Here is a 56610-nt window from a genome sequence, read left to right on the forward strand (position 1 = left end):
GTCCACGATCGCCTTGCCGATGCCGCGGTTGCCGCCGGTGACAAGTACGACGGCGCCTTCGAGGGTGGTCATTTTGACTCCAGACAAAGATGGAAACCGATCGGTTTCCACACTGTAAACCGATCGGTTTCCGAATGCAAGCCGAGCCGGTACCCTCGATGACATGACGACCTCGGCGACACCCCGCGAGCGACTGCTGGACGCGGCGGGCGAACTCTTCTACCGCGATGGCATGAGCATCGGCGTGGATGCGCTGTGCAAGGCCGCCGGGGTCTCGAAGAAGTCGATGTACCGGTTGTTCCGGTCCAAGGACGAGGTGATCGCCGAGAGCCTCGCCAGCCGCGGCCCGGCGTACCAGGCTGCCCTGCTGCCGGGCCCGGACGACGAGCGGTCGCCGCGCGAGCGCATCCTGACCGTGTTCGAGCGGCAGGACCAGATGGCTGTCGAGGGCAATTTCCTCGGCTGCCCGTTCGTGAGTGCAGCGGTGGAGCTGAAGGACCCCGAGCATCCGGGCAGTGTGGTCGCGCGCCATTTCAAGCAGCACCTGACCGACTTCTTCCGGGCGGAGCTCGTCGCCGCCGAGGCTGAGGATCCGGAGACCCTGGCCGTGCAGTTGACGATCGTGTTCGATGGCGCGAGCGCCCGGGCCGTCGTACGGGCCCAGGCGCTCGCCGGCATCGGCATGGTCACGACAGCGGCCTTGCTGGATGCTGCCGGGGTCAAGTAGACAGTGCCGGCTGGCCAGGCCGGCTGGGGGATGTCTCTTCGATCGACCAAGCGACGGCGCTCATGCCTCCAGACGATCCGGCCAGGCGTCCTGACCGTCCGCCAGGGGGAAGGGTGGCGGTCAGCGGCAGCGGCTCAAAACGGCAATGGAACGGCATGCCGTTGTCGCGGCCCGCGCGCGTCACACGGTGGTCCCATGGATCCGGGACATCCGCATCGCGGGAAGCGGCGGATCGGGTGCGGGGTGCGCTCCTCGGCGATGGGGCGCAGGACCCGGACGCATGTCAGCCACACTCCTCTGCGACTTCCCGCAGCACCGCCACTTCCAGTGGCTCCTCCGGTGCCACTCCCCCTGCCGGGACATGCGTGCCGGGTCGCGCCCCCCGCACCCCACCCCCTTGCCCCACCCCACCCGCCCCCCTACACCGGCCCGAAGAGCCAGTTGCCCGGGGCCTGGGGGTCGGTGCCGATGTAGTACTGGCGCATGGCGGCGACGAGTTCGTCCACGGCGAGGTGGCCGTCGCCGTCGGTGTCGATGCGGTTGAAGGAGGTGGCCTCTTCCCCGGCGGGGGTGTTGAAGGCGTGGTGGAGGACGACGAACTCCTCGCGGCGCAGGCGGCCGTCGTCGTCGCTGTCGCAGAGGGCGGCGACGGCCTCGGCGGCGGGGTGGAAGACGGGGTCGAAGGCGGGGCCTTCTATGAAGGCGGCGGTCATGCCGGCGTGGTACTCGGCGGAGGTGACGCGGCCGTCGCGGTCGGCGTCGGCGTAGGCGGCCAGCTCGGCCCACACGGCGTCGAGGCGGGCGGCGAGTACTTTGCCCTTCGGGGAGGTGGGGGACTGGCCGAAGCCGTGGATGAGGCGGGCGCCGACGTCCTGGAAGTCGGCGCGTTCGGCGTATCCGTTGCCGTCCGCGTCCAGGCGTTGGAAGGAGCTGTCGAGCTTGCGCTTCAAGAGAGCAGAAGACATCGCTGCATCCTCCGGTCCTTGGTCGGGGACTCCCGATCCTGCCCCGGGGATGCCGGGCGCGCGACTCGGATGGTTGCGGAGGGTGATGCTCAGGCCTTGGGGCCGGTGCGGATGAGTTGGTCGGCGGCGTCGTTGACCGGTTGTGGGGTGCCGGTCAGGTCCATGACGAAGAGCGGGACCGCGAGTTGGTCGGCGCGGAGCCGGGCGTCGTGGGCGTAGCCGGCGAGGGAGAAGAAGGCACCGGCTGAATCCTCGTTGATGCAGTTCAGCCAGAGCGTCTCGACGTCCCGGAGCCGGGTCGGCTGGGTGGTGGGGTCGATCTGGGCGACCATTCCGTCGCCCCGGAGGTCGATGCCGTTGGCGGTGCGGTCGCCCGCGACCCGTACGTTCGCGAAGCCGAGCCACTTCAGATACTGGGCGGCGGCGGTCAGCGCGTCCCGCGCGGTACGGATGGTGACCGGCCGGAAGGCCGGACGCTGCGGCGGAGCCGACGGGGAGGGCGGCAGCGCGACGACGGGGATCACCACGGAGGACGGCGGCGCGGGCGGCGCACCGGACTCGGTCAGCGCGCGGCGGTCCACCGGCAGCCGGACCACCTCCCCGCACGGGCAGCCGTACTCCGGCTGCGGCCACTCGTCACGGCGGCCGCAGTCGGGGCAGCGCATGCTCACCCAGGAGTCGTTCCACGAGCGGTGCCGCACCTGCTCCGGCAGCCCGTCGGGGAGCAGCGGCAGTGCCAGCGGGGTGCCGCAGGCGCACGGGAATACGGGGGCGGCGTATCTGTGCTGCTCGCGGCAGGCCGGGCAGCGCACGCTCACGCTCTCTGCCATCGTAGGTAACTCCAGGGCGCCGATGGACGTCGTACACTCCATGGTCGCGTACTGGGGGCAACTCGCGCACCGGGGTTCGGCGATTGGTTATTATTCGCCAGGATCGCCGGGTTTTTCTGGAACGGGCTCGAACTCCATTACGCCGTCGATCGAAATGCCGTGCGGTGTGTTCGCCTCACGCTCGATCATGATCTTGACGAGCACCGGGCGGGAGGTCGAGATGGCTTCCTTGCGGGCCCACTCGATCGCCGGGCGGACGTCGGCGGGGCGAGGACGCGGCGGCCGGAGCAGCCGTACGCCTCCATGAGCTTGAGGTTGTCGGTGCCGAACTCGCCGTAGTGGACGTCGACTTCGTAGTTCATGTCGTAGACGATCGAGGCCTGGCGGATGAGGCCCAGATACTCGTTGTTGAGCATGATCAGCACAAACGGGACGTTGTACTGGGCGGCGACCGCCAGCTCCTCCACCAGGAACTGGAATCCGTAGTCGCCGACGATGCCGACGACCTCGGCGTCCGGATCGGTGTGCTTCAGCGCCTTCTTGACGCCGATCGCGAGAAGCGACTGCCAAGGGGGGCGCTCCCTTGCGGACGGGCGGGCAACCAGGCCGGCGGACCGGATAGCGGGCAGGCAGAAGCGATGCCGTGGCAGCGCGCGGCCGTGTGAGTTGAGCTACGGGGCGCTCGCGGCACACCGCATGGCGGTCGAACCCGCCGGCTGGCGTGTGGGCAGACTTACGCCTCGCCGCTCGTCGCTGCAGGAAGTTGATCTACTGCGCTGACCTGCGCTGACCTGCGCTTACCTCTCGACGGGCTGCCCGGTGAGCGCGGCGACCCCGGTGGCCAGGGCGCGGCGTTGTTCGTTGGTCCAGGTGGTCGCGTCCCCGGCGTTCATGGGGTGGCCGTGGGTCAGGGTGAGGATGTGGGCGAGGAGCTGTTCAGGCGGAAGGGCGGCGTTGACGAGTCCCGCGGCCTGGGCCTGTCCTAGGGCGGCGGCCTTGTCGGCCAGGGCGGACTTGATCAGGGGCAGGGAGTCCATGGCGTCCGGGCGTTCCAGGGTCTGCCATAGTTCCAGCCGGACCAGGTGGGGGTGGGTGCGGTAGAAGTCGAAGACCTGCTGGGCGTAGCCGGGCAGGTCTTCGACGTCGAAGGCGACGGCTTTTTGGACGAGCAGAATGTTGCGTTCGAGGACGGCGTCGAAGAGGCCGTCCTTGCTTCCGAAATAGGCGTAGATCATCCGCTGGTTGGCGGCGGACGTCGCGGCGATGCGGGCGGTGCGACCACCTGCGAGACCGAAGGCGGAGAATTCGGCGGTCGCGGCGTCCAGGATGCGGCGCCGGGTCGCCGCCGCGTCCCGGGCGGCCCCGCGGGGGCTGGCCTCAGGAGCCATCGAGTGTCTCCCTGTGCTGCTGGTCCACGATGGGCAAGTATGACCTGGCAGTGAGGAGGACTCCGAACCGACCGACGGGGGCGGGCTCCGGGTTCATACGTCGGCTGAGCGGCTGAGCTCTTCCCACCGGTCCAGCTCTGCGATCTTGCGCTGCTCGGCCGCGCGGATGTAGTCCACCGCCTCACCGGACAGGGGGAGCCGCAGTGGGGGCTCGGGCAGGTCGAGTACCCCGAGCAACACCTCGGCCGCCCGCTGCGGGCTCACGCCGTGCGCGGCCTTCGGGTCCCCGTATCGCTTGAGCATCGGCGCCATCATCTCCGTGTACGGCGCGCTGGGCTCCGGCAGTTTCATCGACGATGCCAGCGTCGTCGCCATGGAGCCGGGCTCCACGATCGTCACCTTCACCCGGAACGGCGCGACCTCCGCCGCCAGCGCCTCCGAGAACCCCTCCAGTGCGAATTTCGCCGTCACGTACGCACCCAGACCCGCGGCCGGTGCCAGCCGTCCGCTGACGGAGGACACCTGTACGACATGCCCGCCACGCTGTTCCCGCAGGACCGGCAGGGCGGCCTTCGACATATGGACCGCACCCCACAGATTGGTCTCCACCTGTGCCCGGAAGTCCTCAAGACCGGTGTCCTCGATGGCCGAGACATTGGAGGATCGCGCACCGTGGCGGCGTCGCGCGCGGTGGCCACCACCCGGTGACCGGCAGCCAGCGCGGCTTCCGCCAAGGCCCGTCCCAGCCCCCGGGAACTGCCCGTGACCAGCAGAGTCTTCTTCAATGTGCTGCACCTGGCAAATAAGTAACTGAATACTTACCAACATATACACCGAGATCCGCGCAGGGTAAATCACACGATGGGGTCCGTGCGCTACTGGTCCCTGGTGTCTGCTTCCAGTGCCGTTGTGTCAGTTCCAGAGCTGGAGGGTCACCACTGCGGGGGTGCGCGGGGGAGCGTTTCCGGCAGGGGACACGCTCAGGCGGGTGTAGTGCCACTGCTTGGGGTGCCCGGGCCACGGCTTTGGATTGTCGAGCCGGACGGTGACCTGGTACGTCTGGAAGCGGCCGGCCGCGCAGTAGGGGACGCAGTTGTTGACGACGGCGTTTCCGGCGCCGTTGGCTGAGCCGGGCTGCCATTGCGACCAGTGCAGCGAGGTGAGGGCGTAGTTGCCGTCACCGCAGGCGAGTACGAAGCCGCCGGGGCGGGTCTGCGGGTGCCCGGCGCAGTCGACGACGACGGCCGTGTGGCCCCGTGCCGCTGACGCCGGGGGTGCCGGGGCCGCAGCGGTAGTTGCCGCGAGTGCCGCGCCGGCGCAGACCAGCAGTGTCGCCCTTGCTTTGTGAGCTCGCATGTCCGCTCCTTGATCCCTTCTCGTGTCTCGACCGCTTGCGCTCCGTGCATCGGTCCCTGCCTCGTCACGCTACGACCGGATTGCCGAACAATCCACCCTTATCACTTTTTAGGTCGCGAAATAGGGCGGAGCGGCAAGCCGGTACCAACCCGAGACAAGGCGGGATGCCGCAGTGAAGCCAGAGGCGCTTGGAGGCGTCGGCTAAGGTCATTTCGGAGCGGCTGGAGGCTGTTTCCGGAGGGCTGGAAAGAGGCCTCGGGCGGCGGTGGACGAGGCGTTTGGGCAAAGCGCCCCTGATGTGCCCTCCGAAGCGGCAAATTAGGGAAACGGGCAGGTCAGCAACGGTATGGTGGGGGCATGGTGCGACTGAGGCTGGAATTCACAACCGAGCCGTTCGACCTCGACGAGGTGCCGCGCCACGCGGTGGTCGCCCGCGACGTCATGCGCACGGCGGATCTTGATGCTGTCGACGTCGGCCCTTTCGGCAACACCGCTGAGGGTTCCACCGACCAGGTGGTCGCCGCCGTGAGCGACCTGCTCCGCCGCACTCTCGACGCGGGCGCCACCCGCATCTCCCTCCAGGTCAACGTCATCGGCGAGGCCGGCCAATGACCGGGGCCGGGGTCCCGGGCGAGCACCCGCTGCGCGCCGCCGTCAAGCCGCTCGCCGACGCCATGGGAGCCGAGCTCCTCGCCCCCTCCGAGGCGCGCGGTGACGATGTCGTCCTCAGCTGGGAGGGTGAGCAGGTCGTCGCCGTACGGCTGCCGCACCTCGCGGACTCCCTCGATCACATCCTCGGCGACCTCGAACGCCGCCATGGCAAGCCGCTCGCCGAGCTCGGCCGCAAGGAGAAGCAGACGGTCGTACGGATACTGGAGGAGCGCGGCGCATTCTCCGTCCGCCACGGCGTGGAGACGGTCGCCTCCGCGCTCGGCGTCAGCCGCTTCACCGTCTACAACTATATCAATTACACCAACGAGCAGCGGGCTAAGGCGCATGGGGGCGACGAGCGGTCGCGGCAGGATGACTGACGTAACGCAGCACGACTCAGCTGCGAAAACGGCCAGTGAGATGGCGGCGGTCATGGCGGAAAACACTGTCGCCGACAGGCGACGCGTCATCGACTTTATGGACGGCCCGCCCCTGTCCGAGTGTCCGGGCCAAGGCTGACTGCCTGGCCTGCCCGGACTGCCCCTCGTGCACCGCCTCGGCCACCGGGCCGCACCGCCGACTGGATCGCTGAAACGCCCCGAGGACGTACACGATCAAGCCGATTCCACCCCCTCTGTACCGCAGCGGCCGGATGACCCCCGAAGATCACCAACAGAGTCACGGTGTTGCACTCGGCGGGACACCATCACCAAGACAGCTCGTCCGGGTCCCTGCACCCTGTGTCGCGCAAGACGGCGCATCCCCCTGCCGCCTCGGCGATCCGGGGCCCGGGCCTGACGGACACGTATTGCTCGTGGCTTGATCGGTTCCAACCGGTTTGGTCCGGGAGTACGCCGAGTGTGAGCCAGCTCAACCCGGGCCCTCCCGCTGGTGGGCCCCAGGGGCGGTTACGCTCACCGGCATGGCGCTCACCCGGCTGTACAAGGACGGCGTCCTGGAGCTCAAGGACTTTCCCGTCCAGGACATATCGGATCATCTGGAAGATCCGGCCTCGGTGGTCTGGCTCGACCTGTGTCGGCCCAGCTCCGAGGACTTCGCCATGATCCAAGAGGAATTCGGCCTGCACGAACTGGCTCTGGAAGACGCCCGCCACCCGCACCAGCGGCCCAAGCTGGACCACTACCGCACCCACCAGTTCATCAGCGCCTACGCCACGGCCATCGACCCTGACACGGCAGAGCTGACCACCAGCGAGATCGCGGTGTTCGTCACAGAACGGGCCGTGATCACCATCCGCACGGACGATGGGTTCGCCATGGAGGAGGTCCTTGCCCGCTGGGACGACTCACCCGACCTTGCCGAGCACGGCGTCGGCTTCCTGGTCCACGGGTTGCTCGACTACGTGGTGGATGGCCATTTCGACGCCGTCCAGCGCCTCGACGGCTACATCGAGGCGCTGGAAGACCTGCTCTTCGATGAAGGCCGCCACGAGATCCGGACCGTCCAGCGCCGGTGCTACGAGCTCCGCAAATCCCTGGTGAGGTTGCGCCGCGTGGTGCTCCCCATGCGCGAGGTTGTCAACGCCCTGATGCGTCCGGGCATGCACGTGGTCGACGAGCCCTTGACGCCTTACTACCAGGACGTCTACGACCACGTGCTGCGTGTCACCGAGTGGACGGAGTCCCTGAGGGAGATGGTGACGACCGTGCTCGAGACGAACCTGACCGTCCAGGGGAACAGCATGAACCTGATCATGAAGAAGGTGACCAGTTGGGCCGCGATCATCGCAGTGCCCACGGCGGTCACCGGCTTCTACGGGCAGAACGTTCCGTACCCGGGATTCAGCCAGCAGTGGGGATTCGTCACTTCGACCGCCGCCATCGTCATCCTGTCCCTGCTGCTCTACGTCAGCTTCAAACTCAAGGACTGGATCTGAGGGAAAACCGCTCGTTCGGCAGTGGCTGACGCTCGGTCGGTGCCCTCAGGTTGACAGTGACGGCCGGAGGCCGTGCCGGGGAGCGGCTTGCTCACGCGGTTCGGCTGACACCACGGCCGGGTGCCCGCGGGTGCGGAGGTGCGGTGGGACGCGTCGGGTGAGGTCGGAAGTCGGCAGCGGGTACGCCAAGTACAGCGGCGTGAGCGCCTCTCGGGTCGGGTCCCGGGGCGGTCACGCCGCTGTACTTACTGCAGTGTTAGAGGTTTACGTGCGAGCGTCTGACCCAGGTCGTTGGCTGCGATCCACTCCTCGATCAGGCCTGTCTTCACGCGGGCGTCCCGAGCCAGCGCTTCGCGCGAGGCGCCGGCACACCAGGCAGCAAGCACAGCAAGTCGCAAATCCCCGACGCGTGTTGCCCGGCCGGCCACGAGCGCTTCGGCGGAGGCGGCCGTCATCGCCTGGGCGTCTTCGGTCAACTGGTCCGCCGCCTGGCGCACCAGGAGCCGGGCTTCTTGGAGGTGCCTGTCGTTCATCAGCTTTCTCCCTTCCGGGCGGCACGCGGTCGGTCACGTCATCCCGGCGGGGCTGCGCACGCGGTGGAGCTGCCGTCGCCGCCACGCGCTGCGTTGCCCAGAGCCTGCTGGGCGAGGCGGACGGCGAACGGCAGTGCTAGTTGGACAAGTATCCCTGCGCCTGCGGCGTCGGCGGCAATCCCCGCGGCGGGCTCCGCGTAGGAGAGTCAGCCGTGCTGGTGCTGGACGAGCGCGGGCGATGTCCTGCTCATGTACCAGCCCTCGACGCGGGGTCCGACGAGGTCGGACGGCCAGCCTGCCGTCTCGACGGCGGCATCGTAGACGGCGTCACCGAACGCCACAATGGCCTGGTGCGGGTCCGCTGTCTCCCTGAGCTTGGCCCACGGCAGACGAACCAGACCAGCGTCGGGATGCCAGGTGGCGCCCTCAACGCCCCAGGACCGGTCCCCGAGACCGTCCGGCTGGGGCCAGATGTACGCGTACATGCCGATGTTCGGCGCCTTGGCATCCCCGAAGGAGAATCCCACCGACACGTACGCGTCGAGCTGGGCGTTCTGCATGAACGGCGGCTGGTGGGTCGGCGGCACGGTGGGCTGCGCCCGGTAACGCGTGGCGGACAGGTCGAAGCCGCCCCACATCACACCGACCCGGGGGCGGTGTCCCAGGAAGGGGGCCTGCCAGGCCTCGAGCCCGTCAGCGGCGAGGTTGAACGCTGTCCAGATCAGCCGGGCCGCTTGGCCATCCCAGGTGCGTTCGACGTGATCGTCCTCGAAGCGCGGCGGGGCATCCGGAATCTCGCAGATCAACGAGCTGCGCGGTCGGTGTATGCCGAGCTCGTCTGCCGCATCGCAGAAGGACGCATAGAACATGGCGACTGATCCCTTGGACAATGGCACCGTCCGCGAGCCATTGTCGGCCTCGATGACCACGCCACCGTCGAGCAGGCTGTAGTGCACCGTGAAGGTCACGCCTCGCTGCCGAAGGGTTGGCGTACTGAGCCCCCGGGGGGTGACATCGAGGACGATGTTTCCCCAGCCGACTTCGAAGGGCTCGTCGAGGGTGTACTTGCCTGCGACCTGTACCACCCGGTTCACGTAGTCAACCATGGGCGACAAGTCCTCATAGACCAGCGTCGGCCACGCATTGAGACGTTCGCTCACAGAGAGCCTCCCAGCGTGTCGAAGGGATCAGCGAGAGGGGACGTCAGGTGCCGCGCCCGCTCCCCCATGCAGCGACGGGCGGGCCTCGGACACCAAACTGCGACCCAGTACCCAATTCTCACACGCAGGTCAGGGTCCTGCCCGCTCGGTGGCGCCGGGCGTCCGACGTGCTGGGCCAGCAGCCAGGATGCGGTGGGTGACCGAAAACCCCGCCTTCTTCGCCTGAGGGTCGAACCCCTCTCTGACAGTCTCGGCTGAGACACCCGCTTGGTCGGGTTAGCCTGGATGGGCGAGACAGGAGTACACCCCGGCATGGTCAGCACCACCACCCCCGCTTCGGCTCCCGGAGAGGATCCGGCACCGCGCCCGAAGCGCCGCACATTCCCGGCTGACTACATGCTAGGCATCGTGGCGGAGTACGACGCCGCACCAGCCGGCGAGAAAGGCGCCATCCTGCGCCGCGAACGGCTGTACCACTCGCACATCATCGAATGGCGCCAGGCCCGCGAAGCCGGCGCGCTGGTTGCCCTGGCCGACCGCAGGACCTCGGCGGTGCGACCGAAGCAGGCCGCCGAGCAGGCAGAACTGGAACGGCTGCGCAAAAAGGTCACCCGGCTGGAGAAGGAAAACGCCAAGAAGGACGCAGCCTTGGCGGTGCTGGGAAAAGCACAGCGCTCTTGGCTTGGAACTGCTCTCCGAGAGCGCGGACTGAAGCATGCCGTGGACCCGGTCGTGGACGAGGCCTTCACCGGCCTGGAGAGCGAACTGGGCACCACGGCCGCCTGCCGGCTGACCGGTGGCGAGGCGCAGCACGACAGCGGGCTGGCCGAGGTCCCTGCAGCTGGGTTAGAACTGGCGACCTCGCGTGATCGAGAGTCGTGTAGTCCCCAGCGGGTAAGGGCTCGTAGTCACCGTGCGTGGTCGCCTGGTGCGTAGCGGCTCCAGGTTCCTCCGGCCTCGGCGGCGAGCTGGGCGGTGGTGTCGTCGTGGTAGCCGAGCATGCGGGCGACCACGGGGGCTGGGGCCTGGAGGAGGAGGTGACGGATTGCTGCGGTGCGTCCCCGCTGGGTGGGGAAGCCCAGGCGGCGGAATCGGAGTTCGAGGGCGTCCGAAGTCATAGGCTGACCGGCCCGGCGGCCGGGGAACAGCCAGCGGGCTTCGGGGTTGGTGGCGGTCATGGTGTTCGGCCGTTCGTTGAGGTAGGCCAGCATCAGCCCGGCGAAGGGCTCGGGAACGGGGGACGGCGGGTCTCCGAGGCGGACGAGGACCTCACCGTCTTCCTGAAGGATGTCGTCGGTGGTCAGCCGGATGATGCGAGTGAGGGGCTGTGCGTAGAGGAGTACGAGCACGACGGCGACCCGGTCCCGGCGCGGAACGTCTTCGCGGTTCATGGCCTGCCGCAGCAGCGCGAGGCGCTGGTGCTGGGCAATCGGGGCGGGGTTACGCGGCTTGTTCATCAGTTAAGAACTTCTACGGGCATGAAGTGTGACCGTACGCGATCAATGGCGGTTTGATCAGGCGTTTCGCTGAATCACGATCAAGAAAACCGACCATGATCATTCTCAGCGCCAACCGCTGTACCGCAGATACTCAACCCCGGGGAACTGGACGAGGGCCGCTATTGGTGCTCGGAGCGCACGATGTACCGGATCCTGGCCACCGCAGGGCAGAACGGTGAACGCCGCAGACGGGCCACCCATCCGGCCAAAACCGTCCCAACTCCTTTACAGCCGCTACATCTGCGGCTGCACCGTGGAAAGAGCCGAAAGCGCCCAGCGGGCCGAGGAGTTGATCCGCGAGACCATCGAACGCAACGGCATCGTGCCCGAAACCGTGCACGCCGACCCGCCGCTGCCGACCGGTTCGTTGTCGTTCGCCGCGCGTGGCACCGTCATCCCGTACCTGGTCCCGCCGGCTGTCGGCATTCACTACGACGAACAGCAGCAGCTGAACCTCACCCAGGAGGGCCGCCCCTGGCACGAGACCGCCATGGGCGCCTCCTGCACCAACACCAACTGGGACTCGTCCAACGACGACACCTCGGACCCGTACTGATGGGCGCCGCACCCGTAGTGCTCGTCGCCGCCGAGCGCCGTGACCCCACGGCGGACATGGTGGTCTCCGCGCTCACCAAGCGCGGGGCGGCCGTGTTCCGGTTCGACGTGGCCGACTTCCCGCGGCGCATCCACCTGGACGCGCAGATACGGGACGGCCGCTCGACCGGCGTGATCGGCGACGCACTGCGGACGGTGCGGCTGGAGCAGGTCCGGGGCGTCTATTGGAGACGCCCCGGCCCTGCCGGGATTGCCGAGCGAATGAGCGTGTCGGGGCGCCAGGTGGCGCTCGCAGTGCAGGCCACGCTGCAGACGGCCACAGGCCGCTCCCGCGGGTATGGGACGGCGCCCACGTCGACGCCCACCGGTGCGACTCGGTCCCCGGTTAACGGCGACGCGCGACCGCCGACGGTGCGGGGATCGGCGGCCCCGGGTCGTGTCCCGCCTCGTGGTGTAAGCGACCTTGCTCGACGCGTTCCGGTAAGCCACGTGTCGGGGCCATCCCATGGGCCACGGCTCCCGCGTCGCGCGCGGCTGACCTGCCGTCAGCGCCATTGGCGGCCCTGAACCGCGTCAATGCGGCGATGACCTGCGCATTCCGAGTACTTGATCGGCTACACCATCTGGCGGGACGCGATCCGGCCCCGGTTGCACAGACTGAAGGGCATGGCGGAGAAACGCGATCTGGAACCTGCTCCCGGCACGCTCCCGAAGGGACGCCGGGTGCGGCCCGCTTGGCCTGGCAATGCGCTGCTCGTCGCGGCGGGAAGTGCGCGGCGGGATCGGTCCCGCGCTCGCAGTAGCGTGGCGCACGGCCGTTCATATCCAGCAGTTTTCAACAAAGTGTTGACGGAGGGCGGCAGTGGCTCTTAGCTTGCAGTGTGACCTCCATCGCTTCGCCGGGCCTGGCTCGGTTCAATGCGGCCGACACGCCTGGGGCAGCCGGACAGCTGCACCATGTGTGCGCCAGCGGCGCCTGGGGAGCGGCGGTGCTCGCCGGACGGCCGTATGGGGACGTCGAAGCGCTGCTCGCCGCGAGTGACGCGGCCATGGCAGCGCTGACAACCGAGGACCTCGCCGAGGCGATGGCCGGGCATCCGCCGATCGGGCGGCCGAAGCCCGGGGACGCGAGGTCGGCGCGGGAGCAGAGCGGGGTGGGGGAGGCGCTGAGGGAGGAGCTGCTGGAGCTCAATCTGGCGTACCAGGACAGGCATGGACATGTGTTCCTGATCTGCGCGACGGGCCGTACGGGCGAGGAGATGCGCGCCGCGCTCAAGGAGCGGATCGGCAATGACACGGACACCGAGCGCGAGATCGTCCGCACCGAACTGGGGAAGATCAATCGCATCCGGCTGCGGCGCCTGACAGAAGCCGGACCGGCGGAGGAGGGCGACTGATGACGCGGACATCCGTGTCCACACACATCCTGGACACCAGCGTCGGCCGCCCCGCCCAGGGCGTACCGGTCGGGCTCTCGGTCCGCAGTGGCGCCGACACTCCCTGGGCCGCGCACGGGGCGTCCAAGACCGACGAGGACGGGCGGTGCAAGGACCTGCCGGCGCTGCCGTCCGGCACTACGCACGCACAGCTGAACTTCGCAGTCGGCGGTGACTTCTTCCCGGAGGTGACGGTGGCGTTCGCCGTGCGTCCGGGGGAGCACTATCACGTACCGCTGCTGCTGAACCCGTTCGGCTACTCCGTATACCGAGGGAGCTAGCACCGACATGTCACCTTCAGATTCTCTCCCGCCCTCCCACCCAGATTCTCTCCCGCCCTCCCGCCCGACGTACCTCGGCCCCAACCAGTACGGCAAAGCGGAGAACCGGGTCGTCCGGATCACGCGCGAGGGTGCCACCCACCACGTAAAGGACCTGAATGTCTCCATCGCCCTCTCCGGCGACATGGACGAGGTTCACTACTCGGGCAGTAATGTCAATGTGCTGACGACGGACGCCATGAAGAACACGGTCTACGCCTTCGCCAAGGAGTACGGCATCGCGTCGGCCGAGCGGTTCGGCATGCACCTGGCGCGGCACTTCGTCAGCAGCCAGGAGTCGATCCGGCGCGCCCGGATCCGTATCGAGGAGTACACCTGGGAGCGGATAACGGAGCAGCACTCCTTCGTCCGCAAGGGCCAGGAAACTCGGACCACCGAGATCAGCTACGACGGGGAGACGTGGCAGGTCATCTCGGGGCTGACGGGCCTGGTGGTCATGAACTCCACCGACTCGGAGTTCTGGGGCTTCGCGAAGGACAAGTACACGACCCTGCCCGAGACGCAGGACCGGATCCTCGCCACCGAGGTCAACGCCCGGTGGCGGTTCGGCCGCCCCGGTGACGACGGCGCGGATCCGGCGCCGGACTGGGACAGCCGGTATGCCGAGGTCCGCCGCCTCCTGCTGGAGGCGTTCGCGGGGACATACTCGCTCTCCTTGCAGCAGACGCTCTACACCATGGGCACCAGGGTCATCGAGGGCGTCCCGGAGATCGACGAGGTCAGGCTCTCGCTGCCGAACAAGCACCACTTCCTGGTCGACCTCGCGCCTTTCGACCTCAAGAACGACAACGAGGTCTACTTCGCCGCCGACCGCCCGTACGGCCTCATCGAGGGCACGGTCCTGCGGGACGGCGCCCAGGCCCGTATCCCCATCACGGACTGAAAGGCGCCTGCTTCAGTGACTGAGCGCATCGTCATCGAGAACTGTGCCGTCGCGACCGTCGACGCCGACGACACCGAGTACGCCGGCGGCCATGTCGTCGTCGCGGCCAACCGCATCGAGTCCGTGGGCGCGGGCCCGGCGCCGGCCGGCCTGGAAGGCGTTGTGCGCCGGGTGGACGGCACCGGGCATCTGCTCACACCCGGCCTGGTCAACACGCATCACCACTTCTACCAGTGGCTCACCCGGGGGCTGGCCCAGAACAGCAACCTCTTCAACTGGCTCGTCGAGCTCTACCCCAGCTGGTCGCGGATCGACGAGCAGATGGTGTACGCCGCCGCACAGGGCTCGCTCGCGATGATGGTGCGCGGCGGTGTCACCACGGCCATGGACCACCATTACGTCTTCCCCAAGGACTCCGGGGACCTGCTGGGCGCCGAGATCCGGGCCGCCGCCGAGATCGGGGTCCGCTTCAGCCCCACCCGGGGGTCCATGGACCGCGGAAAGTCCGACGGCGGGCTGCCGCCGGACTTCGCCGTCGAGACGACCGAGGCCGCGCTGATCGCCACAGAAGAGGCGATCGACACGCACCACGACGCGTCGTTCGACTCCATGCTGCGGATCGGTGTCGCACCCTGTTCGCCCTTCTCGGTCACGACGGATCTGATGCGCGAGGCCGCGGCCCTGGCCCGCCGCAAGGGCGTACGGCTCCACACCCACGGCAGCGAGACCGTGGAGGAGGAGAAGTTCTGCCATGAGCTCTTCGGGATGGGACCCACCGACTACTTCGAGTCCACCGGCTGGCTGGGCGACGACGTGTGGATGGCGCACTGCATCCACATGAACGACGCCGATATCGCCGCGTTCGCCCGTACGAGGACCGGCGTCGCCCACTGCCCGTCGTCGAATGCCCGGCTCGCCGCCGGCATTGCCCGCGTCCCCGACATGCTCGCCGCGGGTATCCCGGTCGGCCTCGGGGTCGACGGCACCGCCTCCAACGAGTCCGGGGAGCTGCACACCGAGCTGCGCAACGCCCTGCTCATCAACCGCCTCCGCGGCGGCGAGGCGGCGCTCACCGTGCGCCAGGCGCTGCGTCTTGGCACCTATGGCGGCGCCGAGGTGCTCGGCCGCCAGAGCGAGATCGGGTCCATCGAGGCAGGCAAGCTCGCCGACCTCGCGCTGTGGAAGGTCGACGGCCTCGGGCACGCCTCCATCGCCGACCCGGTGGCCGCGATCGTCCTGGGCGCCGCCGCCCCGCTGTCACTGCTGCTGATCAACGGCCGTGCGGTGGTCGAGGACAGCCACCTCACCACCGTCGACGAGGACGCCATCGCCCGCTCCACCCGTGCCGAGGCCCAGCGCCTCGCCAAATTCGCGGGGCTCATCGGCTGACAGCGCGGGGCCGGGAATCCGGCATATATGGTGGCTCCCATGGGGGAGTCCGGGCGTGTCGAGGCGTTCAGCGACGGGGTGTTCGCGATCGCGATCACCTTGCTCGTACTGGAGATCAAGGTGCCGGAGGGCGCCGGGGACCGGTTGTGGTCGGCGCTGGGCGACCAGTGGCCCTCATATGCCGCCTATGCGGTGACTTTCCTGGTCATCGGCATCATGTGGGTGAACCACCACACGGTCTTCGTCTACATCGCCCGGGTCGACCGCACCCTGCTCTTCCTCAACCTTCTGCTGCTGATGGGTGTGGCGGCGCTGCCGTGGCCGGCCGGGCTGCTCGCCGCCTATCTGCGGGACGGCCACGCCTCGCAGGCCGCCGCGATCGTGTACAGCGCCTTCATGGTCTACCACGCACTGACGTTCCAGGCCCTGTGGTGGCATCTCACCAGGACCGGCCACCTCTTCGACGACCGCGTCGACCGCGCCGCCGCCCGTGTCACCCGGTCCCGCTTCGCACTCGGCTCGGTGGTCTACCCGCTGACGATCGGCATTGCCTTTGTCTCCGCACCGCTGACGCTGGCCGTGCACGGGCTGCTGGCGCTGTACTACGCGTTCAACCAGGTGCCCGTGCCGACCAGGGCCAACGCGGTTTAGGGAATGGTGGTTCGGGGAGTGGTCGTGCTGCTCAGCCTGCCTGGGGGTGGTCCGTGACCGCTCTCAGGTGGGGCGCTAAATCCTGCAGGTCGGCGATGAGCTGTTCCAGGGACACCGTGTTGTCGTCCTTGTGGACCGTCCAGCGTTCCAGGGTCGCGGCCGCGGCACCGAGATAGTCCGCGGAGATGCCGGCCGACTGGCAGGCTTCGGCGATCTCGCGCATCTCCGGAGCCCATCGCCAGGCGCGGGGGCCGGCGGTGACCAGCTGGTCGGGGCGTCCCAGCGGCGTCTGGGGGAGGATGCGTCCGGCGAGTTCGACCAGTTCGTTCAGGACGCCGTGGCCGTGGGCCAGGGCGTAGGACTGGGCGGCGAGGACGTAGCTCAGCTTGTGGTACGAGGCGAAGGCCAGTTTCAGCGCGGAGGCGCGGCCCACCGGCCCCGCGATGAGGACCGGCTCCAGCGGGGAGCCTGCGAAGAGCTCGTTCACCTGGCGCACCGCCCGGTCCGGGCCGGAGAGGTAGAGCCAGGTCGCGCCGCCGGGCCAACGGGGCGGCGGCCCGACGATGCCGCCGTCCACGACGGTGATGCCGCGCTCGCTCAGCAACGCCGCTATGTACTGCGTCCGCTCGGGGCTGATCGCATTCGCGTCGACATAGATTCCTCTGAAAGGGCTCTGGGCGACCTGCTCGGCGACGTCGCCGGCCGCGGCCGGCGGGCAGACGCTGATGATGACTTCGCATGCCTCGGCCAGGCTGAAGAGGTCGGCTGCCGGCTCCAATCCGGCCGCCTCGGCCCGCTGCGCTGTCGCGGACCCGCGCCCATGCGGCAGCCACAGCACGCGGGCACCGCCCACGATCGCCTGTCGGCCGACGGCAGCGCCCATCGAACCGGGGTGCAGAATCCCGATCGTTTTGTGACTCACGCTCATGTCAGGACCATACGTCGATCGTGCGGAGTACGTACTCGAAGTGATCGAAGAAGTGTTCCCAATGGTCGTCGGGGATGCTCGGCCGCCCCCGCTCGGCCGACCCCGCGCTCAGCCGAGCAGCTCATACGCCGGGAGAGTCAGGAAGTCGACGTACTCCTCGTCGAGAGCGGTCTTCAGTAGCAGGTCATGAGCCTGCTGCCACTTTCCGGCCGCGAAGGCCGCCTCGCCGGTCTCGGCGCGGACCGCGGCCAGCTCTTCGGCGGCGAGCCGGCGGACGAGGTCCGCGGTGGCCTTCTCGCCGTTGTCGGCGAAGACCACCCCGGCGTTGATCCACTGCCAGATCTGGGAGCGGGAGATCTCGGCGGTGGCAGCGTCCTCCATCAGGTTGAAGATCGCGACGGCGCCGAGGCCGCGCAACCAGGCCTCGATGTAGCGGATGCCGACCTGGACGGCGTTGCGCAGGCCCTCGTACGTCGGGCGGGCGTCGAGGGAGTCGATGGCGATCAGCTGGCCGGCGCAGACGTGGACGTCCTCGCGGAGGCGGTCCTTCTGGTTGGGCCGGTCGCCGAGGACGGCGTCGAAGGAGGCGCGGGCGATGGGGACGAGGTCGGGGTGGGCGACCCAGGAGCCGTCGAAGCCGTCGGAGGCCTCGCGGTCCTTGTCGGCCTTGACCTTCTCGAAGGCCACGGCATTGACCTCGGCGTCGCGGCGGGAGGGAATGAAGGCGGCCATGCCGCCGATGGCGTGGGCGCCGCGCTTGTGGCAGGTGCGGACCAGGAGCTCGGTGTAGGCGCGCATGAAGGGAGCGGTCATGGTGATCGCGTTGCGGTCGGGGAGGACGAACTTCTCGCCGCCGTCGCGGAAGTTCTTGATGATGGAGAAGAGGTAGTCCCAGCGGCCGGCGTTGAGCCCGGAGGCGTGGTCGCGCAGCTCGTAGAGGATCTCCTCCATCTCGAAGGCGGCGGTGATCGTCTCGATGAGGACGGTGGCGCGGATGGTGCCCTGCTCCACGCCGAGGTAGTCCTGGGAGAAGACGAAGACGTCGTTCCACAGGCGCGCTTCGAGGTGCGACTCGGTCTTGGGGAGGTAGAAGTACGGGCCCTTGCCCTTGGCGAGCAGGCGCCGTGCGTTGTGGAAGAAGTAGAGCCCGAAGTCGACCAGACCGCCGGGGACGGGCTCGCCGTCGACGGTGAGATGGCGCTCGTCGAGGTGCCAGCCACGGGGCCGCATGACGACGGTGGCGAGCTCAGCCTCGTCCTTGAGGGCGTAGGACTTGCCCTCTGGGGTCGAGAAGTCGATACGCCGCTCATAGGCGTCGATCAGGTTGCGCTGGCCGCCGATGACATTCTCCCAGGTGGGGGCGGAGGCGTCCTCGAAGTCGGCGAGCCAGATCTTCGCGCCGGAGTTGAGCGCGTTGACCGTCATCTTGCGGTCGGTGGGGCCGGTGATCTCCACCCGGCGGTCATCGAGCGCCGCCGGGGCCGGGGCGACCCGCCAGTCGGGGTCCTCGCGTACTTGGGCGGTGTCCGCGAGGAAGTCCAGGGTGCCGGTGCGGGCGATCTCCGCGCGGCGCTCATGGCGGCGGGCCAGCAGCTCCGCGCGGCGGGGGGCGAAGCGGCGGTGCAGCTCGGCGAGGAAGGCGAGGGCTTCGGGGGTCAGTACTTCTGCGGAGCGCTCGACGGCGGGCGCATCGTCGGTAACGGTTGCGGACGTTGCGGACACGACAGTCACTCTCCTCTAACCCTTGAGCTTCAGCTCTTTTTGTGGAGCATAGTTTCTGCAATGCGGAAGTTCAACATTTTGTAGTGCTCGGTGGGTCCGACGCACCGTCACGGAGCAGGTGCAGATCCTCGGGGGTATCGATATCCGCGGGCCCCCCGATGTCCCCGCATTCCACAAGCGTCATCTCGCTCTCGTGCAGCTTCAGATACGAACGTGCCCCCTGGTCCCCCACCGCACGCGCCGCGATCTCCGCCCACCTCTCCCTCCCGAACAGCACCGGATGGCCACGCTTCCCCTCGTACGAGGCCGCCGCCAGACTCCCCGGCCCCCGGTACGCCGCCACCATCCGCGCCACCGCGGCCGCCCCGACGCCCGGCTGGTCCACCAGCGCCACCACCACCGCCCGCGCTCCCGTGTCGGCCAGCGCCTCCAGCCCGGCACGCAGCGAGGAGCCCATGCCGTCGGCCCAGCCGGAATTCACCGCCACCCGGTACGCCTCCAGCCTCGCCCTTTCCCTTACGTCGGCCGCTGCCGCCCCAAGCACCACCTGCACCGGCCCGCACCCGCCGTCGCGCAGGGCGAGCGCCGCGTGCTCGACCAGGGGCCGCCCTGCGTAGTCCAGCAGCGCCTTGGGCCGCCCGCCCAGCCGCCGCCCGCCGCCCGCCGCGAGCAGCAGCCCGGCGACCAGGAGCGGGCCGCCGTCCGCCGTTGTGGGCGTTGTGTGTGCCGCGTATGCTGTCATGCCTCCTGGATACCCCGGGAGGGGCCCGATTGTCGGCAAATCCTCTTGTGGCTACCCAAGTTCCGGCTACTTTTTTCGCTCTCTGTATGGCGAAGGGAGCGCTCTGTCGCGTTTACTGTGCTGCTCGCGCATCTTCATGGGAAGCGCACAAGAACGGCACCTGCCGAGGGCATAGCTGTGGGGGATATTCTGTGGTGAAGGACCGGGGCGGTGAAGCCGCGCGGACGGCCGCCAGCGCGGCGCTGTACGACGGGGGCGGCGTGGACCCGAGAGTGGAGGCGCTGCGCGCCGCCGTGGCAAGACTTCATCGCGAACTGGCCGGATACCGGGCCGACTTACCAGATCGTGGCATCGCGGAAGAGACAATCGTCGCGCTCGCTGCCGAACTCACCCTGGGCGTGCCCGAGACCGAGCAGCTGAGCCGCTCCCTCCTGGTCATAGTCGGCGCCCTCGGCTCCGTCAGCGCCCTGGGCGCCGCCCTCACCGACGTCCGTCGTGCCGTCGAACTCTTCGGCGGCGCCCCCTTCGCCGAGGACTGACCTCTGCGGTGCCGCCTCTCCTTGCCCTCAGGTGCCCTGCGCCGTGAGCGCGGCGGAGAGGCGGCGGGCGGTGTCCTGGAGGACGGGCACGATCTTCTCGGTCGCGGTATCGGTGAGGCGGCCGGCCGGACCGGAGACGGAGATCGCGGCGGCGGTCGGGGAGTCGGGGACGGTGACGGCGAGGCAGCGGACACCGACTTCCTGCTCGTTGTCGTCGATGGCGTAGCCGAGGGTACGGATCCGGTCCAGCTCGGTCAGGAAGGCGTCGGGATCGGTGATGGTCTTGACCGTAGCGGCGGGCATCCCGGTGCGGGCCAGCAGGGATCGAACCTCCGTGGGCGGCAGCTGGGCGAGGAGGGCCTTGCCCACGCCGGCGGAGTGCGGCAGCACGCGCCGGCCGACCTCGGTGAACATCCGCATGGAGTGCCGGGAGGGCGCCTGCGCCACATAGACCACCTCGTCGCCGTCGAGGAGCGCCATGTTGGCGGTCTCGCCGGTGGCTTCGACGAGCTCGGCGAGGTAGGGCCGGGCCCAGGTGCCGAGGAGGCGGGAGGCGCCTTCGCCGAGCCGGATGAGGCGGGGGCCGAGGGCGTAGCGGCGGTTGGGCTGCTGTCGTACGTAGCCGCAGTCGACGAGGGTGCGCACGAGGCGGTGAATGGTGGGCAGCGGCAGCCCACTGCCGGCGGAGAGCTCGCTGAGCCCGATCTCGCCGCCCGCGTCGGCCATCCGCTCAAGCAGGTCGAAGGCACGTTCGATGGACTGGACGCCCCCTGCACGGTCTGACGACACGTCGTTCCTCCCCTGGCGGTTTGCGCTGACTGCCGGGCAGCCTACCGGCAGCAATGGCCGTGACCTGGTGGTCGACCACTTTGACCGGGATCCCGGGCGGCCGGGGACGGGTGGACGGGAGAAGCGCGCCGCAGGCGGGCAGACTCTTGACGCCGTGAGGGACACAGGGCACATTCTTCAACGGAACGTTGAAATGGGAGGTCGTGCATGCCCGACGCAGTCGGTACCGTCGACACCGTCCTGCGCTCGACGCGGGTCGTCACCCCCGAAGGGCTCCGCCCCGCGGCCGTGGCGGTCGCGGGCGGCCGGATCGCCGCCGTATGGCCGTACGACGCGGAGCTCCCGGCGGGGACGGAGGTCGTCGAACTCGGTGACGACGCGCTGCTGCCCGGCCTGGTCGACACGCACGTCCACATCAACGACCCCGGCCGCACGGAGTGGGAGGGCTTCGAGACAGCCACCCGCGCGGCGGCGGCAGGGGGCGTCACGACCCTCATCGACATGCCGCTCAACAGCGTCCCGCCGACCACGACCACCGAACATCTGGCGGTCAAGCGGGCCACCGCGCTCGGCAGGGTGCACACCGACGTCGGGTTCTGGGGCGGAGCCGTCCCCGGGAACGTAAAGGACCTCAAGCCGCTGCACGAGGCGGGGGTCTTCGGCTTCAAGTGCTTTCTGCTGCACTCCGGCGTGGAGGAGTTCCCGCAGCTCGCGGCCGATGAGCTGGAGGACGCGATGACGGAGATAGGCCGCTTCGACGGGCTGCTGATCGTGCACGCCGAGGACCCCCGGCTCATCGACGCCGCCCCGCCGCCCGAGGGCCGGGCCTACGCCGGCTTCCTGGCCTCCCGGCCGCGCGCCGCCGAGAATGCCGCGATCGAGGGCCTGATCGCCCTGGCCAAGCGCCTCGGCACCCGGGTGCACGTACTGCATCTGTCGTCGGCGGACGCGCTGCCGCTGGTCGCCGCCGCCAAGCGCGAGGGCGTACGGATCACCGCCGAGACCTGCCCGCACTACCTCACCCTGACCGCGGAGGAGGTCCCGGACGGGGCGACGGAGTTCAAGTGCTGCCCGCCGATCCGCGAGGCCGCCAACCAGGACACGCTCTGGGAGGGGCTTTTCGACGGCACCGTCGACTGCGTGGTCTCCGACCACTCGCCCTGCACCGCCGACCTCAAGCGCTTCGACACCGGCGACTTCGGCCAGGCCTGGGGCGGTATCTCCTCGCTCCAGCTCGGCCTGCCGGCGATCTGGACGGAGGCCCGCAGACGCGGCCGTAGCCTGGAGGACGTGGTGCGCTGGATGGCCGAGGCCCCGGCCCGGCTCGCCGGACTGCGGACGAAGGGCGCCATCGCGGTCGGCTACGACGCGGACTTCGCGGTCCTCGCGCCGGAGGAGACCTTCACGGTCGTCCCGGCGGAGCTTCACCACCGCAACCAGGTCACGGCCTACGCGGGCCGCACCCTCCACGGCGTCGTACGCAGCACCTGGCTGCGCGGCGAGCGGATCGCCCACCGGGGGACCGTGTCGCCGCCCGCCGGACGCCTGATCACCGCCGCTGTCGAAGGGAACGCCGCATGACACAGACCGTGACGCAGACCGCCCGCTACACCGGCGACGCACGGCCCTACCCCGGCGGGGACCCTTACGCGGACTACCGGAGCGGCGAGCTGCCCTTCAGTCATCTCACCGACCTCGCCGACCGGCGGCTCGGCGGCGGGGTGATCGCCGCCAACGACGAGTTCTTCGCCGACCGGGAGAATCTGCTCACCCCCGGCGCCGCCGTCTTCGACCCGCACGATTTCGGCCACAGGGGCAAGGTCATGGACGGCTGGGAGACCCGCCGGCGGCGCGGCATCGCGGCCGACGACCCGCATCCGGCCGACGCCGACCACGACTGGGCGCTGATCCGGCTGGGCGCGCCGGGCGTCATCCGCGGCATCGTCGTCGACACGGCGCACTTCCGCGGCAACTATCCGCAGCAGGTGCGTATCGAGGCGACCGCCGCCTCCGCCTCGGCCGGCCCGGCGGACCTGCTCGCCGACGGTACCGAGTGGACGGAGATCGTCTCCCGTACCCCCGTGGGCGGCCACGCCGCCAACGGATTCGAGGTCGCGGTGGAACGCCGCTTCACCCACCTGCGGCTCAGCCAGTACCCCGACGGCGGCGTCGCCCGGCTCCGTGTCCACGGCGAGGCCGTCCCCGACCCGGCGTGGCTCGCCGCCCTGGGCACCTTCGACCTCCTGGCACTGGAGAACGGAGGATCGGCACAGGACGCCTCCGACCGCTTCTACTCCCCGCCCGTCCACACGATCCTGCCGGGCCGGTCCCAGCAGATGGACAACGGCTGGGAGACCCGCCGCCGCCGCGACAAGAGCAACGACTGGATCAGCTACCGGCTCGCCGAGCAGGGACTGATCCGCGCCATCGAGATCGACACCGGCTGCTACAAGGGCAACGCCCCCGGCTGGGCATCGCTCCAGGGCCGCGACGATGCCGGTTCCGACGATGCCGGTTCCGACTCCGATGAGTGGTTCGAGATCCTGCCCCGCACCCCTCTCCAGCCGGACACCGTCCACCGTTTCCTCACCGGCACCCATGGCGAGCGTCCGGTGACGCATGTCCGGCTCGACATCTACCCCGACGGCGGCGTCGCGCGGCTGCGCCTGCACGGCTCGCTGACGGACGCGGGCGCCGACCGGCTCGCCGCACGGTGGCACGCCTTGCGCTGAACCGCGCCTTGGGCTTGACCGGAACCGAATCGTCCAGGCCGCTCGTTGAGGAGGCAGCAAGCCCCCCTCGTCAAGGAGTCCCGCGGTGACCCTGCAACAGCAGATCGTCGGCAATGCCATGCAGATGGCCGTCTGCACCCTCCAGCCCGGCCAGACCGTCTACTGCGAGGCCGGGAAATTCCTTTTCAAGACCACCAACGTCACCATGGACACCCGCCTCGGCGGACCGGGCGGCGGCCAGCCGCAAAACGGCCAGGGCGGCGGCGCCGGAGGCATGGGCGGCATGCTGCGCCAGGCGATGGGCACCGCGATGCAGGTCGGCCAGCGGGCCCTGGCGGGGGAGAGTCTGGCCTTCCAGTACTTCACCTCGACCGGCGGCGAGGGCACCGTCGGCTTCGCCGGGGTGCTGCCCGGCGAGATGAGAGCCCTGGAACTGGAGGGCACCCGGGCATGGTTCGCGGAGAAGGACGCCTTCGTCGCCGCCGAGTCGACCGTCGAATTCGGCATCGCCTTCCAGGGCGGCCGGACCGGCCGCAGCGGCGGCGAGGGCTTCATCCTGGAGAAGTTCACCGGCCGGGGCACCGTCATCATCGCGGGCGCGGGCAATTTCATCGACCTCAACCCAGCGGATTTCGGCGGCCGGATCGAGGTCGACACCGGCTGCATCGTCGCCTTCGAGGAAGGTATCCAGTACGGGGTCCAGCGCATCGGCGGCCTTAACCGCCAGGGCATCATGAACGCGGTCTTCGGCGGCGAGGGACTCTCCCTGGCCACTCTGGAGGGCAACGGCCGGGTCATCCTCCAGTCCATGACCATCGAGGGCCTGGCGAACGCGCTCAAGAAGGCCCAGGGCGGCGACAAACAGGGCCCGACCGGCGGACTGTTCTCCACCAACGCGGGATGACCGCAGCGCCGCGGCCCTGAGCAGGCCGCCGATTCCGCTGCCCGTGCCGGCTGTCGCCGAAGAAGCCCGGATCGGGCTTGGCACAGCCCATTTGCCTGCACGACACTGGCGCCGGCGAGTCGGTTACCTGCCCAGCCATCGCGGTTTCCGCTTGGCGACGAAACTCGCAACACCATGGTGGAAGTCCTCGCTGCCATAAACAGTGCGCACGATGTCATCGCCGTTGGGTGTGTTGGCCTGCCGGAGCCGCCGCACCGATTCCTTGGCCGCCCACATGGTCAGCGGTGCGTGGGCTGACAACCGGTCGACGACGCTGCTTGTGCAAGCGTCCAGCTCGGCCTCGCCGCACAGCTCGGCCACGAAACCGACGGCGTGCATTTCCTCGCCGGTGAACAACCGCGCCCGTAGCAGCATATCCAGGGTACGTGCCTGGCCCAGATGGCCGACAAGCAGCGAGTACGTGCTCATGGCCAGGCAGTTGCCGAGCGTGCGGGCGATGGGGACACCGAAGCGCGCGGATGGCGTCGCGACGCGTATGTCGCACACGGCCGCGAGCGCCAGTCCTCCTCCGACACAGAAGCCGGAAATCGCCGCCACGGTGGGCACACGGACGCTCGCCAGCCGGTCCACGACGCTGCTGATCTTCCGCTCGTAAGCGATTCCGTCCTCGCCGGTGCGGAACTCGGAGAACTGGCTGATGTCGGTGCCGGCGACAAAAGCGGCGTCGCCGGCGCCGCGGAGCACCATCACCCGTATATCCGCATCGGTGTCGGCGAGCTCGCACGCCCCGACGAGGTCTGCGTACATCTGCCAGGTCAGGGCGTTGCGTTGCTCGGGCCGGTTGAAGGTCACCCGCAGCACGGAGCCGTCACGAGAGACGAGCAGGTCATCTGACATGTGTCACTTCTCCACCAGTGTCGGGGTCAGGGTCAGGGTCAAGGTCAGTGCCGGGGCCGGGGTCAGGCGGGCGTATCGCCGGCGGTCGTGTCCGTCCCGGCCTCGGCTGAGCCGGAACCGGGCGGGACGGCGACAACGCCCGCACCGATCAGCTCGTCGATGGTGGCCGGGGCGAAGCCGCACTCGGCGAGCACAGCTTCGGTGTCCGCGCCGAGCAGCGGCCCCGCGGCGCCACGTACCGCGGGCGTCGCCGAGAACCGCATCGGCGACCCGATCTGGCGTACCTCGCCCATGACCGGGTGCGGGGCATCCCAGAAGAACCCGCGCTGGTTCAGGTGTCGATCGTTGAAGACCTGCGCGGTGTTGGCGATGGGCGCGCACGGAACACCGGCGGATTCGAGCGCGGCGATCACGTCGTCGGTCTTCCGCTGTGACGTCACCGCCTCGATGGCGGGGATCAATGTTCCGCGGTGACCGTGCCGTTCGTGGGCGTCCTGGTAACGCGGGTCGTCCAACAGTTCGGTGAGATCAAACGCCTGACACAGGCCGGCCCACGTCGTGGGCGTGACCGCGCCCAGCGTCACCCAGCCGTCGGCAGTGCGGATCGCCTGGTACGGAGCGGTCGACTGGTGCGCCGACCCGAGCGGCTTCGCGACCTCGCCGGTGGCGAAGTAGCGGCCGGCCTCCCAGATCGCGAACGAAACACCCGATTCGAACAGTGAGACGTCGACGTACTGGCCGGTCCCGGCCGAGTCGCGGGCTCGCAGCGCGCCGAGCACCGCCATGGCCACGTACAACCCGCTCACGAGGTCGCAGATCGGCACGCCGACCTTGACCGGATCACCTTGCGGGCTGCCCGTGATACTCATCAGCCCCGAGCGAGCCTGCGCCATGATGTCCAGCCCCGGGAGTGTGGCCAGCGGACCGTCTTGACCCCAACCGGACGCGGACACGTAGATAATCCGCGGATTGATCTCGCGGACCGTCTCGTAGTCGTAACCCAGCCGCGAGAGAGCCCCTGGCCGCAGGTTCTCGACGAGGACGTCGACAGTGGCCAGTAGCTGCCGCAGAACCCGCTTTCCCCGCTCTGCCTTGATATCCAGCGCGATCGAGCGCTTATTGCGGTTGAGGCGGGCGAACGGGGAACTCTGTCCGGCAACGTATGGGCCTATCAAGCGGACCGGATCTCCGCCGTCCGGATTCTCCACCTTGATCACATCGGCCCCGAGGTCGGCAAGCTGCATGGTGCCAAAGGGCGCCGCCATAAACGCACCGATCTCCAGCACACGGATGCCGGAAAGCGGGGCGGCGGGCTCGGACGTACGATCGACGGCAGCGTTCATCTGCGTTTACTCCCCTGGCAGCAGCGAAGGACTGAGTGATTACATACGGCATCCGAACAGGTTCGGCACGGGCCTCGGCTCCTCTACTCCGGTGCCTGCGGGCCGGGGTCGGGAACATACCCGAGCCGGGCCGTGAGGGTTTTCGCCGCCTCACTCACCAGGGCGCCGAAAATGGATTGGGATTCATCGGTCACGCGGCTCATCGGTATGTTGACACTGAGGCTCGCGACGGGTTCCTCGACGCCGCCCATGATGGCCGCCGCGACCGAGCCGACGTCGGAGCGCCACTCTCCGCTGTTGGTGGCGTAACCCTGTGCGCGTACCGCGTCCAGCTCGGCGAGCAGCCGGTGAGGATCGGTGATCGTCGTGTCGGTGTAGCGCGGCAGTCCCTCGGCAAGCAGGCGCTCGACCACCTCGGGAGAGCTGTTCGCGAGTACCGCCTTGCCGTTGGCGGAGGCGTGAAGCGGAAGGGCATGGCCGAGGGCCATGCTGGTCCGTACCGCCTTGGCCGTCTCCAGCCGCTCGATCAGCACCATCTTGTCCCCCTCGGGAACCGTCAGGTGAATCGTCTCGTCGGTACGCCGGCGCAGCTCCTCCATGAGAGGTACGGCCGCGTCGCGCAGGCCGAGATCCCCACTGGCATGCCGGCCCACGTCAAGCGCCTTGGTGGTCACCACCCACCGGGTGATCTCGCCTCTCGCGGGGCGGATCCACCCCGCCTCATTGAGGGTCTGCAGCGAGCGCTGCACGGAACTCTTGGGCATCTCCAGCACTCGTGCCAGTTCGCCGACGCCGATCGGCTGTCGCGTCGCGACCTCCTCCAGCACCTGCAGGGTGTTCAGGACATTGCGCATCCATTGACTCCTCGGTTGGCTGATTCTAGCATCACCGTACCTCTTCACGGCACAGTGTGCCGTGAAACGGCACGGAAGATAGGACGAGTATCAGTGACCACTCGCAGTGGACGGCATTTCCTTCAGATCCCCGGACCCAGCAGCGTCCCCGACCGAGTGCTGCGGGCCATCGCGCAACCCACCATCGACCACCGCGGACCGGACTTCGCGGAGCTGGGACTGGACGTCCTGGAACGAGTCAAGCCGGTGTTCGGCACCAGCGGTCCCGTCATCATCTTTCCCTCCTCCGGGACCGGGGCATGGGAATCGGCCCTGGTCAACACTCTGAGCCCCGGCGACCGTGTGCTGGCGTTCGAAACCGGTCATTTTGCCACTCTGTGGCGCGGGATGGCCGAGGGCCTCGGGCTGGAAGTCGAATTCGTTCCCGGAGACTGGCGGCGCGGCGTGGACCCGCACATTGTCGCCGAACGGCTGGCCGAGGACAGGAACCACTCCATCGCCGCGGTGATGGTCGTCCACAACGAGACCTCCACCGGTGTCACCAGCCGTGTGCCGCAGATCCGTGCGGCCATCGACGAGGCGGGCCATCCCGCCCTGCTCCTGGTCGACACGATCTCCTCCCTGGGATCGATCGACTACCGGCACCAGGAGTGGGGCGTCGACGTCACCGTCAGTTGCTCGCAGAAAGGCCTGATGCTGCCTCCCGGCCTCGGCTTCAACGCAGTCAGCGAGAAGGCACTGGCCGCCGCCGGGCGGGCGCGGCTACCGCGGTCCTACTGGGACTGGACACCCATCCTTCAGGCCAACGAGCGCGGCTACTACCCCTATACCCCGGCCACCAACATGCTCTACGGACTGCGGGAGGCCCTGCTCATGCTCGAAGAGGAGGGCCTGCCCAACGTGTTCGCACGGCATGACCGCCATGCCCAGGCCACCCGCGCCGCCGTCCGGGGCTGGGGCCTGGAGGTGCTGTGCGCCGACGAGCGGGAGTACTCCAGTGTCCTGACCGCTGTACTGCTGGGCGAGGAATACGACGCGGACAAGGTCCGCCAGATCATCCTGGACCGCTTCGACATGTCGCTCGGTACCGGCCTCAGCAAACTCGCGGGGCGGGTCTTCCGGATCGGCCACCTCGGTCACTTCAACGACCTGACCCTGGCCGGAACCCTCGCCGGCGTGCAGATGGGGCTCGAACTGGCCGGGGTGGCGATCGACCCGGGCGGCCTGGGTGCCGCACTGGAACTGTTGCGCACCGAGTGAATCGCCCGGAGCGACGATCGGAAGGAGAAAGCGAACAGTGACCACGCTCAGCAACTCCGTGCCTACCAGCGAGAACGTTGCCAGTCAGGATCTGGCCCGCAGGCTCCGCCAGGAACTCCAAGGCGAGGTCGCCTTCGACGACTACACCCGGCACTTGTTCGCGCGGGATGCGAGCATGTACTCGATAACTCCGGTGGGCGTGGCGTTCCCGCGCCATGCCGGGGACGTGGCGGCCGCGGTGACGGCGGCCGCAGAGTCCGGCGTGCCGCTGGTGCCCCGGGGCGCCGGCACCAGCCTCGCCGGCCAGACCATCGGACCGGGCCTGGTGCTGGACCTGTCCCGGCACATGAACCGCATCCTGGAGATCGACGCCGAGAACCGCACCGCCCGCGTCCAGGCGGGTGTGGTGCAGGACCAGCTCAATCAGGCGGCCGCACAGCATGGACTGATGTTCGGCCCGGACACCTCGACCAGCAACCGCGCCACGATCGGCGGGATGATCGGAAACAACTCGGCCGGCAGCGGATCGGTCCGCTACGGCATGACCATCGATCACGTGCGTGAGCTCGATGTGGTGCTCTCCGACGCCGGCTTCGCCCACCTGGCCCCGGTGGACGAGACCGAGCGGGCACGCCGGGCACAGGCGGCCACCCTTGAGGGCGGCATCTACCGACAGCTGCCGGAGATCGTGCGCGCGAACTCCTCCGCCATCGCTGAGGGATTTCCCAAGTTCTGGCGCCGGGCCGGCGGCTACCGGCTTGACCGGCTCCTCGGGGACGGCCCGTTCGACCTGGCGAAGTTCGTCGTCGGCTCCGAGGGCACGCTCGTGGTCGTCACCGAGGCCGTCGTCGACCTCGTGCCCAAGCCACGCCGGACGGTGATCGCCGTCGGGCACTTCACCTCGACGCCCGCCGCCATCGCGGCCACCGAGGACGCGCTGTCCTGCGATCCGGCGGCCGTCGAGCTGATGGACCGGACGATCCTTGATCTGTCCCGGCAGAAAATCGAGTACGCGTCGCTGGGCACCATCCTCGAAGGCGACCCCGAGGCACTGCTCTTCGTAACCTTCACTGGGGACGACGAGCAGCAACTCCTCGGCCAGCTCCAGCGGGTGACCGCACTATGGCAACGCCACGGCCACGGTTACCACACGCTGCAGGCCGTCACGGCCGACCAGCAGTCGGCCCTGCTCAAGGTCCGCAAGTCAAGCCTGGGCCTGTTGATGGCCGCCAGTGTCGGCACGCGCCGTCCCCTGGCGTTCGTGGAGGACACCGCGGTCGACCCCGTGCACCTCGCCGACTACACCCAGCGCTTCAAGGCGGTGCTGGACCGCCACGACATGACGGCCGGCTTCTACGGCCACTGCTCGGTCGGCTGCCTGCACATCCGCCCCTTCGTCGACCTCACCGATCCGGCGGAGGTGCGGAAGATGCGCGCCGTAGCGGAGGAGGTCAAGGATCTGGTCAGGGAGTACGGCGGCGTCAACTCCAGCGAGCACGGCGACGGGCTGGCCAGAAGCGAGTTCAACCGGGAGATCTTCGGCGACAAGCTCTACGAGGCCATGCGCCAGGTCAAGCATGTCTTCGACCCGGACGACCGGATGAACCCGGGCAAGATCGTGGACGCCCCGTCGATGACGGACAACCTGCGTGACCCGGCGCTGCCACCGGCAACGCCGTTCCGGACGCGGCTGGACTTCGAGGTGGTCGGCGGCATGCGCGACGCCGCGGACCGCTGCATGAACATCGGGTTGTGCCGCAAAAGCACCACCGGCGCCATGTGCCCGTCGTACATGGCCACCCGCCAGGAAGAGCACTCCACCCGCGGACGCGCCAACGCCCTGGTCAAGGCGCTGTCCCAGCCCGACCCACGGGAGGCCCTCGGCGACGAGCGGCTGCACGAGATCCTGGATCTGTGCCTCGGTTGCAAGGCATGCAAGAGTGAGTGTCCGCTCGGCGTGGACATGGCCGCGCTCAAGAGCGAGACGCTGTCGCACTATCACGACCTGCACGGGACTCCCCTGCGGTCCCGGATCTTCGGCGCGATCCGGTTGCTGAACCGGTTGGGCTCGGCGACAGCACCGCTGTCCAACCTGCCCGGACGGAGCCGTCGGGTGCGCCGGCTGATGGACCGGCTGGTCGGCATCACGCCGGCGAGGCCGCTGCCGAAGTTCGCGCGGCTCAACCTGCTGCGCTGGTTCCGCCGGCGTACGAGTCCGGCGCCACCCGTCACCCAGGGAACGGTCACCTTCCTCGCCGACTCATTCACCACGTTCACCGAGCCCGATATCGGCCGTGCGGCCATCGAATTGCTGGAACGGGCCGGGTGGCAGGTCCAACTGGAGGGCGGCGGCTGCTGCGGCAGGTCCAGCCTGTCCAAGGGGCTCGTCGACGACGCCAAGGACAAGGCGCGCAAGCTCGCCCATTCGCTGAGCGCGACGGGGGAACCCGGCTCACCGATCGTGGGCTGCGAACCGTCCTGCCTGATGACCCTGCGGGACGAGCACCTGGCACTGCTGCCCGACGACGTGGCGGTCAAGGACGTCGCGGGCCGGGTACGGCAGGTGGAGGAGTTGCTGGGCGAGGCCATTGACGACGGCCGGCTGCGGCTGCGCGCGGATTCCTGGCTCGCCGGGCGGAGGCTGCTTTATCACGGCCACTGCCACCAGAAGGCGGAGGTGGGCACTGCCGCGACCATTGCACTGCTCAAGCGGATCCCCGGGGTCCAGGTTGACGAACTCGACGCCGGATGTTGCGGCATGGCCGGATCCTTCGGATTTGAATCCGAACACTACGACGTGTCGATGACAGTAGGAAATGACCGCCTCTTCCCAGCCGTCAAAGCGGCCTCTGAAGACACGGTCCTGGTGGCCACCGGAGTGTCCTGCCGACAGCAAATTGCCCATGGCGGCAGACGCCGTGCCAGTCACCCGGTAGAACTCATTCGCTCCGCGCTCGATTCGCCTGATTAGCCCGAACGTCCCGGCTTGATTCCGCCACGTCAACGAAGGTGCGCACGGTGACCAGCATCCTCGCCGGGCCGGCACGCCCGCTTGCTATTCCATCGTCTGCCCGGCTGCGGCGGCACGCTGAAAATATTCCGGCCGCTCGTGACCGGAGTATTGACTTCGCACTACAGGCTAAATATCTTTCCGAATGCGGTATTCGATCCCACCGGAAGACCATTCAGCGGAATATCCGGAAAGAACGATTGCCCGCTGTATGGGAGTCTCATTCCATCGGAGACGCCTTCAATCGGCGCTCGGCGCAGAGCCGAGCAGCCACCGTGCGAAAACAACCTACAAGGAGGTAGGTCGTTGGCCACGCAGAAATCCATTGTCCGGCGCCGGTCCGAAATGAAGCGATGGACCAGAATCCTTCCGGTCATCGTCATCATCTACGTGATCTGCTACATCGACCGCTCGAACATCAGTTTCGCCTTGCCTCACCTCCAGAAGGACATGCATCTCTCCGGGGCTCAAGCGGGCTTCGCGACCGGCATGTTCTTCTGGGGCTATCTACTGCTTCAGGTCCCCGGCGGCTACATGGCCGAGCGGTGGAGCGCAAAGCGGTGGGTCGCGATTCTGATAGTGCTGTGGAGTGCGGCCGCGGTCGCCTCAGGGTTTACCCACAACCTCACCGAACTCGTGCTCGCCCGTTTCCTGCTCGGGGTCGCCGAGGGTGGCGTGCAGCCCGCGCTGATGTCCACCATCCGGTCCTGGTTCCCGTTCGCCGAACGCAGCCGGGCATATTCGATCTTCAAGCTGTACACACCGATCGCGGCAATCATCGCCGCGCCGTCCGCAGGTTTGATCCTGACCTATGCGGACTGGCGCTGGATGTTCATCATCATGGGCGGCGGCCCACTCATCTTCGGGCTCGCCGCGTGGCTGTACATCATCCGCGACACGCCGGCGAAAGCGGAGTGGCTGTCGGACAACGAGCGTAACCACATCGAGAAATCTCGCACCGAGGAAGGCGAGCCGCTCAAAAACCGTGGAGGTTTCAAGGCTGCGTTCACCAGCCCGATCGTGTGGCTGTTCGCTCTCATCTACACGTTGACCCAGCTCGGCCTGCTCGGACTCTCCATGTGGTTGCCGAGCGTGCTCAAGACGGCCTTCCACACCGATATGAAGGTCGGTCTTGTGGCAATGCTGCCGCAGATTGCCGCCGGCCTCGCGATCATTCTGGTCGGTCGGTCGGCGGACCGTCACGGCAAGCACATCACCCATATGTGCGCCGTCCTCGGTGTCGGAGCCGTGGTTCTCGCCGGTGCGGGTCTGATCTCGGCTCAACAGAAATGGCTCGTTCTGGGGGCGATGATTGTAGGCACGGCGGCATCGATTGCCTGGTATGGACCCTTCTGGGCGACAGTCACCAAGCTCACGCCGGTGGCCGCCGCGGGCGCCGGCATCGGCATCATCAACGGGGTCGGCAACCTCGGTGGCTTCTTCGGGCCATACATCGGCGGATGGCTCAGCGACATCAGCGGCGGTGGATACGCACTCACTCAGGTCTTCTTCGGCCTGGTCTTCGCTGTGGCCGCGCTGCTCGTCCTCACGCTGCGAAAGAGGTTGCGCGAGGCCACGAGCGCCCCGCCAGCCGGTCCCGGAACGGCCGGGACGGAGGGAGCGCCCGCAGTCAGATCCGCCTGACGGTTCACATCCCGCGGTACCAGGCCGTCGGCTCCCGACGGCCTGGTACCGCGGCGTTCACGCTTCAAGGGCCCCGAAGGGCCCGGACAGGAGAGATGATCAGTGCGGTTGGTCAGGTATCGCAAGGGAGAGCACACCGGGGCCGGTGCGCTGGTGGGCGAGTACGTCCATGACATGGGGGACGGCCCGCTGGGCCGTACGAGGCCCGGCCCGAGGGTCGCGGCCCTGGACGAGGTCGAGTTGCTCGCGCCGTGCGACCCACGAGTGATCGTGTGCGCGGGGAGCAACTACGCAGGCCAGATAGCCGAGAAACAGCGGCCGTGGCCCACTCAGCCGGCGTTGTTCCTCAAGGCGCCCAACGCCGTGGTGGGGCCGGGCGCGGCGGTGATCCGCCCTGCGGGGCTGCGGCGGCTGGAGTACGAGGGGGAACTGGCCGTCGTGATCGGCCGCACCGCCCGCGAGGTCACCGCGGCGTCGTTCGCCGACTACGTGCTCGGCTACACCTGCGCCAACGACGTCACCGCGGACGACTGGCGCGCGGACGGACAGTGGGCCAGGGCCAAAAGCGCGGACACCTTCTGCCCGCTCGGACCGTGGATCGAGACCGAGATCGCTGACCCGGCATCACTGCGGCTGAGCACCCTGGTCAACGGCCGGACGGTCCAGGACGGCTCCACCTCGGAAATGGTCTTCGGCGTGGGGGAACTGCTGGCTTTCGTCACCCGCTGGATCACCCTGCAACCGGGTGACGTGCTGCTCACAGGCAGCCCCGCGGGCGTCGGACCGCTGGTCCCCGGGGACCGGGTGGAGATCCGGATCGAGGGCGTGGGCACGCTCTCCAACCCGGTCCTGGGACCGCAGCCCCCCGAAGTGTGAGGGGCGCGGCAGGCGCCGCAGAAGTCGAAGGGCGTAGCTGACGGCGTCTTCGAGGCTCAGGCTGCTGCCATAGCGGAAGGCCGCGCTTGGAACGCCTGCTCTCCGCTGCGGCCTTTCGCCGGTACTGGAGGGGAGGAGTGAGGGGATCGGGCGATCGGGCGCCAGCGGCGTGGACCGTGGCCGGGGCGTCGCCCGCCGCCCCACCTATCCGCGCGGCCTCTTAGGAACGCGGAGAACAGGCGGAGGCTGCGCCGGCCTTCGTCGACCGGCATGCCGCCGCCGCGCCCACCGGAGGAAGTGGGTGGGCGCGGCGGCGGGCAACGATCGGCCGGGCGGCGTGGGTTCAGGCCGACGGACCGGTCCGGCTGATCCGGGCCAGTCCTCCCGAGGGGACCGGCAGGATGGAGGCGCCGCCGCCGAGTTCGGCGTCGGCCTGGTGGGTGACGCGGCCGCGGGCGTCCCGGATCTCGACGCGCACGGCGACCGGGGCCCCGTCGCTGACCACGATCGGCGCGCTGTCGTCCGCATTCGCGATCAACAGTTCGCTCCACGCCGCCGGAAGGCGCACCGCGTGCGGCGCGTAGCGGCAGACGAAGTGGAGTCCCGCGTCGCGGGCGGTCACCAGCGGGTACAGCAGGTCAGGCCGCTCGGGCACCAGTTCACCGTGCAGGAGCGTGTCGCGGTGCTCGGACCAGACGCCGAGCCAGAACTCCAGCGCCTCGGACTGCGCGCGACCGAGGCGCATGAGGTCCATGGACACTTGCGGAACGCCGGGCAGCGCATTGATCAGATGGTGCGCGACGCGCTCGGCGGCGTCGTCCTCGGCCCACATGATGGGGTCGCCGTGGATCGGCGTGCCGGGCCGTGCCATGCGCAGATCGAGGATGCCGACCCGGTTCTGGGTCGCGCTGAGCGGGCAGTCGCCCACCCGCAGCATCGTGGCGAACCGGCCGATCTCCGGGTGGACGTACGGTTCGCGGAACTCGATCAGCGGCGCGGTGCCGGCCGCCTCGATCCCGGCGACGATCTCCTGAAGCAGTCGCGCGGTCGCCGCGACCGGCGACTGCGACGGGGGATCGTCCGGGTCGGCCTTGGCGAATCGTTCGAGGAAGTCGAGCTTGAGGCCGTCCGCTCCGGTGCGCAGGACGAGGTCCTGGATCCGTTCGACGAGGTAGCGGCGGGTGGCCGGGTCCCGGGGATCGAGCACGTCCGCTTCGAGCTCCGGCTCGCCGTACATCGTCGCCAGACCGAGCGAGCGTGCCCGGGAGTCGTACCCGGCGAACGGCGTGCCGACCCACCACATCGTGCGCAGCCCGCGCGAGCGCAGCGCCGCCACCATGCCGGCCGGGTCGGGGAACTTCTCCGGGGCCGCCTCCCAGTCGCCGCAGGACCCGTAGCCGCGCGCGCGGGACATGGTCTGCCAGCCGTCGTCCACGATGACCGTGCCGAAGCCGAGCGCGACGGCCCGGTCGGCCTGGTCCAGCACCGCGGCAGCGGTGACCTCCTGGTGTGCGAAGTACCAGGTGCACAGCACCGCGTCCTGCGCGCCCGGAACCGTGCGCACTCCACGGCCGCGCTGGAGCCAGCGCCCTGTTTCCGGGACCGCCCGTGCGAACGGCCGGCCGGAGACGTCGAGCAGCAGTCTGATCTCGTCATGCGGGGCCGGGTCGTGCACGGTCACCATGACGACGAACTCGGCGGTCTCCTCGACCAGCCCGGCCCGCACCGACGTGCGGCAGGCGCCGGCGTCGAGGGCGTAGACGAGCCCGGTGCGGTCCCGGCGCAGCAGGAGCGCCCCGATCGGGATGTCGGCCAGCGCGGTCGTGTCGACCGGCTCCGCCCACAACGGCGGGATGGTCGCGTGCGGGACGGTGCTGCCGGGACGCCACCAGGCGACCGCGTCCACGGCCGGCAGGACCACTGTGAGGCTGAGCGGCCCCTGGTGGGCGCGGAAGCTCACCTCGCACACGCCGTCGTCCGGTTCGCGGACGGTTGCGGTGACCGCGTCGGTGGCCTGAAGGCGAAGTCCTCTCGCCGCCGCGGACTCGCCCAGAGCGACGGGTTCCTCCGGGCGGGCATTGGTGTTCCCCGGCACCCAGAAGGACAGGGGGGCCGGTGATCGGGTGTCGGTCATTTGCTCCCCGTGAACGATATGCCGCCGATGATGTGGCGCTGGGCGAAGAAGAAGATCACGACGCACGGCAGAGTCACCACGAGCGTCGTGGCCATCAGCAATGGCGTGTCGGTGCCGTTCACCGACTGGAATCCGGCGAGCGCCAGGGGAAGGGTCTTCCAGCGGTCCGTCTGGATGTAGATGGCAGCTTGGAAGAAGTTGTTCCAGTAGGACATGAACTGCATGACCGCGGTCGCGATGATGATCGGGCGTGACAGAGGCAGATAGATCGAGAACCAGATGCGGAACCAGCCCGCGCCGTCGATGACGGCGGCGTCGGTCAGCGATTCCGGCAGCCGCAGGTAGAACTGCCGGTAGAGGAAGATGAAGAAGGCCGACCCGAAGAACGTGGGCACGATGATCGGGTAGAGCGTGTTCATCATGTCCAGGTTCTTGAACAGGATGAACTGCGGGACGATCGTGACCTCCTGCGGCAGCAGGAGCGTGGCGAGGACGACGCCGAACAGCACACCGGCTCCGCGCGCCCGGATCCGGGCGAACGCGAATCCGATCAGGGACGACGAGTACACCACCGCGACGACCGGGATCAGCGTGCTGATGAGCGAGTTCTCGAAATAGTGCCAGAACGGAAAGGAATTGAGGCCGGAGGAGAAGTTCGACCACTGCCACTGCACGGGCCAGAGCGACGGGCCGGCGGAGGCGACCCCCTGTTGCGTCCGCAACGCGGTCGCGATCATCCAGATGAAGGGGTAGGCGAACAGGACCGATCCCACGGTCAGAACGGCGACGGAGACGTACCGCGACGCCGCGGTTCCGTCCTTCCGCCCCGGGCGTTCCTCCTCGTTGCGGGTGCTCCCGTTCGCCGGGGCCCCGGTCATGGTGTCACTTGACACGGAAACGCCGCCTCCTTTCCTTGGGGCGCTGCGACTCGTAGTACACCCAGAATCCGCTTCCTCTGAAGACGAGCGCGGTCAGTAGCATGATCATGAGGAAGAGAATCCAGGCGAGGGCTGACGCGTAGCCCATCTGGAAGAACGAGAAAGCGTTCTGGTAGAGGTACAGGACATAGAACAGCAGGGAGTTCGAGGGGCCGCCGCCGTTCTGGGTGACGACAAATCCCTGCGTGAAGGTCTGCATCGCGTAGATGATTCCCGTGACCACGTTGAAGAAGATGACGGGGCTGATCTGCGGGATGGTGATGTTCCAGAGTGTGCGCAGCCGGCCGGCGCCGTCGATCTCCGCGGCCTCGTACAGATCGGCCGGAATGTCCTGGAGACCGGCGAGATAGATGATCATGTTCCCGCCGACGGTCCACAGGCTCATGATGATGACGGCCGGCAGCGCCCAGCCGGGGTCGAAAAGCCACTTCGGGCCCTCGATGCCGAACAGGTGCAGGAATCCGTTGACGAGGCCGTAATCGGGGTTGAAGACCCAGATGAACAACACCGTCTGCGCGACGCCGGAGACCAGGGAGGGCAGATACCAGATCGTGCGGAAGACGTGGATGCCGCGGACTTTCACGTTCATCAGGAGCGCGACGACGAGCGACAGCACGGTCTGGAGCGGAACGCTGACGACCGCGTAGACCAGCGTGACCTTGATGGCCTGGCCCACGGCCGGATCGTTGAGCGCCTGTTTGTAGTTCGACAGGCCGGTGAACTTCGCCGGGTCGATGAGGTTCCAGCGCATGAACGACAGGACGAGTGAATAGACCATGGGTCCCCCGGTGAACAGGAGGAACCCGATGATCCAGGGGGAGACAAAGAGCCAGAATGCCGCGGTGTTCCGGTTGATCCAGCGTCTGCGGACCGCAGTCCACAGAGCGGCGCAGATGATCACGTAGACGAACGCCAGCATGATGATGAAGGAGACGATCGGCCTGAGACCTTGGTCCAGGTGGAACCAGGCCAGGAAATTCTCCAGACCGTGCACCATGTCTGACATTACGAGTGCTCTTTCTCTGCGCCGCTCATGATGTGCGGAATCGCTACTTGGCCGCGTCCAGCATCGACTGGCACTTCGCCTGGAGCTGGGGCAGGACCTTGGCGGGGTCCTCGTGGCCGGTGCCGATGGCGGTCCGGGAGTCCAGGGCAGTCGAGAAGGTGCTCTCGATCTGCACCTTGTTCTTGACGTACGGGACTGTCACGGCGTTGGTCACCGCATCGACGAACGCCTGGAGGTTCACCTTCGGGGCGACGGACTTGAAGGCGCCGAGGGAGCTCTTGACCACCGGCACGCCGAGCGCCGAGGTCTTCGAGGCCATGAGGTTCTGGGCGGCCGGATTCGAGCTCATGAACGTGGTGAACTTCTGCGCGGCGGTGGTCTGGGCGGCGTTGGCGCTCTTGGAGATGCCGAGGCTGTCGACCTCCATCGGCTCGCCCAGACCAGGCATCGGCACGATGGTGAACCGGGAGGTGTCCAGCGCGGCGATCTTGGAGATGTTCCACGGACCGAAGTCCGGCAGCGCACCCACCTTGCCCTGGGACAGCCACTGCATCATGTCCTGGCCCTGGATGGCGATGGACGTCGGGGCGAATCCGTTCGACGCGACCGAGTTCACCACGGTCTCCGCAGCGCGCACGCCGGCCGCGTTGCCCATCGTGCACTGCTTGCCGTCGGCGCTGTAGTACGAGCCGCCGTCGGCCATGAGCCACCCGTCGTACCACAGGGGCGCCGACCCGTAGATCTTCCCGGAACCGGTACCGCTGGTCATCTTCCCGGCGTCGGTGACGAAGTCCTGCGTGCTCATCGGCTTCGAGCCGGACGGCACCGGCAGGCCCGCCTTCTGGAAGCTCGTCCTGTCGATGGCCATGACCTTGCTCTTGGCCACAAACGGGACGGCGTAGTTGGTGCCGCCGACATCGCCGGCCTTGGCGACTGCGGGCGAGTAGTAGACGCTCGTGTCGACGGTGACCGGCTTGAAGGCGCTTGCGAAGGTCGGGAGCGCGGTGTTGGAGATCACGGCGACGGTCGGGGCGGCGCCGCCCGCGATCGACGTCTGCAACTTCTGCTCGTAGTCGCTCTGGATCCAGTTCGGCTGCACCTGGATCGAAGGGTTGGCCTTCTCGAAGGCGGAGATCATGCTCTTGATCGTTGCGGCCTCGGCGTTGTCGCCCCAGAAGGCGAACGAGATGGCCGACGAATTGCTGCCGGTCTCCCCGTTCCCACTGCTGCATGCGGCGAGAGAGACGAGCGAACCGGCGGCTATGGCGGCTGCCAGTGTTTTTCTCAACACGGGGGGCTCCTTGCTTCTTTCTTCGAGGGTTCAATCCTTCTTGGGCGACACGGCGGACGTGTCGCCGGCGGTGACGCGAACGCGTCCGCCGGAGGGCACTTGGGTCTGGGACACGAGCCCGTCGTGCCAGGTGGTGCTCCATGTGACACCCGGGCCCGCGGTCACCCACAACTCACTGGCCTCGCGTCCTTCGTGACGAATTCCGATGACCGAATCGCCGACGGTGATTCCGTCAACCTCCAGCCACTCGTCCGCGGGGATGTGGGAACGACTGTGTATTTCTCCCGCCCGCGCTCCGGGTTCGATTCCGGTCAGGCCCGTCGCGATGTGTGCGACGTGCGTGAACGGTACTTCCGGATAGTCGGCCCGTGATTCTGCCAGGAAGCGGATCCAGTGCAGGGCCTCGTCGTCGCGTCCGTACCGCAGGAACGCCTCGGGCAGGTAGGTGAAGGCCTCGATGTTGCCAGGGGGTGTCGTGCGCAGACCGGCGCTCAGAAAATCAAGGTGGCCGGCGCCGTGCTCGTCGCCGTGCATGATGCCCTTGACCGCTGGGAACCACGTGCTTTCGAGGCCGAATCCGGTGACCGGCCCCTCCGTGGTGAATCCGGAGGTGTAGTGGCCGTGGTCCGCCAGCCACCAGTTGCCGGCGAACTCGGCCTCGAGGGACGTCGCCCGCCCGGCGTTCCAGACGGAGAACTCCTCGCCCAGGACCGCACCGGCGTATTCGGCGAGCGCGGAATGCGCCGCCCACTGACTGGCGATTCCGTCGGCCGCTACCCGCAGATACGGGGGGCGTTCCACCTCGTTGTACGTGGCGGTGCCCTCGAAGATCCGGCCGCTGCCGCCCTCACCGGCGACCCCGGTGCCCAGCGGATTGTGGGACTCGACGAACAGCGTCATGGTGCTGCGGATGAATCCGGCGATCCCGGGAGAGCTCAGGTACCGCTCGTCGCGCGTCCAGCGGTATTGCTCGACGGTCTTCTCCACCAACTCGAACGGCGCGGGGACCTCACGCACGAAGTCGTCGTCGGAGTGGTAGTCCAGCGCGGCCGGCGTGCCGTCGAACATGAACGCCCACAGCGGATACCAGCCGCGGCGCTCGTTCGCCGAGGCGGCGAAGTGACGCAGCATCGTCAGGTTCTCGGTGTCGAGGCCCAGTAGGTGGGCGCCGAGCAACTGATGGCACAGGTCGCGCGAATAGAACATCGGCCGGTCGGTGAGGCCCGCCCAGTAGCTCGGCAGAACGTTTCCGCGCCCGGTCTGGACCCACTCCCGCGACCGCTGTGACGCCCAAGTGAAAGAGTCGACAAGATCCGTCATGCTCGACCGCGCCTGGATCGGGGCTGCAGCGAATACACCATGGCCGCTAACGGGCGCAGCCTGCCGGGTTTCTGACTCCTTCTTCATGAAAGGCAGTGTTGCATGCACGTCATTTTTGCGTCAATAGACCTGCATGGCATTCCTGTTTGGAGTCGCGTCGAGCCTATTTGCGCAGGTGGGAGGGTATACAATCGGTCGGTCGGCACGGAGCCCGGCAGCGCCGACCGGCATAGGGGACATAACGGCCGCTATGGGACGCCTCTGTGGCGGCGATGAGCCCACGCGGGGCCGTTGCGGGATGGCCGAAGGGTGATGGAACTGGTCAGGGATCAGTCAATCGCCCGGCAGTCCTGCAGTCGCCCGACAGTCCTGACCGCTCCCGGCCGGACGTGCCGACGCGCCGGCGGTGGCGCGGGACGGGCCCGTGCCAGGTGCGACGAACGGCCGGTGCGACGAACGGGTCAGGCGCGCAGAGCCGCTGTCGAGGCGCGCACGATCAACTCCGGGTCGAACAAAAGCTCGCCCGACGGTACCTGTGCCCGGTTGACCAGGTGCACCATCGCCGTCGCCACCGACTGCGCGATCCGCTCGATCGGCTGCCGCACCGTCGTCAGCGGGGGCTCGACGAATTCCATGATCTGCGAGTCGTCGTAGCCCACCACCGACAGGTCGCCGGGCACATTGAGCCCGCGGCGGCGGGCGGCCCTGATCGCGCCGAGTGCCATGTAGTCGCTCGCCGCCACGATGGCGGTCACCCCTCGGTCCAGCAGGGTCTCCGCGGCCGACATGCCGCCTTCGACACTGTAGACCTGGTGTACGACCAGCCGTTGCGGGTCCGTCGCGCCGCGGGAGGTCATCGACTCGATAAACCCGGCCAGCCGCCGGTCGCTCGGCCGGTTCCCCACTGGTCCGACGATTATCCCGATGTCCCGGTGGCCCAGGGCCCATAGATGGTCCACCGCGAACTCCGCCGCCACCGCGTCGTTGGTCGAGAAGCTCGGCGCCGGCACACCCTCGATCACGCCGTTCACCGAGACGACCGGAATCTTGCGCTCCTGGAGCAGTTGGTAGACGGTCGGGTCCGCGCCGACGAGCGTGTTGCTCGCCGAAGCGAAGACCGCGCCGGCAATGCCCAGGTCCATGGTCGACGAGATGAAGTCGATCTCCTGGAGCCCGCCGACCGTCGTCGACCCCACTATGGCCCGGAATCCCTGGGACGCCAGCGCCGCCTCGATCAGCTCGCAGAGGCGCCCGAAGAACGGCTGGGCCAGCCCCGGGCTCAGCACGACGATCAGCTGACTCTGCGCGCCCCGCTCATAGCCGAGTTCGCGGATGGCCTCCTCGACCACGCGCCGCGTCGCCATCGCGACCACCCCGCGCCGGTTGATGACACGGCTGACTGTGGCCTCGCTGACGCCGGCTCGCGCCGCGACGTCGCTGATTCCGACCTTGGCCATAGCTCCCTTTGAGATGAACGGCCACGCCCGACACATGATCATGGTGGCGGCGTCGTGCCCGGGATGACGCTACCGCCAAGTTGTCGCTTCGTGAAAGTGGCCGCGCGAACACGTCACGTACCACCGGCGGGATCATGCCTCGGCGGGCCGCGCCGACAGCCCCCCGCCCTCCGCGCGCGTCACGGTCCACGCGCCCCGGGAGAGGTCGACGTCGACCACCTCGCCGCCCGCCGACACCCGCACCGACCCGGGGCGGTGCGACCGGGCCCGCAGCTGTGCCTCGACCAGGCGGTGGTCGTCGTCCCACGCGACCTCCACGACCACCCCGGGCCGGGCGACCAGCCCCCGCACCCGCCCGGCCGGCCAGTCGGACGGCAGCGCCGGGAGCAGTTCGACGGCGCCCGTGTGGCTCTGCACCAGGCACTCCGCCAGGCCGGCCGTGAAGCCGAGGTTGCCGTCGATCTGGAACGGCGGATGGGCCGACAGACGGTTCGGGTACAGCCCGCCGTGCTGACCCTCGGCGTCCGGGCCGACCGGCCGCAGCGCCAGGTCGATCAGCGCCGGGAGCCGTTCGGCGTGCCGCAGCCGGGCGCGCAGGGCAAGCTTCCACGCCAGCGACCACCCCGTCGAGTCGTCGCCGCGCACGTCGAGCGTCCGGGCGGCCGCCCCGGCCTCCTCCGGGCCCACCCCCGTCCCGGGAAACACCCGGTACAGGGGCGACAGATGCCGGTGCTGCGGCTCCACCAGATCGTGCGGATCGCGCCACTCGCGCACCGTCCCGTCCTCGTCGGTGACTGCGCCGGGCAGCCGGCCGAGAGCGGCGTGCGCGGCGGCCACGACCGGGTCGGCCTCCTGCCCGGCCACGGCCGCGAGCTCGGTTATGGAGGTGAGCAGGTCACGCGCGAGCTCGCTGTCGACCGCGGAGCTGACGGCGATCGCCATCGGCCCGTCCGGAGTGCGGAAACGGTTCTCCGGCGAGGACGACGGAACGAAGCCGAGCGTGCCGTCGGGCAGTTCGGTCAGCCAGTCGAGCACGAACCGCGCGGCGCCCCTGAGTACCGGCCACGCACGCTCCCGGGCGAACGACGGGTCGGCACCGTACGCCACGTGGTCGGCCAGGTGCCGGCACAGCCAGGCGCCCGCCATCGGCCAGAACGCCCAGGCGGGATCGGCGTCGCCCCGGCCGACCGGCGAGGTGTACGCCCACGCGTCGGTGTTGTGGTGGGCGCACCAGCCGCCGGCGCCGTAGAGCCTGGTCGCAGTCGCGGCACCGCTGACGCTCAGCGCCTCGACCAGGTCGAACAGCGGGGGCAGGCACTCCGGCAGGTCGGTGACGTCGGCCGGCCAGTAGTTCATCTGCGTGTTGATGTTGACCGTGTAGTTCGCGCTCCACGGCGGCCGCATCGACGCGTTCCACAGGCCCTGGAGCGTGGCGGGCAGCCCGCCGGAGCGCGAGGCGCTGATCAGCAGGTACCGCCCGTAGTGGAACAGGAAGGCGATGAGGCGCAGTCGGGGATCCGCGCCGGAGAACTCCAGCTCCACGCGGTCGTAGAGCGCCGAGTGGTCGGCGTGCTGCCGCTGCCGCAGTTCACCGGCGCCCCGCCGGGTGGCGGCCGCCAGGTCCCGCCGCGCCGCCGCCAGGGCGTCCGAGGCGTCTCCGTGTGGCGGCTGCCCGATGGCGGTGAACGTCGTGGCCGTCGTCAGCACGATCTCGGCGTGCCGCACCCCGGCCGCCCGCAGCACGCCACCCCGCGCGCCGGACGGGTCGTCCGCGCCGTCGTGCGACCAGCCGACCACGATCGCTCCCCGCAGGCTCTCCCGCTCGTCGTCGTACACCGGCGCCGCCACGTCCGGCTCATGCGGCGGCGCGACGTCGGAGGGGAGTCGCAGGGTGAGCCAGGCGGTGCGCTCCGCCGCGCCCGAATCCAGCGTCATCAGCGGCGAGCCGAGGGCCACGATGACGTCCACCCCCTGCGGGCCGTCGACGTCGATCGTCATGACGAGCGACCGGTCGGGATGGGAGACGACGGTCCGCCGCTCCACCGTCACCGGGCCGACGGCGTACCGCACGACGTGTTCGGCGGTCCGCAGGTCGAGATGGCGGACGTAGCCGGTGACCTCGCCCTCCGGATGCGACAGGTCGACCGTCAGCTCGCCGAGTGGCAGATACGCCTGGCTCCAGCGCTCCTGAAGCCGCTGGACCTGCCGGGTGGCCCCCGCGAAGTCCCCGGCCGCCACCAGCCGGCGGGCCTCGGCGATCGCCTCGCGGGCGGTGTCCGCGGTGACCTGGCCGTCCGCGAACTCGCTCGCGGGGCTGCCCGACCAGGCCGTGCCGTCGTTGAGCTGGACCCGTTCGCGCCCGACGCCCCCGTGCAGCATGGCGCCGATGCGGCCGTTGCCGAGCGGGAGCGCCTCCAGCCAGTGCGCCGCGGGTTCGCCGAAGGAGAGCCGGTGGGCGTTCTGTGAAGGGTTCTGCGAGGGGCCGTTCGCGCGCGACGACATGGTTGCTCCCGTGGCTGAAATGGGATGGTTAGACTGACGCGCCAGAATTCGCCGCTGACCGGGGTCTCGTCTGCGGTGCGGACCGCCCCGCCGGATTGGAGAGCCCGAGTGGCGACCCGGACGATCGTCGATGTTACCGATCACGGTGCGGACCCGACCGGGACCCGCGATTCCGGCACCGCGGTCGCCCGTGCCCTGCGCGCCGCGCGCGCCGTGGAAGGGCCGGTGACCGTGCGTTTCGCGCCCGGGCGGTACCACTTCCATCCCGAGCACGCCGAACGGCGCGATCTCTACGTCTCAAACACCGTCGGTGCCGATGCCCGCTACGCGTCCAAGACGATCGCACTGCTGGTGGAGGACGCCAGGGACGTGGTGGTCGACGGTCAGGGATCCGCGTTCGTCCTCCACGGCGCGCAGACGGCCTTCGCCGCGATCGACTCAACCGACGTGCGGTTCGAGAACTTCTCCTTCGACTATGTGGCGCCCCGGGTGATCGACGCGACGGTCAGCGCCGGAGGCACGGACGGCGGCGCCGCGTGGCGCGAACTCTCCCTGCCCCGCGACACCCGGTTCCGCATCGACGGTACCCGGGTGGTCTGGCTCGGCGAACCAGCCCCGGACAGTGGGGAGCCCTACTGGACCGGCGTGGACGCGATGGACTACACGCAGGTGCACGACCCGGCCGCCGCCCGCACCTGGCGTGCCGACAACCCGCTGTTCGACGACGTGGTCTCCGTCCGCGCGGTCGCGCACGACCGTATCCGCATCCACTACGGCACCACCGAGAAGCCTCACGACATCGGGCTCGTCTACCAGATGCGTACGACGGTGCGCGACCATCCCGGCGCCTTCGTGTGGAACTCCGAGCGCGTCGAGATCCGGAACGTCTCGGCACACTATCTGCACGGCTTCGGCATCGTCGGGCAGTTGAGCCGGGACCTGACCGTGCACGACGTACGGTTCCGCGCGGATCCGGCCACCGGCCGCAGTTCTGCGGGGTTCGCCGACTTCATCAACCTGTCCTCGATGGGCGGCGAAGTCCTCATCACCGACTGCGTGTTCGACGGGCCCCACGACGACCCGGTCAACGTCCACGGCACGTACCTCGTTGTGCGGGAGCGCGTCGCGCCGGACACCGTCGTGCTGGCCTACCGTCACCCCGAGACGGCCGGCTTCCCCGCGTTCCGGCCCGGCGACGAGATCGAGTTCGTCGCGCGGGCGACGCTCGACTCCTCCGCCGGCTTCACCGCCAGGGTGCGCGCGGTCGACGGGCCGGACGGCCGGGGCGGAGGCCCCGACCCGTCGTCCATGGTCGTCACCCTCGACCGGGACCTGCCCGGCCATGTGGAGCCCGAGACATGGGCGGCGGAGAACGTCACGTGCACGGCCGCGGTGCGCATCGCGGGCAACTACTTCGTCAACGTGCCCACGCGCGGCGTCCTGGTGACGACCCGGCGTCCCGTCGTGATCGAACGCAATGTGTTCGACGGGATGAGCATGGCCAGTGTGTACGTCTCCGGCGACGCCGAGGAGTGGTTCGAGTCCGGACCGGTCGCCGACCTGGTCATCCGGGACAACACCTTCCTGCGCCCGTCCACCCCGGCGATCCTCTTCGGCCCGACCAACACCGTCCTCGACCCGGCCCGCCCGGTGCACCGCTCCGTCACCATCAGCGGCAACGTCTTCCAGGACGCCGCCGCCCCGATCGTGTCGGCGCGCAGCGTCGGCGGCCTCAAAGTGACCGGCAACCGCCTGACCGGCGCCCGGCCGCCGCGCAACGGCGACCTGGTGGAGACCGCCGGCTGCTCGGACGTCGTCGTGGCGGCGACGCGGGAGGCGCAGCTGCCGCGCCGGTGAACGCGCGTAGAAGTTTTGAGGTGAGCATGTAAATGGCTGATTACGGCAGCTGGAAGTCCCCAACTGCCCGGCTACCGTTGGCCAATGACTCGAATCCCCCCACGGATTGCCCGCATCGGCGCCCTCGGCGCCCTCGCCTCAGCCCTGCTGCTCGCAGGCCCGGCCGTCGCGGCCACCCCACCGCCGCGACCGTCACCGTCACCGCCCCGGCCGCCTCCCGCTGGCTCATATGCACCGCCCCGTCCGTCGCCCTCGGCGGCCTCGCCACGCAGGCCCTGCTCCGGCGTCGTATTCCGTCTACGGAGGACGCCGCGCCATGAAACCCGTCCGTATTGGTGCGGATCACGATGGCTACCCGTTCCGGATCGACGTGGGGACGGCCCGCATCGGCCGAAGCCTCGCGGGCGCTCGACATTGCGGCTTGGTCGCACTGGTCCGGCCGGCGGGCTTCTGTTCGCTGCATGACCGTCGCTGGGTCTCCCCACAGCCGAGCCGCCAACCTGACCGGCTGTTGGTGTTTGTGCACGCATCGCTTCGCCACCGTCCCCTCCGACCAGCGGCAGCAGCTGTCACCCGCGGTGGGTGAGTGGGGCGGCCTCGGAGCGCCGGGCTTGGGCGGGGGTGAGGTGACCGGTGGCGGCCAGGCGGGCGAGGATCTGGTTGCGGTGGGTGGCGGCGGCGCCGGGGTGGGTGAACGGGTCGTTGGTGCGGGGGCCTTGGGACAGTACGGCGATCAGAGCGGCCTGGGCCCAGTCGAGGCGATCGGGGGTGGTGTGGAAGTAGCCGGCCGCGGCGGCGGGCAGGCCCCAGCAACCGTGTCCGAAGGCGGCGGTGTTGACGTACATGCGCAGCAGTCGGGGCTTGGGGTAGGTGCGTGCGAGTTTGACGGCGAGGGCGGCCTGTTCGATCTGGGCGGCCGGGCCGGCCCGGCCGGGGGTATAGAGCGTCCGGGCCAACTGCTGTTCCAGGGTGGGGCTGCCGCCCGGACCGGTCGCCGAACCGCGCGCCAGCTGCAGTAGGCCCGTCGGGTCGATTCCCGGTGCCCGGTAGAAGCGCGTGCCGTGGGCGGCCAGCAGCGCGGCGGTGACGTTTGCCGGTACGGCGCTTTCCAGGTCTTCGGCTTGGTGGGCCTCGGTCTGGGCGTCGGCCCGCGCCTCGGCGTCGGCGGCCTTGGGGGTCAAGGCGAGCAGTCCGCCTGTTGCCGTCCCGAGCAGCGCCAAGGCTGCGCCAGTGGCGATGAGGCCGCGCCACAGCCACCGGCCCGCGCGCTGACTGCGCAGCCGGGCCCGCTGTGCGGCGCATTCACTGATGGCGGCTGCTGCTACCACCGTCGCGCCGATTACCGCGATGCTCTCCGACGTGCTGAAGGGTGCACCGCCCAGGAGTTTTTCGGTGCCGCGGATCACCAGGGCGCCCAGGCATGTGCCCAGTCCCGCGGCTCCCAGCAGCCGGTCGGCCCGGGTGGAGGGGGCGTTGGTGGAGTGGGGCATCGGTCACACCTCCGACGGGTGCGGGAGTAGTGGCGGTGGGCCCGGCAGTGCCTGCCGGAAACACTTATTACATGATGTAGTGGAGGGGATCATCGGCCTTCAGCGGCCTGGTGTGGCCTTCGGGGGTGATCGGGTTCTGCGGGCAGACGGCCCCGGCCGGGTTCCGCTCGTCGAACAGTCAGTTGATCAGCGTGCCGAAGCGGATGGTGGTCCGGGCCTTGCGTAGCAGTCGTCCTCGGCACGGGCGCCCTTGTGGCGGGCCTTGGCGGTGGCCGCGATCTGGTCGAAGACGCTTGAGGCGTTCGGCTCCGGGTGCGACCGGTTGCGCGACGCCCGCCCGCTGTCGTACAGGGGGCGGGCGCCGTGCGGCGGTTGCGGGGTGGTCAGCAGTAGTGCCAGTAGCGGCAGTAGTGCCAGTTCGCGGAGCGGATGTGACGGCGGAGTCGCGGTCCTAGGTGCCGTACGCCGGTGCCGTGGCGCAGGGTCAGCTGGTGTCCGCGGTAGTGGGAGCGGGCGTAGAGGGTGACGCTGCGGCTTCGGGAGTTGTTGTAGAGCGATTTCACGTGCTGGAAGGTGGGCGCGTGCCGCAGGTTGGAATGCGAGTGGGCGATCCAGGCCAGGTGGCCGGTGTAGTTGGCGCCGGTGTACGCGCACAGCTCGCCCTTGGGGCAGCCGCGCGGTGCATGCCGTCTGGCGGTGGGGCGGTGGTGGTGCCGGACCGTGTGGTGCTTCCAACCGGCGTGCCTGTAGTGCGTCGCATGGTAGGCGGTGGCGTGGTGGTGTGCTGAGTGCGGAACTGCGGCGTTCGCGCTGCTTGCGGCCAGCCCGAGAACGGCGGCGACCGCGGCGGCGAAGACAGCCAGGCGCTTGAAGATCGGCATGGTGTCCAACGCTCCTTTCGGATCGAGGGGGTGATCCCTCGGACTTGAGCCTTGCCACGCCGACACATCGGGGTACATGCGCAGGTGCTTCTGGGAGGAAGTGGGATATCCCAGCCCGCACGGTGCGGGGATGTCCCGCAGGATCGGCAGATTAGGTACGGGGATGGGATATGAGCCGTTGGCAGCCGCTGTCCGAATCGCTGGACCCCGATGTGCGCCTGTTCGTGGAGTCCGCGTGGCACCGCTACCTCGATGGCAGCAAGTTCCCGCCACGGCAGGCCGTCGAGACGCTCGGAATACTCGCGGGTGCGGACGCCGCCCGGCGGGCGCCGGTGGGGGAGCTGCGGGCGGGGGACAGGGTGGTGTTCGCGCTGGCCGGGGCCTACGCGTGGAACACGGCGACTGCTCGTCCGGACAACGAAGGCCGCCGACGGCGGTCAGAAGACCGTGGCAGGCATCCCCGGCCTTCAGACCGGGGAGCACGTCAACGCCGCCGAGTCCGCTGCACGAACGGCCCCCGGAATATCAACAGAGAGCACCGTCGCGAGCGACGACACGGCCGGACTTGAGAACGAGGGAGCGGGTGGGTCGGGCCATGACCGCCTCGGCCGGTGTACGTGCGTCTACGGTGACGAGGTCGGCGGAGGCGCCTTCACGAAGCCCGTAGCTGACCAGTCCGAGTGCGCGCGCTCCTCCGTATGTGGCGGCTTCCAACGCCACCTCGATGTCCTCTGCGGTCCGGAAGTAGCTTCGGTAGGCCAGGTGCATGGCCCGTTCGAGCATGTCGCCGTTTCCGTACGGACTCCAGAGGTCCCGGATGCCATCGTTGCCGAGGGCGACATTGGCCCCGGCGTTCAGGAGTTTGACGACCGGGGGAACAGGATCGCTGTAGATCGCGCAGGTGGTGAGCCCGACACCGGCCTCGGCCAGCGCCTCGGCCAGCCGGTCCTGCTGGTCCCCGTCCACTTCGCCGATGGCCAAGGCGTGGCTGATGACGACCCGGCCCTGGAGGCCTAGAGCTTTGGTGCGTTCGATGATGAGCTCGAACTCCCAGGCACCCAGGGAGCCGCGGTCGTGAAGATGGATGTCGACCCTCGCGCCGTGTTTGTCGGCCAGCCCGAAGACGATGTCGAGATGGCCGACCGCGTCGCGGTCCACACCGGCGGGGTCCAGGCCGCCGACCGTGCCGACTCCGGCCTTCAGCGCCTCCTCCATCAGTTCGGCGGTGCCGGGCTTGATCAGCAGGCCGCACTGCGGGAAGGCGACCTGTTCCACGGTCACCTTGCCCTTCAGCTGGGCGGCCGCCGCGAGCACGGCCTCGACACCGGTGAGACCGATTTCGGGGTCGATGTCAGTGTGTGTCCTCACGTAGGAGGTGCCCCGGGTCACCATTTGCTCCAGCAGGGCGGTGACATGGTCTTCGTTGGGGATGCCGAACTCCGCTCGGCGGGCCCGGCCGTTCTCGATCATCTGGACCAGTTCGGTCCCCGAGGTGTTGGGGACCCAGGGGCCGCCCCACAATGTCTTGTCGAGATGACAGTGCGCATCCACGAACGCGGGCAGGATCAGCCGCCCGGCGAGCTCCTCAACCTCGGCGCCGTTGGCGTCAATGGACGGCGCGATGGACGCGATGCACCCGTCCTTGATGAGAACGTCCGCCGGTGCTCCTCCTCCGGGGCGGCCGCCACGCAGCAGCAGATCATTCATGTCAGGTGCCTTTCAAGAAATGGTTACATAGTGGTATGCCACTAATTGCACTAGAGTGCGAGAGTGATGACATCCGTGGGGCGGGGCTCGCTCCGAGATCTGGCTTATGAGGCCCTCAAGAAGCGGATCATCCAGGTCGACCTACGGCCCGGGCAGCGGATTGTCGAGCGGGATCTGGCCGATGAGTTGAAGGTGTCCAGGATCCCGCTGCGTGAGGCGCTCCGGCTGCTGGCAGCAGAGGGCCTGGTGGTCCTGGTGCCGCACCGGGGCGCGCTGGTCAGTCCGTTCACCCCGACGGACGTCCGGGATCTGTTCGATATCCGCGAGAGCGTCGAGGTGCTGGCTGCCCGGCTTGCCGCGGAACGCGCCGACGAGCACAACCTCGGGCCGCTCACCCGGTGCCTGGAATCCGCGCGCGCCGCCACCGAGTCAGGTGATGAGGCGGAGATCGCGGTCGTGAACGCCCGCTTCCACGCCGAGATCGTAGCGCTCTCGGACAACGCTCTTCTCGAGACGATGATGCGTCCGCTGAACGCCCGCATGGAGTGGCTGTTCCGGCTGACCTCCGATCGCGATCCACACCAGCAGTGCGCCGAGCATACGGAGCTGTACGAAGCGATCGCCGCCGCGGACCCTGCCCGTACGGCGGAGGTCGCGTTGCGGCACGTCGTCAGCGGCCGGGACACGGCGTTGCGGCTGGCTGCCGGCTGGGCGGTCACCGAGACCGACCCCGTGAAGATCACCCACGGGCGCCGCCGGCGGCCGTCCTGAGAGCAGGCAGGCGCCGGATGGTGCGCTGATGCCCGCCACAATGCTCCGCCCATCCGCTCGATCAGCCCAGCTTGATCGAGGGATCGATGAACTTGTTGGTGACCAGGTCGGATGCCTTCAGCCCGGCGGGCACCGGTACGCCCTTGGCCTTGAAGATCGGCTCGAGCAGCTTGATCGACTGGTCCACTCGGGCAGGGTCGAAGTTGCCCAATGTCCCGCCTGGCCCGTTCGCGACAATCTTGAGCTTTTTCATAACGGTGACGGCATCGGCGTCTCCGGCCGGCGTCAGCGCAGGGCCGCCGGGGATCGCGGTCGCGATCTTTTCCAGCGTGGTGTTGGTCGCTGTCGGGTTCTTCATGTAGTCGGCCTGGGCCTTCTGGATCATCGGCACAAGCTTCTTCAGGCAGGCGCTGTCCTTGCTCAGCTCGCCGCTGCGGACGGCCAAACCCTGCGGGTAGACCGGCCAACCGGCGTCATGGACGAGCAGGTACTTCACCGGCTTCTTCCATGCGGTGACGTCGTGCTCCCAGCGGTACGGCTCGTTGCTGGCGTACCCCTGCTGGAGGACTTTGCCCTTCTCGGCGACGAAGCGGCTCGGGGTGCCGTCGAACGAGCTGTCCTCCTGGTCTTTGGTGATCAGGCCTTTGGCCAGCAGTGCGTCCATATAGGACAGGCCCTCGGTGTAGAGGATCTTGGCTTTGGTGCCCTTGATGTCCTTCCACGAGTTGATGGTGTACGTCGCCGGGTCCCACATGATGATCTGCGGGTCGATGTTCAGTGGCGCGACCACTGCGGTGGTCGGGAACTTCGCCTGCGACTGGATGGCGGTGTCGGTGGAGACGTAGGACAGGTAGATCGACTTGTCCTGGTACATCTGGGAGGCCGGCGACTGGAAGCCGATGGCCGACCCGCCGAGTCGTACTTCCACGTTGATGCCGGTGGAGCCGAGCGGGCCGGAGTAGGAGTTCTTGCTGGCATTGATCGTTCCGTTGGGCCCGACCAGCTGATAGGCGGCGGCTCGCTCGGCGGTGGCCTGCCAGTCGGTCTGGATGACGACGGTGCTCGGGCAGATTCCGCTGAGCGGTCCTTTGGCGGTCGACGCTGTGGTGCTCGGCGAGGCGGCAGATGAGCAGGCGGTGCTCAAGGCGCCGATCAGGGCGAGCGGCAGGGCGAGCCTGCGAAGGGGCATGGGCATGGCGGGGCTCTTTACCGGTGAGAGGGTTCGAGGAGCAGGAGTTAGCGGGGATTGCGGCGGCGAACGATGCGGTTCTCGAGGAGATCGAGGCCCCAGAACAGGACCAGGCCGACGAGGGAGGACAGCAGCAGCGAGGTCAGCAGCTGCTCGGTCTGCAGGTTCTGCCGGTAGACGTCGATGAGTCGTCCGATCCCGGGGTTGCCCTGGCGGAAGAAGAAGTCGGCGATGATGGCGCCGATGACTGCCAGTCCTGCGGAGATCCGGAATCCGGTCAGGATGGCGGGCAGTGCCGCAGGCAGCTGCAGAAAGAGGAGCCGCTTGAAACGGTTCGCCGCGTAGAGCGAGAAGAGATCGTGCAGGCCCGCTTCGACCGACTTCATGCCGAACAGGGTGTTGGTGATGATCGGGAACAACGGGATCAGCACACAGACGATGACCCGGCTCTTGAAGTCGAATCCGAACCAGAACCCGAACAGCGGCACCACCGCCAGGATGGGGATCGTCTGCAGCGCCACCGCGTACGGATAGACGGAGTACTCCACCCATCGGGCCTGGCTCATGAGGATACCGAGCGCGACACCGATGACCATGGAGATGGCCAGTCCGGTCAGCGCCACGCTAGTGGTCGTCCAGAGCGCGGAGAGGATTTCGCTGAGGTTCTGCCAGTCCAGCAGGCCGACCTTCAGCACTGACAGCGGCGGCGGCAGGAGGAAACGGCTGGTGGGATCGATGAGATGGTCGCTGGCGTAGGTCCACAGCCCGAGAACCAGCGCGAAGACGACCACTGGAGCGAGGATCCGGGCGAGGGAGCCCCGCCGCGCCCGGCCGTGGTCCGGGCCTGGGGTCCCAGCCTTCGGTGGGCGCCCGGGCGGAGCGGGAGCGGACGGCTCGGCGACGGGTGCCGGCAGGCCGGATGCGGCACTCATGCGGCTACCTCGCAGGCCTCGCGCAAGGTCTTCGAGACCGTGGCGGCCACTTCGGCGAATTCCTGCGTGTAGCGCAACCCGGGTTCGCGGGGGTAGTCGAACGGTACCGGGATGTCCGCCAGGATCCGGCCCGGCCGCGCCGACATCACGATGACCCGGGTGGCCATGAAGACCGCCTCGGTCACCGAGTGCGTGACGAAGAGCCCGGCGAACGGCTCGGCCTCGAACAACGCGTTGAGGTCCTCGTTCAGCCGCTCGCGTGTGATCTCGTCAAGTGCGCCGAACGGCTCGTCGAAAAGGAACAGCTTCGGCTGCAGGGTCAGTGCCCGTGCGATGGAGACCCGCATCCGCATCCCGCCGGAGAGCTGGGCGGGCCGGTGCCGCTCAAAGCCGCCGAGACCGACCCGGTCGATCGCCGCCCGGGCGCTTTCGCGGCGCGATGCCTTGGGTACGCCGGTGAGCTGTCCGGGCAGTTCGACATTGTGCAGCACGCTCCGCCAGGGCAGCAGCGTGGCGTCCTGGAAGACGTACCCCAGGGCGTGATGGCTGGTGGTGACGGCGCCCATGCCGGCCTTCTCGAATCCCGCGACGAGCCGGAGCAGGGTGGACTTGCCGCACCCGGACGGGCCGACGAGCGCGACCATCTCCCCGGCCGAGACGGTGACCGAGACGTCGTCCAGAGCGTGGGTGCCGTCGGGGAAGGCCAGCGAGACCTCCTCGACCCGTATCTGCGGGGGGCCGGTGGTTTTCATGTCATTCCTCAGGTTCGGTCGTGCGGGGGACCATCCGGCAGCTTTGGACGACGTAGCAGCGGTCCGGTCGGCGGTCGAGAAGCACGCTGCCGGCCACCCCGGGTGGGCCGGTAAGCACCTTGAGGGATTTGAGTACGACCGCATTACGGTATACCGCTAACTTTGTATCGTGTGCGTTACGGGATCCTCACCGTCCGGAGGGGGCAGTCACAGCCCGAGCTGTTCCGGGGCACGCCAAGCTGCGGACCGGTTGACGGGGGGCGTCTCATCGCTTCTTCGGGCCGGTTGCCGGGCGCCCGCTGGGCTCCACCTCCAACCTCATCAACAACGCGGCCCCGGGCCGGGCGCACCTCGCGAACCTCACGCCGTTTGCCACCACCAGAGACCAGTGCAGCGCCCGCACCGCCGTGACGGGGTGCGTTGTCGTACCGAACACGAGAGAGGCGCCGGACTCCCTCGGGAGGCGGCGCCGCTCAGCGGTTTCGTCGCGGACTGCGGACCGTCCTACGGTCAGCTTCGGCGCAGTGCGGGCATCGGGAGGGCCGGCTACGGCACCGAGTCTCCCATTAGGCGGCATGCGGCATCCCCCATGCCGGCCCTCCGAGGCCGTCTACCCGCGGGCCAGGCCCGCCCGCGGGTAGACGCTGTTCTCAGGCGTGCACGTGTGATCCATGCACGTGTGACCCGTGCAGATGTGACCGCGTGACTGCGAAGCGGTCCGCGAGCTCGTGGGTCAGCGCCGGCCACACGACGGGGTCGTGCCCGGGAATGAGGCGGTAGCCGCGCTCGGCGGCGATCCGCTTGAGCCGGCGGATCGGTTCGACGGTTTCGGCCGGATCGACGCCGATCACGCCTCCGACGGGCAGCTCGTGCTCGATGTTCTCGGTCAGATCAGCGGCGTCGAAGGCGAACACAAAGCCGCCGCCGCCCACCGACTCGTCCAGATCGACCACAAAGCTCTGGTGCCCTGGCGTGTGCCCGGCGGTGAGCACGGCGGTCACCCCCGGAGCGATCTCGACGTCGCCCGTGGCGGTGCGCCAGTCGATCCGCGGGTCGTCGAAGTCGATCCGGAATATCCCGTGCTGCTCCGGCTCGGGGTGGTTCGAGAGCCCGTAGTCGAGCTCCGCGCCCTGCACGTGCACCGGTACCCGGCCGGCGAAGTGCTTCAGCCCGCCGGCATGGTCGAGGTGCAGGTGGCTCAGGCCAACCGCGTGAATGTCGTCCATGTCGATGCCCGCCCTGCCCAGCGCCTCCTCCAGCGGCTCCCCCGGGCCGGGAAGGATCGCCCCGAAGCCGGGCCTGCCGTGGAAGCGGCGGCGCAGGACGGGGTCGTTGATGAGCGCCGAGTTGAAGCCGGTGTCCAACAGGAGCCAGCCGCCGTCGCAGCGCAGCAGCACTCCGGGGACTGGTTCACGCATCCGTTGCTCGGGCGGCGCGCCATGCACGGACACCGACTTCGGCAGGTCCTCCCAGCCCAGGGTGAGCAGCACGATCTCCCGTACGCCAGTGGCCATGTTCATTCCTCCTGTCTCGTCGGCTCCGCCGTCCATGTGCGGACGGCGGAGCCGTTGGGATGGTAAGCGGTCAGCCGACGGAGAGAGTCGCCAGGTTCAGCGTGTTCACCGTGCTCACCACATGCGACTCGGCGACGCCCTTCAGCCAGGGCTGGGCGACCATGAAGTCGTCCTCGTTGATCAGGTTGTCCCAGCACCCGGACTGCGCGGCGAGCTGCCCGACCTGGGAGAAGACGGAGTTGCTGCCAGTCGACAGTCCCTGGCCGACCAGCTTGTCGAGCTGGGGCGTGGAGCACTGGAAGTAGTTCAGACCGCCGCCGGTGACGTAGCTGATGTGCGCCCACATGTACGGCGGCGCTGCGTCAGGC

Annotated in this window: 54 protein-coding genes (2 of these 54 running past the window's edge); 22 read left to right on the forward strand and 32 right to left on the reverse strand. The window is 68.7% G+C overall.

Translation table 11 applies throughout. The features are described from left to right. Positions 1-72 carry the 5' end (the start) of an SDR family oxidoreductase gene (locus tag FCI23_RS13645; RefSeq protein WP_136723819.1) on the reverse strand. 630 nt of this gene lie to the left of the window's left edge, so the window shows 72 of its 702 coding nt (coding positions 1-72); it begins with the start codon at positions 70-72; its stop codon lies off the left edge, out of view. 91 nt (positions 73-163) lie between these two features. Between FCI23_RS13645 and FCI23_RS13650 the strand changes: the two genes are divergently transcribed. Further along, a complete protein-coding gene (locus tag FCI23_RS13650; protein ID WP_136723821.1) occupies positions 164-727 on the forward strand; it encodes a TetR/AcrR family transcriptional regulator in 564 nt (187 codons plus the stop codon). Between the two features lie 419 nt (positions 728-1146). Here FCI23_RS13650 and FCI23_RS13660 read toward each other — a convergent pair whose 3' ends face one another. The 6 genes from FCI23_RS13660 to FCI23_RS13685 form a co-directional block, all read right to left on the reverse strand. Next, positions 1147-1692 (reverse strand): EF-hand domain-containing protein, encoded by a 546-nt coding sequence (locus FCI23_RS13660; RefSeq protein WP_136723822.1) that lies wholly within the window; start codon positions 1690-1692, stop codon positions 1147-1149. Between the two features lie 89 nt (positions 1693-1781). Further along, a complete protein-coding gene (locus tag FCI23_RS13665; RefSeq protein WP_136723824.1) occupies positions 1782-2522 on the reverse strand; it encodes a hypothetical protein in 741 nt (246 codons plus the stop codon). A 185-nt stretch (positions 2523-2707) separates the two neighbouring features. Next, on the reverse strand, positions 2708-3172 hold the full coding sequence (locus FCI23_RS59505) for a thiamine pyrophosphate-dependent enzyme (protein WP_322973836.1): 465 nt from the start codon (positions 3170-3172) through the stop codon (positions 2708-2710). A 147-nt stretch (positions 3173-3319) separates the two neighbouring features. Continuing rightward, a complete protein-coding gene (locus tag FCI23_RS13675) occupies positions 3320-3910 on the reverse strand; it encodes a TetR/AcrR family transcriptional regulator (RefSeq protein ID WP_136723825.1) in 591 nt (196 codons plus the stop codon). 93 nt (positions 3911-4003) lie between these two features. Continuing rightward, positions 4004-4519 (reverse strand): SDR family NAD(P)-dependent oxidoreductase, encoded by a 516-nt coding sequence (locus FCI23_RS13680; protein WP_246143690.1) that lies wholly within the window; start codon positions 4517-4519, stop codon positions 4004-4006. Between the two features lie 303 nt (positions 4520-4822). Then, complete coding sequence (locus FCI23_RS13685; protein WP_136723826.1) at positions 4823-5266, reverse strand: hypothetical protein; 444 nt, start codon at positions 5264-5266, stop codon at positions 4823-4825. A gap of 360 nt (positions 5267-5626) precedes the next feature. Between FCI23_RS13685 and FCI23_RS13690 the strand changes: the two genes are divergently transcribed. The 3 genes from FCI23_RS13690 (at position 5627) to FCI23_RS13700 (ending at position 7814) form a co-directional block, all read left to right on the forward strand. After that, positions 5627-5878, forward strand: a complete 252-nt coding sequence (locus FCI23_RS13690) for a hypothetical protein (RefSeq protein ID WP_136724028.1) — start codon at positions 5627-5629, stop codon at positions 5876-5878. Then, a complete protein-coding gene (locus FCI23_RS13695) occupies positions 5875-6297 on the forward strand; it encodes a helix-turn-helix domain-containing protein (protein ID WP_136723827.1) in 423 nt (140 codons plus the stop codon). Before FCI23_RS13690 ends, FCI23_RS13695 begins: the two co-directional genes overlap by 4 nt. 542 nt (positions 6298-6839) lie before the next feature. Beyond that, positions 6840-7814: a magnesium transporter CorA family protein gene (locus FCI23_RS13700; RefSeq protein WP_136723828.1), complete on the forward strand. Its 975-nt coding sequence runs from the start codon at positions 6840-6842 to the stop codon at positions 7812-7814. Between the two features lie 245 nt (positions 7815-8059). Here FCI23_RS13700 and FCI23_RS13705 read toward each other — a convergent pair whose 3' ends face one another. Further along, on the reverse strand, positions 8060-8347 hold the full coding sequence (locus tag FCI23_RS13705) for a hypothetical protein (RefSeq protein WP_136723829.1): 288 nt from the start codon (positions 8345-8347) through the stop codon (positions 8060-8062). A 206-nt stretch (positions 8348-8553) separates the two neighbouring features. Continuing rightward, a complete protein-coding gene (locus FCI23_RS13710; RefSeq protein WP_136723830.1) occupies positions 8554-9507 on the reverse strand; it encodes a DUF5996 family protein in 954 nt (317 codons plus the stop codon). Positions 9508-9819: 312 nt separating this feature from the next. Here FCI23_RS13710 and FCI23_RS13715 point away from each other — a divergent pair, with 312 nt between their 5' ends. Beyond that, positions 9820-10443: a hypothetical protein gene (locus tag FCI23_RS13715; RefSeq protein ID WP_136723831.1), complete on the forward strand. Its 624-nt coding sequence runs from the start codon at positions 9820-9822 to the stop codon at positions 10441-10443. Here the strand turns inward: FCI23_RS13715 and FCI23_RS13720 are convergent. After that, entirely contained in the window at positions 10416-10964 is a 549-nt protein-coding gene (locus FCI23_RS13720; protein WP_136723832.1) for a site-specific integrase, read from the reverse strand. The two genes, FCI23_RS13715 and FCI23_RS13720, sit on opposite strands and share 28 nt — an antisense overlap. A 295-nt stretch (positions 10965-11259) precedes the next feature. On the opposite strand from FCI23_RS13720, the gene FCI23_RS13725 reads away from it, so the two are divergent. The 7 genes from FCI23_RS13725 to FCI23_RS13750 all read left to right on the forward strand — a co-directional run bounded on the left by FCI23_RS13725 (position 11260) and on the right by FCI23_RS13750 (position 16261). After that, positions 11260-11562 carry a hypothetical protein gene (locus FCI23_RS13725; RefSeq protein ID WP_136723833.1) on the forward strand — a complete coding sequence of 101 codons (303 nt, stop codon included), beginning with the start codon at positions 11260-11262 and terminating at the stop codon, positions 11560-11562. Further along, on the forward strand, positions 11562-12128 hold the full coding sequence (locus FCI23_RS63715; protein ID WP_407645955.1) for an MvdC/MvdD family ATP grasp protein: 567 nt from the start codon (positions 11562-11564) through the stop codon (positions 12126-12128). The genes FCI23_RS13725 and FCI23_RS63715 overlap by 1 nt, the downstream gene beginning before the upstream one ends. Positions 12129-12442: 314 nt before the next feature. Further along, positions 12443-12958 carry a 2-oxo-4-hydroxy-4-carboxy-5-ureidoimidazoline decarboxylase gene (gene uraD / locus FCI23_RS13730; protein ID WP_136723834.1) on the forward strand — a complete coding sequence of 172 codons (516 nt, stop codon included), beginning with the start codon at positions 12443-12445 and terminating at the stop codon, positions 12956-12958. Continuing rightward, positions 12958-13278: a hydroxyisourate hydrolase gene (gene uraH / locus FCI23_RS13735; RefSeq protein WP_136723835.1), complete on the forward strand. Its 321-nt coding sequence runs from the start codon at positions 12958-12960 to the stop codon at positions 13276-13278. Before uraD ends, uraH begins: the two co-directional genes overlap by 1 nt. Positions 13279-13285: 7 nt before the next feature. Beyond that, complete coding sequence (pucL, locus tag FCI23_RS13740; RefSeq protein ID WP_136723836.1) at positions 13286-14221, forward strand: factor-independent urate hydroxylase; 936 nt, start codon at positions 13286-13288, stop codon at positions 14219-14221. Positions 14222-14236: 15 nt separating this feature from the next. Beyond that, entirely contained in the window at positions 14237-15610 is a 1374-nt protein-coding gene (locus FCI23_RS13745; RefSeq protein WP_136723838.1) for an 8-oxoguanine deaminase, read from the forward strand. A gap of 39 nt (positions 15611-15649) precedes the next feature. Beyond that, on the forward strand, positions 15650-16261 hold the full coding sequence (locus FCI23_RS13750) for a TMEM175 family protein (RefSeq protein ID WP_136723840.1): 612 nt from the start codon (positions 15650-15652) through the stop codon (positions 16259-16261). A 31-nt stretch (positions 16262-16292) separates the two neighbouring features. On the opposite strand, the gene FCI23_RS13755 is transcribed toward FCI23_RS13750, so the two are convergent. The 3 genes from FCI23_RS13755 to FCI23_RS13765 all read right to left on the reverse strand — a co-directional run bounded on the left by FCI23_RS13755 (position 16293) and on the right by FCI23_RS13765 (position 19653). Further along, on the reverse strand, positions 16293-17189 hold the full coding sequence (locus FCI23_RS13755) for an NAD(P)-dependent oxidoreductase (protein WP_136723841.1): 897 nt from the start codon (positions 17187-17189) through the stop codon (positions 16293-16295). A 108-nt stretch (positions 17190-17297) separates the two neighbouring features. Continuing rightward, positions 17298-18911, reverse strand: coding sequence for a malate synthase A (aceB, locus tag FCI23_RS13760; RefSeq protein ID WP_136723843.1), 1614 nt, complete (start codon positions 18909-18911; stop codon positions 17298-17300). Positions 18912-18981: 70 nt separating this feature from the next. Next, entirely contained in the window at positions 18982-19653 is a 672-nt protein-coding gene (locus FCI23_RS13765; RefSeq protein WP_136723845.1) for a nucleotidyltransferase family protein, read from the reverse strand. A gap of 191 nt (positions 19654-19844) precedes the next feature. Here FCI23_RS13765 and FCI23_RS13770 point away from each other — a divergent pair, with 191 nt between their 5' ends. Then, positions 19845-20192, forward strand: a complete 348-nt coding sequence (locus FCI23_RS13770) for a DUF5955 family protein (protein WP_407645956.1) — start codon at positions 19845-19847, stop codon at positions 20190-20192. Positions 20193-20219: 27 nt separating this feature from the next. Here FCI23_RS13770 and FCI23_RS13775 read toward each other — a convergent pair whose 3' ends face one another. Continuing rightward, positions 20220-20981 (reverse strand): IclR family transcriptional regulator, encoded by a 762-nt coding sequence (locus tag FCI23_RS13775; RefSeq protein WP_136723847.1) that lies wholly within the window; start codon positions 20979-20981, stop codon positions 20220-20222. A gap of 207 nt (positions 20982-21188) precedes the next feature. Between FCI23_RS13775 and allB the strand changes: the two genes are divergently transcribed. From allB to FCI23_RS13790, 3 genes are all read left to right on the forward strand, one after another. Beyond that, on the forward strand, positions 21189-22562 hold the full coding sequence (gene allB / locus FCI23_RS13780; protein ID WP_136723849.1) for an allantoinase AllB: 1374 nt from the start codon (positions 21189-21191) through the stop codon (positions 22560-22562). Beyond that, positions 22559-23713 (forward strand): allantoicase, encoded by a 1155-nt coding sequence (gene alc / locus FCI23_RS13785; protein ID WP_211265317.1) that lies wholly within the window; start codon positions 22559-22561, stop codon positions 23711-23713. Before allB ends, alc begins: the two co-directional genes overlap by 4 nt. Before the next feature lie 85 nt (positions 23714-23798). Beyond that, positions 23799-24617 carry an AIM24 family protein gene (locus FCI23_RS13790; RefSeq protein WP_136723851.1) on the forward strand — a complete coding sequence of 273 codons (819 nt, stop codon included), beginning with the start codon at positions 23799-23801 and terminating at the stop codon, positions 24615-24617. Between the two features lie 123 nt (positions 24618-24740). Here the strand turns inward: FCI23_RS13790 and FCI23_RS13795 are convergent, their stop codons facing one another. The 3 genes from FCI23_RS13795 to FCI23_RS13805 form a co-directional block, all read right to left on the reverse strand. Then, positions 24741-25514, reverse strand: a complete 774-nt coding sequence (locus FCI23_RS13795; RefSeq protein WP_136723853.1) for an enoyl-CoA hydratase/isomerase family protein — start codon at positions 25512-25514, stop codon at positions 24741-24743. Between the two features lie 62 nt (positions 25515-25576). After that, entirely contained in the window at positions 25577-26857 is a 1281-nt protein-coding gene (locus tag FCI23_RS13800) for a CaiB/BaiF CoA transferase family protein (protein ID WP_136723855.1), read from the reverse strand. Between the two features lie 83 nt (positions 26858-26940). Next, on the reverse strand, positions 26941-27711 hold the full coding sequence (locus FCI23_RS13805; protein WP_136723857.1) for an IclR family transcriptional regulator: 771 nt from the start codon (positions 27709-27711) through the stop codon (positions 26941-26943). A gap of 93 nt (positions 27712-27804) precedes the next feature. On the opposite strand from FCI23_RS13805, the gene FCI23_RS13810 reads away from it, so the two are divergent. The 4 genes from FCI23_RS13810 to FCI23_RS13825 all read left to right on the forward strand — a co-directional run bounded on the left by FCI23_RS13810 (position 27805) and on the right by FCI23_RS13825 (position 34501). Continuing rightward, entirely contained in the window at positions 27805-28971 is a 1167-nt protein-coding gene (locus FCI23_RS13810) for a pyridoxal-phosphate-dependent aminotransferase family protein (protein WP_136723859.1), read from the forward strand. 37 nt (positions 28972-29008) lie between these two features. Further along, complete coding sequence (locus FCI23_RS13815; protein ID WP_246143691.1) at positions 29009-31942, forward strand: FAD-binding and (Fe-S)-binding domain-containing protein; 2934 nt, start codon at positions 29009-29011, stop codon at positions 31940-31942. A gap of 345 nt (positions 31943-32287) precedes the next feature. After that, the gene (locus FCI23_RS13820) at positions 32288-33625 is read left to right on the forward strand and encodes an MFS transporter (protein WP_136723860.1); all 1338 of its coding nucleotides are present in this window, start codon (positions 32288-32290) and stop codon (positions 33623-33625) included. A 102-nt stretch (positions 33626-33727) separates the two neighbouring features. Next, the gene (locus FCI23_RS13825; RefSeq protein WP_136723862.1) at positions 33728-34501 is read left to right on the forward strand and encodes a fumarylacetoacetate hydrolase family protein; all 774 of its coding nucleotides are present in this window, start codon (positions 33728-33730) and stop codon (positions 34499-34501) included. A gap of 343 nt (positions 34502-34844) precedes the next feature. Here FCI23_RS13825 and FCI23_RS58245 read toward each other — a convergent pair whose 3' ends face one another. The 7 genes from FCI23_RS58245 to FCI23_RS58250 form a co-directional block, all read right to left on the reverse strand. Beyond that, complete coding sequence (locus tag FCI23_RS58245) at positions 34845-36635, reverse strand: TIM-barrel domain-containing protein (protein WP_136723864.1); 1791 nt, start codon at positions 36633-36635, stop codon at positions 34845-34847. After that, positions 36632-37528 (reverse strand): carbohydrate ABC transporter permease, encoded by an 897-nt coding sequence (locus FCI23_RS13835; RefSeq protein WP_136723866.1) that lies wholly within the window; start codon positions 37526-37528, stop codon positions 36632-36634. The genes FCI23_RS58245 and FCI23_RS13835 overlap by 4 nt, the downstream gene beginning before the upstream one ends. Then, positions 37518-38579: a carbohydrate ABC transporter permease gene (locus FCI23_RS13840; RefSeq protein ID WP_211265318.1), complete on the reverse strand. Its 1062-nt coding sequence runs from the start codon at positions 38577-38579 to the stop codon at positions 37518-37520. Before FCI23_RS13840 ends, FCI23_RS13835 begins: the two co-directional genes overlap by 11 nt. Positions 38580-38622: 43 nt before the next feature. Next, on the reverse strand, positions 38623-39867 hold the full coding sequence (locus FCI23_RS13845; protein ID WP_136723868.1) for an ABC transporter substrate-binding protein: 1245 nt from the start codon (positions 39865-39867) through the stop codon (positions 38623-38625). 33 nt (positions 39868-39900) lie between these two features. Then, on the reverse strand, positions 39901-41190 hold the full coding sequence (locus tag FCI23_RS13850) for a hypothetical protein (protein ID WP_136723870.1): 1290 nt from the start codon (positions 41188-41190) through the stop codon (positions 39901-39903). A 461-nt stretch (positions 41191-41651) separates the two neighbouring features. Then, complete coding sequence (locus FCI23_RS13855) at positions 41652-42647, reverse strand: LacI family DNA-binding transcriptional regulator (protein WP_136723872.1); 996 nt, start codon at positions 42645-42647, stop codon at positions 41652-41654. A 132-nt stretch (positions 42648-42779) separates the two neighbouring features. Next, the gene (locus FCI23_RS58250) at positions 42780-45149 is read right to left on the reverse strand and encodes a glycoside hydrolase family 95 protein (RefSeq protein WP_211265319.1); all 2370 of its coding nucleotides are present in this window, start codon (positions 45147-45149) and stop codon (positions 42780-42782) included. A 108-nt stretch (positions 45150-45257) separates the two neighbouring features. On the opposite strand from FCI23_RS58250, the gene FCI23_RS59510 reads away from it, so the two are divergent. After that, a complete protein-coding gene (locus tag FCI23_RS59510; RefSeq protein WP_169316790.1) occupies positions 45258-47006 on the forward strand; it encodes a right-handed parallel beta-helix repeat-containing protein in 1749 nt (582 codons plus the stop codon). 569 nt (positions 47007-47575) lie between these two features. On the opposite strand, the gene FCI23_RS13875 is transcribed toward FCI23_RS59510, so the two are convergent. The 3 genes from FCI23_RS13875 to FCI23_RS13895 form a co-directional block, all read right to left on the reverse strand. After that, positions 47576-48496 carry a biosynthetic peptidoglycan transglycosylase gene (locus FCI23_RS13875; protein ID WP_136723878.1) on the reverse strand — a complete coding sequence of 307 codons (921 nt, stop codon included), beginning with the start codon at positions 48494-48496 and terminating at the stop codon, positions 47576-47578. Positions 48497-48879: 383 nt separating this feature from the next. Beyond that, complete coding sequence (locus FCI23_RS13885; RefSeq protein WP_169316791.1) at positions 48880-49377, reverse strand: peptidase inhibitor family I36 protein; 498 nt, start codon at positions 49375-49377, stop codon at positions 48880-48882. A 525-nt stretch (positions 49378-49902) separates the two neighbouring features. Next, on the reverse strand, positions 49903-51084 hold the full coding sequence (locus tag FCI23_RS13895) for an amidohydrolase family protein (RefSeq protein ID WP_136723883.1): 1182 nt from the start codon (positions 51082-51084) through the stop codon (positions 49903-49905). A gap of 66 nt (positions 51085-51150) precedes the next feature. Here FCI23_RS13895 and FCI23_RS13900 point away from each other — a divergent pair, with 66 nt between their 5' ends. Continuing rightward, complete coding sequence (locus tag FCI23_RS13900; protein ID WP_136724043.1) at positions 51151-51855, forward strand: GntR family transcriptional regulator; 705 nt, start codon at positions 51151-51153, stop codon at positions 51853-51855. Positions 51856-51916: 61 nt separating this feature from the next. Here FCI23_RS13900 and FCI23_RS13905 read toward each other — a convergent pair whose 3' ends face one another. From FCI23_RS13905 to FCI23_RS13925, 5 genes are all read right to left on the reverse strand, one after another. Then, positions 51917-53050, reverse strand: a complete 1134-nt coding sequence (locus tag FCI23_RS13905) for a substrate-binding domain-containing protein (protein WP_136723884.1) — start codon at positions 53048-53050, stop codon at positions 51917-51919. A 41-nt stretch (positions 53051-53091) separates the two neighbouring features. Next, positions 53092-53976: an ABC transporter permease gene (locus tag FCI23_RS13910; protein ID WP_136723885.1), complete on the reverse strand. Its 885-nt coding sequence runs from the start codon at positions 53974-53976 to the stop codon at positions 53092-53094. After that, on the reverse strand, positions 53973-54728 hold the full coding sequence (locus tag FCI23_RS13915) for an ABC transporter ATP-binding protein (RefSeq protein ID WP_136723886.1): 756 nt from the start codon (positions 54726-54728) through the stop codon (positions 53973-53975). Before FCI23_RS13915 ends, FCI23_RS13910 begins: the two co-directional genes overlap by 4 nt. A gap of 650 nt (positions 54729-55378) precedes the next feature. Then, a complete protein-coding gene (locus tag FCI23_RS13920) occupies positions 55379-56242 on the reverse strand; it encodes an N-acyl homoserine lactonase family protein (RefSeq protein ID WP_136724046.1) in 864 nt (287 codons plus the stop codon). 70 nt (positions 56243-56312) lie between these two features. Continuing rightward, positions 56313-56610, reverse strand: the 3' portion of a protein-coding gene (locus tag FCI23_RS13925; protein ID WP_136723887.1) for an ABC transporter substrate-binding protein. The gene runs 1316 nt beyond the window's last position; the window shows 298 of its 1614 coding nt (coding positions 1317-1614); its start codon lies off the right edge, out of view — the gene reads right to left on this strand; it ends in the stop codon at positions 56313-56315.

This window comes from Actinacidiphila oryziradicis (assembly GCF_005047355.1).
Taxonomy (GTDB): Bacteria; Actinomycetota; Actinomycetes; order Streptomycetales; family Streptomycetaceae; genus Actinacidiphila; species Actinacidiphila oryziradicis.

Excerpts from the sequence above, each read along its gene's own strand:
- FCI23_RS13920 (WP_136724046.1), bottom strand. The coding sequence starts at position 56,242 with ATGGCCACTGGCGTACGGGAGATCGTGCTGCTCACCCTGGGCTGGGAG.
- FCI23_RS13795 (WP_136723853.1), bottom strand. The coding sequence starts at position 25,514 with ATGTCAGATGACCTGCTCGTCTCTCGTGACGGCTCCGTGCTGCGGGTG.
- FCI23_RS13895 (WP_136723883.1), bottom strand. The coding sequence starts at position 51,084 with ATGAATGATCTGCTGCTGCGTGGCGGCCGCCCCGGAGGAGGAGCACCG.
- FCI23_RS13700 (WP_136723828.1), top strand. The coding sequence starts at position 6,840 with ATGGCGCTCACCCGGCTGTACAAGGACGGCGTCCTGGAGCTCAAGGAC.
- FCI23_RS13875 (WP_136723878.1), bottom strand. The coding sequence starts at position 48,496 with ATGCCCCACTCCACCAACGCCCCCTCCACCCGGGCCGACCGGCTGCTG.
- FCI23_RS13675 (WP_136723825.1), bottom strand. The coding sequence starts at position 3,910 with ATGGCTCCTGAGGCCAGCCCCCGCGGGGCCGCCCGGGACGCGGCGGCG.
- allB (WP_136723849.1), top strand. The coding sequence starts at position 21,189 with ATGCCCGACGCAGTCGGTACCGTCGACACCGTCCTGCGCTCGACGCGG.
- FCI23_RS13695 (WP_136723827.1), top strand. The coding sequence starts at position 5,875 with ATGACCGGGGCCGGGGTCCCGGGCGAGCACCCGCTGCGCGCCGCCGTC.
- FCI23_RS13905 (WP_136723884.1), bottom strand. The coding sequence starts at position 53,050 with ATGCCCATGCCCCTTCGCAGGCTCGCCCTGCCGCTCGCCCTGATCGGC.
- pucL (WP_136723836.1), top strand. The coding sequence starts at position 13,286 with ATGTCACCTTCAGATTCTCTCCCGCCCTCCCACCCAGATTCTCTCCCG.
- FCI23_RS13660 (WP_136723822.1), bottom strand. The coding sequence starts at position 1,692 with ATGTCTTCTGCTCTCTTGAAGCGCAAGCTCGACAGCTCCTTCCAACGC.
- FCI23_RS13755 (WP_136723841.1), bottom strand. The coding sequence starts at position 17,189 with ATGAGCGTGAGTCACAAAACGATCGGGATTCTGCACCCCGGTTCGATG.
- FCI23_RS13685 (WP_136723826.1), bottom strand. The coding sequence starts at position 5,266 with ATGCGAGCTCACAAAGCAAGGGCGACACTGCTGGTCTGCGCCGGCGCG.
- FCI23_RS13910 (WP_136723885.1), bottom strand. The coding sequence starts at position 53,976 with ATGAGTGCCGCATCCGGCCTGCCGGCACCCGTCGCCGAGCCGTCCGCT.
- FCI23_RS13665 (WP_136723824.1), bottom strand. The coding sequence starts at position 2,522 with ATGGCAGAGAGCGTGAGCGTGCGCTGCCCGGCCTGCCGCGAGCAGCAC.
- FCI23_RS58250 (WP_211265319.1), bottom strand. The coding sequence starts at position 45,149 with ATGTCGTCGCGCGCGAACGGCCCCTCGCAGAACCCTTCACAGAACGCC.
- FCI23_RS13915 (WP_136723886.1), bottom strand. The coding sequence starts at position 54,728 with ATGAAAACCACCGGCCCCCCGCAGATACGGGTCGAGGAGGTCTCGCTG.
- FCI23_RS13900 (WP_136724043.1), top strand. The coding sequence starts at position 51,151 with ATGACATCCGTGGGGCGGGGCTCGCTCCGAGATCTGGCTTATGAGGCC.
- FCI23_RS63715 (WP_407645955.1), top strand. The coding sequence starts at position 11,562 with ATGGGCGCCGCACCCGTAGTGCTCGTCGCCGCCGAGCGCCGTGACCCC.
- FCI23_RS13885 (WP_169316791.1), bottom strand. The coding sequence starts at position 49,377 with ATGCCGATCTTCAAGCGCCTGGCTGTCTTCGCCGCCGCGGTCGCCGCC.
- FCI23_RS13855 (WP_136723872.1), bottom strand. The coding sequence starts at position 42,647 with ATGGCCAAGGTCGGAATCAGCGACGTCGCGGCGCGAGCCGGCGTCAGC.
- FCI23_RS13840 (WP_211265318.1), bottom strand. The coding sequence starts at position 38,579 with ATGTCAGACATGGTGCACGGTCTGGAGAATTTCCTGGCCTGGTTCCAC.
- alc (WP_211265317.1), top strand. The coding sequence starts at position 22,559 with ATGACACAGACCGTGACGCAGACCGCCCGCTACACCGGCGACGCACGG.
- FCI23_RS13720 (WP_136723832.1), bottom strand. The coding sequence starts at position 10,964 with ATGAACAAGCCGCGTAACCCCGCCCCGATTGCCCAGCACCAGCGCCTC.
- FCI23_RS13650 (WP_136723821.1), top strand. The coding sequence starts at position 164 with ATGACGACCTCGGCGACACCCCGCGAGCGACTGCTGGACGCGGCGGGC.
- uraH (WP_136723835.1), top strand. The coding sequence starts at position 12,958 with ATGACGCGGACATCCGTGTCCACACACATCCTGGACACCAGCGTCGGC.
- FCI23_RS13800 (WP_136723855.1), bottom strand. The coding sequence starts at position 26,857 with ATGAACGCTGCCGTCGATCGTACGTCCGAGCCCGCCGCCCCGCTTTCC.
- FCI23_RS13850 (WP_136723870.1), bottom strand. The coding sequence starts at position 41,190 with ATGACGGATCTTGTCGACTCTTTCACTTGGGCGTCACAGCGGTCGCGG.
- FCI23_RS13750 (WP_136723840.1), top strand. The coding sequence starts at position 15,650 with ATGGGGGAGTCCGGGCGTGTCGAGGCGTTCAGCGACGGGGTGTTCGCG.
- FCI23_RS58245 (WP_136723864.1), bottom strand. The coding sequence starts at position 36,635 with ATGACCGACACCCGATCACCGGCCCCCCTGTCCTTCTGGGTGCCGGGG.
- FCI23_RS13705 (WP_136723829.1), bottom strand. The coding sequence starts at position 8,347 with ATGAACGACAGGCACCTCCAAGAAGCCCGGCTCCTGGTGCGCCAGGCG.
- FCI23_RS13805 (WP_136723857.1), bottom strand. The coding sequence starts at position 27,711 with ATGCGCAATGTCCTGAACACCCTGCAGGTGCTGGAGGAGGTCGCGACG.
- FCI23_RS13765 (WP_136723845.1), bottom strand. The coding sequence starts at position 19,653 with ATGACAGCATACGCGGCACACACAACGCCCACAACGGCGGACGGCGGC.
- FCI23_RS13715 (WP_136723831.1), top strand. The coding sequence starts at position 9,820 with ATGGTCAGCACCACCACCCCCGCTTCGGCTCCCGGAGAGGATCCGGCA.